General features: G+C 71.5%; 44 protein-coding genes and 1 riboswitch. Of the genes, 19 read left to right on the top strand and 25 right to left on the bottom strand.

What is annotated here, in order from left to right; genetic code table 11:
* Window positions 1–123 precede the first annotated feature (123 nt).
* Both ACIRPU_RS23170 and ACIRPU_RS23165 read right to left on the bottom strand, forming a co-directional pair.
* On the bottom strand, window positions 124–507 hold the full coding sequence (locus ACIRPU_RS23170; protein ID WP_403870243.1) for a hypothetical protein: 384 nt from the start codon (window positions 505–507) through the stop codon (window positions 124–126).
* Between the two features lie 229 nt (window positions 508–736).
* Window positions 737–1,630 carry a thioesterase family protein gene (locus tag ACIRPU_RS23165; RefSeq protein WP_403870240.1) on the bottom strand — a complete coding sequence of 298 codons (894 nt, stop codon included), beginning with the start codon at window positions 1,628–1,630 and terminating at the stop codon, window positions 737–739.
* A 232-nt stretch (window positions 1,631–1,862) separates the two neighbouring features.
* Here ACIRPU_RS23165 and ACIRPU_RS23160 point away from each other — a divergent pair, with 232 nt between their 5' ends.
* Window positions 1,863–3,113, top strand: coding sequence for an alpha/beta hydrolase (locus ACIRPU_RS23160; RefSeq protein WP_403870237.1), 1,251 nt, complete (start codon window positions 1,863–1,865; stop codon window positions 3,111–3,113).
* Here the strand turns inward: ACIRPU_RS23160 and ACIRPU_RS23155 are convergent.
* The 9 genes from ACIRPU_RS23155 to ACIRPU_RS23115 all read right to left on the bottom strand — a co-directional run bounded on the left by ACIRPU_RS23155 (window position 3,022) and on the right by ACIRPU_RS23115 (window position 13,126).
* Window positions 3,022–3,678, bottom strand: coding sequence for a trimeric intracellular cation channel family protein (locus ACIRPU_RS23155; RefSeq protein WP_355708800.1), 657 nt, complete (start codon window positions 3,676–3,678; stop codon window positions 3,022–3,024). The two genes, ACIRPU_RS23160 and ACIRPU_RS23155, sit on opposite strands and share 92 nt — an antisense overlap.
* Before the next feature lie 63 nt (window positions 3,679–3,741).
* Window positions 3,742–5,121: an ABC transporter ATP-binding protein gene (locus tag ACIRPU_RS23150; protein ID WP_403870690.1), complete on the bottom strand. Its 1,380-nt coding sequence runs from the start codon at window positions 5,119–5,121 to the stop codon at window positions 3,742–3,744.
* Window positions 5,122–5,138: 17 nt separating this feature from the next.
* Window positions 5,139–6,236 (bottom strand): ABC transporter ATP-binding protein, encoded by a 1,098-nt coding sequence (locus ACIRPU_RS23145; protein WP_307165519.1) that lies wholly within the window; start codon window positions 6,234–6,236, stop codon window positions 5,139–5,141.
* Window positions 6,233–7,231, bottom strand: coding sequence for an ABC transporter permease (locus tag ACIRPU_RS23140; protein WP_351763692.1), 999 nt, complete (start codon window positions 7,229–7,231; stop codon window positions 6,233–6,235). The genes ACIRPU_RS23145 and ACIRPU_RS23140 overlap by 4 nt, the downstream gene beginning before the upstream one ends.
* A gap of 110 nt (window positions 7,232–7,341) precedes the next feature.
* The gene (locus tag ACIRPU_RS23135) at window positions 7,342–9,141 is read right to left on the bottom strand and encodes an ABC transporter substrate-binding protein (RefSeq protein WP_403870232.1); all 1,800 of its coding nucleotides are present in this window, start codon (window positions 9,139–9,141) and stop codon (window positions 7,342–7,344) included.
* Between the two features lie 118 nt (window positions 9,142–9,259).
* Entirely contained in the window at window positions 9,260–10,267 is a 1,008-nt protein-coding gene (locus ACIRPU_RS23130; protein ID WP_355708809.1) for an ABC transporter permease, read from the bottom strand.
* A gap of 313 nt (window positions 10,268–10,580) precedes the next feature.
* Window positions 10,581–11,336, bottom strand: coding sequence for an enhanced serine sensitivity protein SseB C-terminal domain-containing protein (locus ACIRPU_RS23125; RefSeq protein ID WP_355708866.1), 756 nt, complete (start codon window positions 11,334–11,336; stop codon window positions 10,581–10,583).
* Window positions 11,337–11,551: 215 nt separating this feature from the next.
* Window positions 11,552–12,358, bottom strand: coding sequence for an enhanced serine sensitivity protein SseB (locus tag ACIRPU_RS23120; RefSeq protein WP_384123517.1), 807 nt, complete (start codon window positions 12,356–12,358; stop codon window positions 11,552–11,554).
* A 78-nt stretch (window positions 12,359–12,436) separates the two neighbouring features.
* Complete coding sequence (locus ACIRPU_RS23115) at window positions 12,437–13,126, bottom strand: AAA family ATPase (protein ID WP_403870686.1); 690 nt, start codon at window positions 13,124–13,126, stop codon at window positions 12,437–12,439.
* A gap of 173 nt (window positions 13,127–13,299) precedes the next feature.
* A riboswitch (glycine riboswitch) is annotated at window positions 13,300–13,399 on the top strand.
* A gap of 151 nt (window positions 13,400–13,550) precedes the next feature.
* On the opposite strand from ACIRPU_RS23115, the gene gcvT reads away from it, so the two are divergent.
* The 5 genes from gcvT to ACIRPU_RS23090 all read left to right on the top strand — a co-directional run bounded on the left by gcvT (window position 13,551) and on the right by ACIRPU_RS23090 (window position 18,487).
* Window positions 13,551–14,678 carry a glycine cleavage system aminomethyltransferase GcvT gene (gcvT, locus tag ACIRPU_RS23110; protein ID WP_403870227.1) on the top strand — a complete coding sequence of 376 codons (1,128 nt, stop codon included), beginning with the start codon at window positions 13,551–13,553 and terminating at the stop codon, window positions 14,676–14,678.
* Between the two features lie 118 nt (window positions 14,679–14,796).
* The gene (gcvH, locus tag ACIRPU_RS23105) at window positions 14,797–15,174 is read left to right on the top strand and encodes a glycine cleavage system protein GcvH (RefSeq protein ID WP_403870224.1); all 378 of its coding nucleotides are present in this window, start codon (window positions 14,797–14,799) and stop codon (window positions 15,172–15,174) included.
* A 14-nt stretch (window positions 15,175–15,188) separates the two neighbouring features.
* Complete coding sequence (glyA, locus tag ACIRPU_RS23100) at window positions 15,189–16,466, top strand: serine hydroxymethyltransferase (RefSeq protein WP_403870221.1); 1,278 nt, start codon at window positions 15,189–15,191, stop codon at window positions 16,464–16,466.
* 72 nt (window positions 16,467–16,538) lie between these two features.
* Entirely contained in the window at window positions 16,539–17,906 is a 1,368-nt protein-coding gene (locus ACIRPU_RS23095) for an L-serine ammonia-lyase (RefSeq protein ID WP_403870218.1), read from the top strand.
* Between the two features lie 38 nt (window positions 17,907–17,944).
* Window positions 17,945–18,487: an MOSC domain-containing protein gene (locus tag ACIRPU_RS23090; RefSeq protein WP_403870215.1), complete on the top strand. Its 543-nt coding sequence runs from the start codon at window positions 17,945–17,947 to the stop codon at window positions 18,485–18,487.
* A gap of 8 nt (window positions 18,488–18,495) precedes the next feature.
* On the opposite strand, the gene ACIRPU_RS23085 is transcribed toward ACIRPU_RS23090, so the two are convergent.
* Both ACIRPU_RS23085 and ACIRPU_RS23080 read right to left on the bottom strand, forming a co-directional pair.
* Window positions 18,496–19,206 (bottom strand): NADPH-dependent F420 reductase, encoded by a 711-nt coding sequence (locus ACIRPU_RS23085; RefSeq protein ID WP_403870212.1) that lies wholly within the window; start codon window positions 19,204–19,206, stop codon window positions 18,496–18,498.
* 89 nt (window positions 19,207–19,295) lie between these two features.
* Complete coding sequence (locus tag ACIRPU_RS23080) at window positions 19,296–19,994, bottom strand: FadR/GntR family transcriptional regulator (RefSeq protein ID WP_403870209.1); 699 nt, start codon at window positions 19,992–19,994, stop codon at window positions 19,296–19,298.
* 243 nt (window positions 19,995–20,237) lie between these two features.
* On the opposite strand from ACIRPU_RS23080, the gene ACIRPU_RS23075 reads away from it, so the two are divergent.
* Window positions 20,238–21,821, top strand: a complete 1,584-nt coding sequence (locus tag ACIRPU_RS23075) for a 2-isopropylmalate synthase (protein WP_403870683.1) — start codon at window positions 20,238–20,240, stop codon at window positions 21,819–21,821.
* A complete protein-coding gene (locus ACIRPU_RS23070; RefSeq protein WP_403870206.1) occupies window positions 21,818–22,615 on the top strand; it encodes an ABC transporter ATP-binding protein in 798 nt (265 codons plus the stop codon). Before ACIRPU_RS23075 ends, ACIRPU_RS23070 begins: the two co-directional genes overlap by 4 nt.
* Window positions 22,616–22,659: 44 nt before the next feature.
* On the opposite strand, the gene ACIRPU_RS23065 is transcribed toward ACIRPU_RS23070, so the two are convergent.
* Entirely contained in the window at window positions 22,660–22,872 is a 213-nt protein-coding gene (locus tag ACIRPU_RS23065) for an EF-hand domain-containing protein (protein ID WP_403870680.1), read from the bottom strand.
* A gap of 62 nt (window positions 22,873–22,934) precedes the next feature.
* The gene (locus ACIRPU_RS23060; RefSeq protein ID WP_403870706.1) at window positions 22,935–23,132 is read right to left on the bottom strand and encodes a hypothetical protein; all 198 of its coding nucleotides are present in this window, start codon (window positions 23,130–23,132) and stop codon (window positions 22,935–22,937) included.
* Between the two features lie 61 nt (window positions 23,133–23,193).
* Between ACIRPU_RS23060 and ACIRPU_RS23055 the strand changes: the two genes are divergently transcribed.
* On the top strand, window positions 23,194–23,892 hold the full coding sequence (locus ACIRPU_RS23055; RefSeq protein WP_403870203.1) for a GNAT family N-acetyltransferase: 699 nt from the start codon (window positions 23,194–23,196) through the stop codon (window positions 23,890–23,892).
* 94 nt (window positions 23,893–23,986) lie between these two features.
* Here ACIRPU_RS23055 and ACIRPU_RS23050 read toward each other — a convergent pair whose 3' ends face one another.
* From ACIRPU_RS23050 to ACIRPU_RS23025, 6 genes are all read right to left on the bottom strand, one after another.
* A complete protein-coding gene (locus tag ACIRPU_RS23050) occupies window positions 23,987–25,183 on the bottom strand; it encodes a YncE family protein (protein ID WP_403870200.1) in 1,197 nt (398 codons plus the stop codon).
* Window positions 25,183–26,028, bottom strand: a complete 846-nt coding sequence (locus ACIRPU_RS23045) for a polysaccharide deacetylase family protein (protein WP_403870196.1) — start codon at window positions 26,026–26,028, stop codon at window positions 25,183–25,185. Before ACIRPU_RS23045 ends, ACIRPU_RS23050 begins: the two co-directional genes overlap by 1 nt.
* A gap of 214 nt (window positions 26,029–26,242) precedes the next feature.
* Window positions 26,243–26,746: an ATP-binding protein gene (locus ACIRPU_RS23040; protein ID WP_355708831.1), complete on the bottom strand. Its 504-nt coding sequence runs from the start codon at window positions 26,744–26,746 to the stop codon at window positions 26,243–26,245.
* 288 nt (window positions 26,747–27,034) lie between these two features.
* Window positions 27,035–27,802, bottom strand: a complete 768-nt coding sequence (locus ACIRPU_RS23035) for an enoyl-CoA hydratase/isomerase family protein (protein WP_384120535.1) — start codon at window positions 27,800–27,802, stop codon at window positions 27,035–27,037.
* Between the two features lie 89 nt (window positions 27,803–27,891).
* On the bottom strand, window positions 27,892–29,145 hold the full coding sequence (locus tag ACIRPU_RS23030) for an Ig-like domain-containing protein (protein ID WP_385567626.1): 1,254 nt from the start codon (window positions 29,143–29,145) through the stop codon (window positions 27,892–27,894).
* 169 nt (window positions 29,146–29,314) lie between these two features.
* The gene (locus ACIRPU_RS23025) at window positions 29,315–30,559 is read right to left on the bottom strand and encodes an Ig-like domain-containing protein (RefSeq protein ID WP_403870192.1); all 1,245 of its coding nucleotides are present in this window, start codon (window positions 30,557–30,559) and stop codon (window positions 29,315–29,317) included.
* Window positions 30,560–30,712: 153 nt separating this feature from the next.
* On the opposite strand from ACIRPU_RS23025, the gene glgX reads away from it, so the two are divergent.
* The 8 genes from glgX to ACIRPU_RS22985 all read left to right on the top strand — a co-directional run bounded on the left by glgX (window position 30,713) and on the right by ACIRPU_RS22985 (window position 45,511).
* Entirely contained in the window at window positions 30,713–32,944 is a 2,232-nt protein-coding gene (glgX, locus tag ACIRPU_RS23020; RefSeq protein ID WP_403870189.1) for a glycogen debranching protein GlgX, read from the top strand.
* A gap of 202 nt (window positions 32,945–33,146) precedes the next feature.
* Window positions 33,147–34,952: an ABC transporter ATP-binding protein gene (locus ACIRPU_RS23015; protein ID WP_403870186.1), complete on the top strand. Its 1,806-nt coding sequence runs from the start codon at window positions 33,147–33,149 to the stop codon at window positions 34,950–34,952.
* Window positions 34,949–36,808 carry an ABC transporter ATP-binding protein gene (locus tag ACIRPU_RS23010; protein ID WP_403870183.1) on the top strand — a complete coding sequence of 620 codons (1,860 nt, stop codon included), beginning with the start codon at window positions 34,949–34,951 and terminating at the stop codon, window positions 36,806–36,808. The genes ACIRPU_RS23015 and ACIRPU_RS23010 overlap by 4 nt, the downstream gene beginning before the upstream one ends.
* Before the next feature lie 38 nt (window positions 36,809–36,846).
* The gene (locus ACIRPU_RS23005; RefSeq protein WP_403870180.1) at window positions 36,847–38,676 is read left to right on the top strand and encodes an ABC transporter transmembrane domain-containing protein; all 1,830 of its coding nucleotides are present in this window, start codon (window positions 36,847–36,849) and stop codon (window positions 38,674–38,676) included.
* Entirely contained in the window at window positions 38,673–40,439 is a 1,767-nt protein-coding gene (locus tag ACIRPU_RS23000) for an ABC transporter ATP-binding protein (protein ID WP_403870177.1), read from the top strand. Before ACIRPU_RS23005 ends, ACIRPU_RS23000 begins: the two co-directional genes overlap by 4 nt.
* A gap of 442 nt (window positions 40,440–40,881) precedes the next feature.
* Window positions 40,882–42,936, top strand: coding sequence for a M4 family metallopeptidase (locus ACIRPU_RS22995; protein WP_403870174.1), 2,055 nt, complete (start codon window positions 40,882–40,884; stop codon window positions 42,934–42,936).
* 319 nt (window positions 42,937–43,255) lie between these two features.
* Complete coding sequence (locus tag ACIRPU_RS22990; RefSeq protein ID WP_403870171.1) at window positions 43,256–44,920, top strand: M4 family metallopeptidase; 1,665 nt, start codon at window positions 43,256–43,258, stop codon at window positions 44,918–44,920.
* A 72-nt stretch (window positions 44,921–44,992) separates the two neighbouring features.
* Window positions 44,993–45,511, top strand: coding sequence for a DUF1990 domain-containing protein (locus ACIRPU_RS22985; protein ID WP_384120554.1), 519 nt, complete (start codon window positions 44,993–44,995; stop codon window positions 45,509–45,511).
* A 283-nt stretch (window positions 45,512–45,794) separates the two neighbouring features.
* On the opposite strand, the gene ACIRPU_RS22980 is transcribed toward ACIRPU_RS22985, so the two are convergent.
* From ACIRPU_RS22980 to ACIRPU_RS22965, 4 genes are all read right to left on the bottom strand, one after another.
* A complete protein-coding gene (locus ACIRPU_RS22980; protein WP_403870168.1) occupies window positions 45,795–47,141 on the bottom strand; it encodes a VWA-like domain-containing protein in 1,347 nt (448 codons plus the stop codon).
* The gene (locus ACIRPU_RS22975; RefSeq protein ID WP_403870165.1) at window positions 47,138–48,439 is read right to left on the bottom strand and encodes an AAA family ATPase; all 1,302 of its coding nucleotides are present in this window, start codon (window positions 48,437–48,439) and stop codon (window positions 47,138–47,140) included. The genes ACIRPU_RS22980 and ACIRPU_RS22975 overlap by 4 nt, the downstream gene beginning before the upstream one ends.
* 117 nt (window positions 48,440–48,556) lie before the next feature.
* Window positions 48,557–50,008, bottom strand: coding sequence for a hypothetical protein (locus ACIRPU_RS22970; RefSeq protein WP_403870163.1), 1,452 nt, complete (start codon window positions 50,006–50,008; stop codon window positions 48,557–48,559).
* A 332-nt stretch (window positions 50,009–50,340) separates the two neighbouring features.
* The gene (locus ACIRPU_RS22965; RefSeq protein ID WP_403870160.1) at window positions 50,341–52,965 is read right to left on the bottom strand and encodes a glycosyltransferase family 1 protein; all 2,625 of its coding nucleotides are present in this window, start codon (window positions 52,963–52,965) and stop codon (window positions 50,341–50,343) included.
* Between the two features lie 279 nt (window positions 52,966–53,244).
* On the opposite strand from ACIRPU_RS22965, the gene ACIRPU_RS22960 reads away from it, so the two are divergent.
* On the top strand, window positions 53,245–54,456 hold the full coding sequence (locus ACIRPU_RS22960; RefSeq protein WP_403870157.1) for a S8 family peptidase: 1,212 nt from the start codon (window positions 53,245–53,247) through the stop codon (window positions 54,454–54,456).
* Between the two features lie 191 nt (window positions 54,457–54,647).
* Complete coding sequence (locus ACIRPU_RS22955) at window positions 54,648–56,813, top strand: alpha-1,4-glucan--maltose-1-phosphate maltosyltransferase (RefSeq protein ID WP_403870154.1); 2,166 nt, start codon at window positions 54,648–54,650, stop codon at window positions 56,811–56,813.
* Window positions 56,814–56,925: the final 112 nt, after the last annotated feature.

Here is a 56,925-nt window from a genome sequence, read left to right as displayed (position 1 = left end):
CTTGGGGTGCAACACCGCGGCGCCCGGGGGGGGGGGGCCCCGCGCCGGCCCGCCCCCCCCCCCCCCCCCCGGGGGGGGGCCCCCCGGGGCCGGGGGGCCCCCGCCCCTGTGGCTGAACCGTCGTCAGCCCTGCTGCTGGGCCTGCTGCCCTTGCCCTCCGCCCGGACCGCCGCAGCCGCCGCCCTGGCCGCCGCCGGGGCCACCCTGACCGCCGCCGCCGGGACCGCCGCTGGGCATGCCCGACGGGACACCGGTCGGCGTGCCGGTCGGTGCGCCCGTCGGCTGCCCCGAGGCGGCTCCGGTCGGCGCGCCGGACGGGGCCCCCGAGGGGGCGCCGCTCGGCATGCCCGAGGCGTTGCCGGTCGGCGGCGAACAGGACCGTCCGCCGGACGTACCGCTGTTCGAGGAGGAGGAGTCGCCGGAACCGCAGGCCACCAGGGCGAGGGGCGAGAGCGCCAGCAACGCCACCGCGGGAACGAGACGGACGGGCATCAGCGCACGCTTCATGAGAAACAGCTCCAGGGAAGATGAGGAGGACCTGAGACCGGAACTCAACCAACAGCGCTTAGGCCTTCCTTGGGGCCCCTCTGTCCCCTGCCTGTCAATCAGGTAAAGCGCGCCTCAAGAAACCCTGCTGACCTGGCAGTTCACCTCGATCGCCCGGTGGGTGCGCTGGTACAGCTCCGTGACAGAAGGCGCGCTTCCCCGGCTCGGCCGAGCAGCTCGGCCAAGCAGCTCAGCCGAGCCTGACCCGCGCCAACTGCCGTGACTGCGCGACCAGTCGGTCCGCGCTGTCCCAGACCTCGGCGTCCTCCTCCAGGAAGCCGCCCGCGAGGTTGCGGGTGGTGATGGAGACGCGCAGCGGGCCCGGAGCCGGACGGCAGCGGACGTGGACCGTCAGCTCGACCGTGGGGACCCAGCCGCGCAGGCCGATCTCGAAGGCGGTGGGCGGCAGGGCGTCCACCGCGAGGAGGAGGGAGAGCGGGTCGGGGTCACGGCCGTCCTTCAGGCCGAACCAGGCCCGCATCTCGCCCTTGCCGGAGGGCTGTCCGAGCGCCCAGCCGAGGGTCGACGGGTCGAGCTTGAGCATCAGACGGTCGGCGATCGCGGAGCTGCCGTCGACGGGAGCCGGTCCGTCCTCGGGGCCGAAGCACTGGTCCATCGGCGGGATCGCGGGCGGCTTCGCCGTCGTGCGGACGTCGTCCGGCAGCGCGTCCAGATCGCCGTAGGAGGCGAGGACGCGGATCCGCTCGACCTCGGCGCCGTTCTCGTCGTACTGGAAGAGCGAGGCCTGGCCGGTGGACAGGGTGCGGCCGGTGCGGACGATGTCCGTGCGGACGACCGCGGGGCCGGGCTGGGACGCCGTGAGGTAGTGCGCCGAGACCGTGAACGGGTCGCGGTGCGGCAGGGCGTCCGCGAGCGCGCGGCCGAGGACGGCGAGAAGGTAGCCGCCGTTGACGGCGCTGATGATCGTCCAGCCGGCCGAGAGGTCGATGTCGTAGACGCCGGGCGCGCGTCGCGTGAGCGCGGTGTCACGGTCGAACTCGAACTCCTGCGCACTGTCATCGGTCGGGGCCGTGACGAAGGCGGTGGAGGTGCGCTCGGCCGCCGCGGTAGCTGCTTCTGGCATGCCTGAACCGTACAACAGCTCATTACTAAGCGGTAGCTTTGGATGCTGCGGCAGCACTACGGCCAGACTGCGGCAGCACTACGGCCGCGCTACGGCCGGATGAACACACTGAGCCCGCTCATGAACGGTTCGCGGCTCAGCGGTAACCGGTTCGGGTGAGCGATCGGCAATTTCTTGGTAAGTGTCCGAACTCGTCCGTAACCTCGACGTCCGGTTTCCCCTCTGCAAGGACATGAGCCTCACCGGGACTCCGTTCCTCTACACCCTGATCGCGCTGTCCGTGCTCGCCATCGCGCTGCCGCTGCTGACGTGGTCGCGACTGCGCGGACCGCGGGTCCTGCGCGCCGCGGCCCGGATGGTGATGCTGCTGTTCGCCCAGGGCACGGCCGTGGCCCTGGTCTTCGTCCTGGTCAACAACGCCAACGGCCTGTACGACACCTGGGACGACCTGCTGGGCACCGGTACCCATGTGCAGCAGGCCGCCGACCTGGGCGCCGACGGCACCGGCGGTATCGCGCTGGACCGGCTGCCCAGGGTCCGGCAGACGTTCACGCAGGCCGAGGGGCCGGGCATGCACGCGGCGGGCGGGGTACGCGTCACCCAGCTCAAGGGCCAGGTCTCCGGCGTCAACGCCGAGGTCTACGTCTGGCTGCCCCCGCAGTACGACGAGCCCGCCTACGCGCACCGCGCCTTCCCCGTGGTGGAGCTGCTGCCGGGCTACCCGGGCTCCGCGAAGTCCTGGTACGGGACGCTGCACGTGCACGAGCAACTGGCGCCGCTGATGCGCGCGGGCAAGGTCGCCCCGTTCATCCTGGTCGCGCCGCGCACCACCCTGCTGCCGGGCGTGGACACGGGCTGCGCCAACGTGCCGGGCACCGTCAACGCCGACAGCTGGCTCAGCATCGACGTACCGAAGATGGTCAGGGACAACTTCCGGGCCCAGCCCGCGCCCAAGGGCTGGGCGGTCGCCGGGTACTCCGCCGGGGGCCACTGCGCGGCCAAGCTCGCCGTCGCCCACCCGGACCGCTACCGGGCGGCGGTAAGCCTGTCCGGGTACAGCGACCCGATCGTCGAGCCCAACTCCCTCGCCGCGCAGAGCCCCTCCCTGCGCCGGGCCAACAACCCCTACCTGCTGCTGCGCAAGGCCGCCGTGCCGCCCCCCGTGGCCCTCTACCTCTCCGGCCAGCCGAAGGACGGCTACGAGGCGGCCCTGGCCCTGCGCCAGGAGGCGAAGGCGCCGACGGCCGTGCACGTCGTCTACATCCCGACCGGGGCGGGCGGCCACACCATGGCGCTGTGGCGGCCGCAGGTCGTGCCGGCGTTCCGCTGGCTGACCACCCAGCTGGACCAGCACCCGGTCTCCCACGACGGGAAGGGCAAGGTGAAGGGGACTACTCCTCGCGCACCGTCGAACGTCGATTCCAAGCACGCGGCGCTCGCCAGTGGAACCGCATCGCGAGCAGCCGCAGCACGAAGGCGGTGACCGCGGCCACCCCGCTGGCCAGCGGGGTGAGCTCGTCGTAGCGGATGCAGAGCGCCACCACGGTGGCGCCGACGATCGCCGGGACCGCGTAGAGGTCGCGGTCCCAGCGCAGCAACGAGGGGACCTCGTTGGCCAGCACGTCGCGCAGCACGCCGCCGCCGACGGCGGTGGCGACGCCCAGCGCGGCCGACGCGGTGAGGCCGAGGCCGTAGTCGTAGGCCTTCGTCGTCCCGGTGACGCAGAACAGGCCGAGGCCGGCCGCGTCGAAGGCGTTGACGCCCGCCTGGATGCGCTCCACCTGCGGGTGCAGGAAGACCACCAGGAGGGCGGCCAGCAGCGGGGTGAGGAAGTACCCCAGGTCCGTGAAGGCGGCCGGGGGCACGGCCCCGATGACCAGGTCCCGGAAGACTCCGCCGCCCAGCGCGGTGACCTCGGCGAGCATGGCGATGCCGAACACGTCGAAGTTCTTGCGGACGGCCAGCAGCGCGCCCGAGATGGCGAAGACGAAGATGCCGATCAGGTCGAGCGTGTGCTGGACGGAGGGGCTGAAGATTTGCTGGAGCACCCCTATATTCTCACCCAGCACGAAGCCCCCGCCTTACATTGCAAGGCGGGGGCTCGGTGTTACTTACTTCTCTTTGGCCGGAGCGTCGTCACCGGAAGCCTCCGACGCGGCCTCGTCGGCCTCGTCGGCTTCGGCGGCTCCGTCGGCTCCGTCGGCTCCGTCGGCTCCGTCGGTCGCCTCGGCGTCTCCGCCGGCCTCGGTCGCCTCGGCGTCTCCGCCGGCCTCGCTCGGCTCGGTCGGCTCGGCGGTCTCGGCAGCCGCTTCGGCCGCCGCTTCCGCCACTTCCGCCGCCACCGCGGCCGACGTCTCCGCCGACTCCGCGAGCACCTCGTCCGCCACCAGCTCCGCCGCCTCCTTGGCGACGGTCAGCAGGACGGTGTCCTGCGGGGCCTGGTCCTCGAAGTTCTCCGGGTGGTGGCAGGCGACCTGCTGGCCGGTCCGCAGCTCGACGAGGACCGGCTCGGTGGTCTTGCAGACCTCGGTCGCCTTCCAACACCGGGTGTGGAAGCGGCAGCCGCTCGGCGGCGAGATCGGCGAGGGCACGTCGCCCTTGAGCAGGATCCGCTCGCTCTTGGCGTTCTTGCGCCGCGGGTCCGGGATCGGCACCGCCGACATCAGCGCCTTGGTGTACGGGTGCATCGGCGACCTGTAGAGCAGGTCCCGGTCGGCCAGCTCCACGATCTTGCCCAGGTACATCACCGCGATGCGGTCCGACACGTGCCGGACGACCGAGAGGTCGTGCGCGATGATCACGTAGGTGAGGCCGAGCTCCTGCTGGAGGTCGTCGAGCAGGTTGACGACCTGGGCCTGGATCGACACGTCGAGCGCCGAGACCGGCTCGTCCGCCACGACCAGCTTCGGGTTCAGCGCGAGCGCGCGGGCGATGCCGATGCGCTGACGCTGACCGCCGGAGAACTCGTGCGGGTAGCGGTTGTAGTGCTCGGGGTTGAGACCCACGACCGACAGCAGCCGCTGCACTTCCTTCTTGATGCCGCCCTCGGGCTCGACGCCCTGGAGCTTGAAGGGAGCGCCGACGATCGTGCCGATGGTGTGGCGCGGGTTCAGCGACGAGTACGGGTCCTGGAAGATCATCTGCACATCGCGGCGCAGCGGACGCATGCCGCTCACCCCGAGGTGCGTGATGTCCTTGCCCTGGAACTCGACCTTGCCCGCGGTCGGCTCGAGCAGCCGGGTGATCAGCCGGCCCATCGTGGACTTGCCGCAGCCGGACTCGCCCACGACGCCGAGCGTCTCGCCGGAGCGGACCTCGAAGTCGATGCCGTCGACCGCGTGCACCGCCCCGACCTGCCGCTGGAGCAGGCCCTTCTTGATCGGGAAGTGCTTCTGGAGGCCGGTCACCTTCAGCAGGACCTCGCCGGGGGCGGGGTCCTTGGTGAGGGTCGCGCCCTGCGTCGGGCCCTCGGCCTGCGCGGGGATCTTCACCGCTTTCTCGTCGTCACTCACAGCTTCGGCGCAATCTCTTCGGTCCAGATACGCTCCCGCTGCTCCGTGCCCAGGTGGCAGGCGGCCCAGTGTCGGCTGCCCACCTCGGCCAGCTCGGGCCGGACGGTGCGGGTCACGTTGTCCTTCGGGAGGTCCGCGTACGGGCAGCGCGGGTTGAAGGCGCAGCCGGACGGGATGTTGATCAGCGAGGGCGGGGAGCCCTTGACCGGGATCAGGCGCTCCTGCTGCTCGCGGTCCAGCCGCGGCATCGAGCCGAGCAGACCCCAGGTGTAGGGGTGCCGGGGCTCGTAGAACACCTTGTCGGCCGGGCCCCGCTCGACGCAGCGGCCGCCGTACATCACCAGGATGTCGTCGGCGAGTTCGGCGACGACGCCCAGGTCGTGGGTGATGACGACGACCGCGGAGCCGAACTCCTTCTGGAGGTCACGGATGAGGTCGAGGATCTGCGCCTGGACGGTCACGTCCAGGGCGGTCGTCGGCTCGTCCGCGATCAGCAGTTCGGGGTTGTTGACCAGCGACATCGCGATCATCGCGCGCTGACGCATACCGCCGGAGAACTCGTGCGGGTAGCTGTCGACCCGCTTGTCCGGCTGCGGGATGCCCACCCGGTCGAGCATCTCGACCGCGCGGCGCTTGGCGGCCTTCTTGGTGACGTCGTGGTGGATCCGGTACGCCTCCACGATCTGCTGACCGATCGTGTAGTACGGATGCAGCGCCGACAGCGGATCCTGGAAGATCATCGCCATCTCGCGGCCGCGCAGCTTACGCACGTGGTCCGGGTCGGCGGACAGCAACTCGGTGCCGTCCAGCCAGATCTCGCCGGAGATCTGCGCCTTGCGCTTGCCGTACTGGCCGGCCGTGTGCAGACCCATGATGCCGAGCGAGGTCACCGACTTGCCGGAGCCGGACTCGCCCACGATGCCGAGGGTCTTGCCCTTCTCCAGCTGGAAGCTGAGCCCGTCGACGGACTTGACCAGGCCGTCGTCCGTCGGGAAGTGCACCTTGAGGTCGCGCACTTCGAGGAACGCGGTCGGCGCGGGCGAGGCGGGGGTGGGCTCGCCCACGGCCGCTCCGCTCTTGCTGAGTTCGGTCATGAGAGCCTCACTCGGGGGTCGATCACGGCGTACAGGATGTCCACCACGAGGTTGGCGACGAGCACCGCCAGAGAAGTGATCAGGGTGACGCCCAGGATGATGGGCAGGTCCTGGTTCTTGATGGCGTTGAGCACCGCCTGGCCGAGGCCGGGCAGGTTGAACGCCGTCTCGGTCAGGATCGCACCGCCGATGAGGGCGCCGAGGTCCATGCCGAGCATGGTCAGCAGCGGGGTCATCGTGGAGCGCATCGCGTGCTTGCCGATGACGGTGTGCTCCTTGAGGCCCTTGGCGCGGGCGGTGCGGATGTAGTCCTCGCCCAGGATCTCCAGCATGGTGGCCCGGGTGATGCGGGCGTACATGGCCGCGTACAGGAACGCGAGGGTGACCCACGGCAGGATCATCCCGCCGAACCAGCCGCTGAGACTGTCCTCCAAGGGCACGAACTGCCCGTCGAACAGGTCCAGTCCGTAGACGAAGATCGACAGGGCGACCATGCCGGTGAAGTAGATCGGGAGGGAGACGCCCGAGAGCGCGATCACCATCGCTCCGCGGTCCCACAGGCTGCCCCGCTTGAGCGCGGAGAGCACGCCCGCCGAGACACCGAAGATCAGCCACAGCACGGCGGCACCGAGCGCGAGCGCCAGGGTCACCGGGAAGCGGTCGGTCAGCACCGGCCAGACGGCCTGCTCACTGCGGAAGGAGTAGCCGAAGCACGGGGCGGCGCAGTGGATGGAATCGCCACCGCCCGTGTAGGTCCGGCCGGCGAAGATGCCCTTGAAGAATTCCCAGACCTGGGCGTAGATCGGGTCGCCCAGGCCCAGCTTCTCGCGCACACCCTCGACGGCGGCAGGGTCGGCCTGCTTGCCCACGAAGCTCAAGGCGATGTCTACGCCAGCCCACTTGGGGATGAGGAAGAAGATGCCGAAGACCACCATGACGATGACCACGAGCATCACTGCGGCGGCGAACAACCGCCTGATGAGATAAGCGAGCACAGCTCTCGGCCCGCCGCGGACCGCGGGCCACCGGATTGTGTCCAGTGACCCGCGGATCCGCCGCGCCGGCCTTCACCTGCCTTTCGTGCCGTTCGGCGGGTGTGCCGGGACTACTTCTTCGGGTTCTTCAGACCGAGGTTGACGAAGTCGTACTGACCGCTGTAACCGTCGGTGGTGTAGACGTTCGCCAGGTTGTCCGAGCGCCAGTTGAGGAACCGCTCGAAGACGAAGGGCAGGTAGTACGCGCCCTCCATCACCTTGTGGTTGATCTCCGTGGCGATCTTGGTCTTGCCGGCGTCGTCCAGCGTGGTGACGTACGACGAGAACAGACCGTCGATCGCCTTGTCGTTGATGAGGGCGTAGTTGTTGTTACCGCTCTCGGAGATGTACTTGCTGCTCCACAGCGGCAGACCGAAGCCCTGGACGGACGGGAAGTCCGGACCCCAGCCCATGATGATGATGCCGTAGCCCTTCTTCTTCACGTTCGAGGGGCTACCGATGATGCCGGCGGTCTGCGAGCCGTCGTACTGGTCGATCTCGGCGGTGATGCCGATCTTCTTCAGCGACGCCTGGAGGGACTGGGCGGTGGCCACCTCGACCGGCTTGTTGTTACGCACCGCGATGGTGGTCTTGAAGCCGTTCGGCTGACCGCAGGCCTTCAGGGCCTCCTTGGCCTTGGCCTCGTTGCCGCTCTTGTTGGCGCCGGAGATCTCGTACGGGTCGTACTTCTGGCCCTCGGCACCCGGGACGGACGGCGGCAGCATGTTGGTGCCGATGTCACCACCGGCGACCGGACCGCCGCGTGCGGTCTGGAGCGACACGTGGTCGGCGCCGAGGATGACGGCCTTGCGGCACTCGATGTTGTTGAACGGCGCGACGCTCTGCGGGAAGACCGCGTAGCGGACGTAACCGGTGACCGGGTTGTCCAGGTTGGCCTTGTGCTGCTTCAGGGCGGTGGTGCGGCCCTGCGGCGACATGCCGGTCTGGTTCAGGTCGAGGTCCAGGTCACCGCTCAGCAGACGCTGGTCGAGCTGGTTGGCGTCCGAGAAGAACTTGATGGTGATCTGGTCCGGGTAGGCCTTGCGGATCGGGTCCGAGGCCTGCTTCCAGGAGGTGTTGCGGACCAGCTTGAGGTCCTTGCCCGGGCTGTAGGACGCGAACTTGTACGGGCCCGAGGAGAACGGCTTCAGGCCGTACTTGGCCTTCGTGTCCATGTCCTGGCGGACCGGCGAGGCCGAGACCAGGGCCAGCATCTCCTCGAAGTCCGAGTTGGCCTGCGGGAGGTGGAAGACGATGGTCTTGTCGTCGGGCGTGTCGATCGCCTTCAGACCGAGCTTGTCCGCGGACGTGTCCTTGTAGGGGCCCTTGTACTCGCCCTTGGGGTCCAGCACGTCCTTCAGGTACGTCGGACCGCCGGACAGCACGTCCTGCGCCCACACGCGCTCTATGCCGTACTTCACGTCCTTGGACGTGATCGCCTTGCCGTCCTCCCACGTGATGCCGTCACGCAGGGTGTACGTGTAGGTCTTGCCGTCGTCCGTGACCTTCGCGGTCTCGGTGGCGAGGTCCGGAGTGACCTCGGCGCCCGCCGCGCCCGGCTCGGCCTTGTTCGTGACGAGCTGACGGCTGTAGTAGCGCGCGAAGTTCCACATCATGCCGTAGTAGCCACGCGTGGTGTCCCACGAGTCGGCATCCTGTGCGGCACCGAACTTCAGCGTGCCGCCCTTCTTGGCGGCGGATGCCTGGGCGACCTTGTTGTTCGCGGCGTCGAAGCCGGCGGCACCGGAGCTCGAGCCCTTGTCGCCGTCATCTCCACCGCCGCCGCACGCCGCCGTGGTCAGCAGCGCGGCGACCGCGGCAGTAGCGGCAAGCGCCTGCTTCCGCCGCCCTGAGGTGCGTTGGGTAGTCACGATCTCGGATCCTCCGGATAGATGAGAGATACCCCGTGTGGAGACCACGGGACGGTTGAGGCGCCGTGTTTCGGCGGTTCTGCGGCTCGCTGTTTTCGCGGATCCCCGACGGGGCGGATCAGCGGGAGGCCTTCGGGTCCAGCGCGTCCCGGATGCCGTCACCGAAGAGGTTGAAGGCGAGCACGGTGATGAAGATCGCCACACCCGGGACCACCATGTACATCGGGTCCGACTCGTAGTAGTCGATCGCGCTCGAGAGCATCTGCCCCCACGAGGCGGTGGGCGGCTTGACCCCGACACCCAGGAAGCTGAGCGCCGCCTCGGTGAGGATGTTGGTCGGGATCATCATCGTCGTGTACACGACGATCGGGGCGACAAGGTTGGGCAGCAGTTCCTTGAACAGGATGTACAGCCGCCCCGCGCCCAGAGATCGGGCGGCCTCGACGTACTCGCGTTCCCGCAGCGAGAGCGTCTGGCCGCGCACCACGCGTCCGATGTAAGGCCAGCCGAAGAAGCCGATGACCAGGATCATCACGAAGACACGCACGCTCGAACCGGAGAGTCCCAGCATGTCGCTCGGCATGACGGAGACCAGCGCGATGATGAACAGCAGCTGCGGGAAGGCGAGCAGACCGTCCATCACCCGGCTGATCAGGGAGTCGACCCAGCCGCCGAAGAAGCCGGCGAGGATGCCCAGCACCGTTCCGAGGATCACGGCGACCACGGCCGACAGGAAGCCGACCAGCAGGGAGATCCGGGCACCGTAGAGGATGCGGGCGAAGATGTCACGGCCGTTGACCGGCTCGACACCGAACAGGTGATCCCCGCTGACGCCGCCCAGGGAGCCGGTGGGCGTGCCGAAGAGCGGGTCGATGAGGTTCTCGTGGTACTCGTTCGGGTCCTGCCCGAGCAGCCCGGTGATGACCGGCGCGAGGAGCGCGACCACGACCAGGACGAGCACGACGACGCCGCCCGTGAGGGCGAGCTTGTCCCGCTTGAGGCGCTCCCAGGCGATCCGGCCCAGGGAACGGCCCTGAACGGCCTTGGCGCCGCTGGTGGCGACCGACGCTTCCTCGGCCGCGCTCGGGGCCGCTTCCGCGGTCGGCTCGTGCAATGGTGCCGTCATCTGGCAGGGACCCCTCTCAACCGGCGGTAGCCGGCCCGCACTTGCCGCTGTAGCGGCGTGATCAGTCCGTAATACGCAGGGGATAAGTCCCCTGACGCCGGAGTCTTCAACGGTTTGGCGATCTGTAGCCAGACTTGGCAGTGAATGGATGCGTAAACGTGATCCGGGTAGAGGGGTTCCGTTATCCGGACGGCGGGTAACGGCCCCCGGACACTGACTTATTGGGTCAGATCGGACAAAACCGGTATTTATCGTCGCCATCTACGCGCGAAGACATCCCGCCCCCACCCCACGGCAGGACCGGCTTCGGACGTCAGTAACGTCCGGTGGGCGGATAGCCGTACCCGCCGGCGGGAGCCTGGGCCGGAGCGGGAGCGTGGGCCTCGCGGTCGTAGAAGGGCCGGGCGGTGGCGCGCATCCACATCACGACGGGGTCGTACTCGTCGGTCATGGCGACCGTCGACACCGGCAGCCCGTCCGGCACGGCCCCGATGGACTGCTGCATCATCGCCCGTACGGCGTCCACGGCCGACGGGGAGGAGTCGTACACGTCGAGCCCGATGGCCAGGTAGGGCGCGCCCAGCGCCGGCTGCACCCAGGCGCGGCGCAGCGCGCGGACCGCCGGGGTACGGTGGGCGTTCTGCGCGAGCAGGGCGTAGAACTGCGGGATCTCGATGCCCGGTTCGGACAGCCGCAACGGCCCGGCCGGCTGGCGCTCCAGGCCGGTGGCGATACGCCGCAGATCCAGCCACGGAATGCCGACGCCGCCGCCGGGGGCGTGCGGGTTCAGCCAGAGGCCGTAGTGGTCGGGGTAGAGGGTGCGGGCCACGTCCAGCCCCTCGACCACCTCGTACGACCTGTTCCAGCCACTCGCGCTGAGCTCCTGCGCGGAGGTGACGCACGGCGCGTAGCCGTGCCCGTCGACCTCCATGTTTCCGTACTGGGCGTCAGGGGAGCCGGCCTGGCCGTGCCACAGCAGCATCCAGAGCCGGCCGGAGGAGGGGGTCGCGAGCGCGCGCAGGAGCGCCTCGTAGGCGTCGTAGCGCCCGGGCGTGACCTGGCGCAGCATGTGCTCGACCGAGCCGGTCGCGGCAGTGCCAGCGCTCACTTTTTATCGCCCCTTCGAGAAGTTGCCCCGCGTCGGAGTCCAGCTTAGGCGCTCCGCTCGTCCGGCCGTTGAGAGCTCGAGGCTTGCCCTGATCTTCGGGCCGCGGATCGTGTGCGGCCGGGCCCACCCCGCGGCGCGGCCGCGCGTCGGCACCGCCCCGCGGCCCTCGGGTGGGTTCACCGGTCCCTCGTGTAGAAGGGGCGGACCCGCTCCTTCAGCCAGTCGCCCACCGGGTCCTGGGCCACGTCCAGCAGCACCAGGTTGACCGGCCAGGGACTCGACGTCCGGCCCAGGGCCCTGCCCAGGGCCTCCAGGGGAAGGGCCCGCAGGTCGCCCTCCCACTGGGAGAGTTCCACGCCCACGAACATCACCGGGTCCGCCGTCTCGATGGCGGCCAGGCAGCGGCGGGCCGTGCGGACCACGCCCGTGGCCTCGAACTCCGCCGAGGCCGCGGCCAGGAAGTCCATCGGATCGTCCTGCCAGTCGGGCTCGTAGAGGCGGACCCGGCCGCCGGCCGCGGTGCCGTCCAGCGGGGTGCGGCCCGCCCGGCAGAGCTCGGCCACGGCGGGCGGCGGCAGCGGGACGCCGACCACGCCGTCCGGGTTGACCAGGATGCCCACCTGCGGGGGCAGCCCGCGGGCGAACTCCACCGCCGGCGCGATCGTGAACGACATGTGCGAGCCGACGACCTGCCGGAACTGCTCCTCGGAGCTGAAGACCGGCACGTACACCTGGCCCTCGAGCTCCATCGTGGGCAGGTCGAGGGGACCGCTGCGCGGGCCGCCGCCGCCGGGCAGCGGCACCCAGACGAAGCTGCGTCCGAGCACCTCGACGATGCGGCCGCCGGCTCCCGGCACGCCGAGGGAGACGGAGAGCACCTCCTCCAGCTCGTTGCCGGGCCATCCGCCGTGCGGATGGGGGTGTGCCTGCGCCGGAAAGTCCGCGGAGAAGTCCGTCGGAAAGTTCGCCGGGGGGAAATCCATCTGCCTACCGCCTGCTGAGAACCGCTCACTTCGCTGTGGCTGAAAGGCTAGCGGGTACCGGGGGTCGCCCCCGAGCCCTCAGCCCGTGAAACCGATCCGGCGCAGCGCGTCGGCCGCCGCGCGGTCGAGCAGCACCGCCGAGCCGCAGCCCTCGGGCAGCCGGCCCTTCTCCACCGAGCGCACCAGACGGGCGGCGGCATGACGGTGGCGCAGGAAGGCGTACCGGGAGACACCCCGGCCGCGCTCGCGCTGCCCCTCCAGTGCCGTGTCCGCGCCGACGTCCAGCAGCAGCAGGTGGAGGGTGCCGCCGCGGCGGCGGGCCTCGCGGGCCAGCCAGTCGCGGACCCAGGCCTGCGTACCGCAGTCGTGCACGACGACGCCCGCACCGTCGCGCAGCGCGCGGCGCAGTCCGGCGTAGTGGGCGAGCCGGACGAGGGGGCGGTAGAGGCCGTACGGCAGGAAGCGGGGGGCGCCGGCGTCCCACCGGTCCCGGGTGTCCTGGGAGTCGACGCGGATGCCCTGCACGGTCCGCCGCATCAGCGTGGACTTGCCGCTGCCGGGCAGTCCGGTGACCACGACCAGGTCACGGGGGCCGAAGAGCAGGCCGTGCGGGCTGCGGCCGGCCCGCTCGCGCAGGTCGCGGACGACGGGCGCCGGCTGCGGACCGCACCCCTCCCGGGCCGGGGCGACGGGCTGCGCGGGCAGCGCGATCGCCGAGCCGGTCGCGAATGCCGTGGACCTCGCCGTGGTCGTCCTGTTCACCGTGATCGTCCTCCCCTGGGGTCAGATGGTGTCCTCATCCCCACCGAGCGTAAAGAGAAGGTAATGCGCCGTGCCTGGCGTTTTCGTGCGCGTACCGACACAAGCCGGTTACAGATCCGGCCTGCCGGGATCGGGGCGAGCCGTGCAATGATGGCCGCGCCAACTGCATACCGGCCGTTTGAATCCGCGCGGGAGAGTCCTCAGCAGCAGCTTCGCTGGGGCGCCGAAGGAGCAAGTCCCTCCCTTGAATCTCTCAGGCCCCGTTACCGCGCGGGCGAGGCACATCTGAAAAGCGGGCCGCTGTCTCCAGTGGCTCCACCCAAGGTGCAAGTCATGACCACCGTTCGCGGGGTCACGACGAACCTCTCAGGTTCCGATGACAGATGGGGAGGAACGACCTCGCCGTCATGCCTTGGGAGACGAACGTCCGATGAGCAGTACCGCCCCCACCGAGCAACGCCACACCGCGCTCGACGCCCTGCACCGTTCGCTCGGCGCGACGATGACCGACTTCGCCGGCTGGGACATGCCCCTGCGCTACGGCTCCGAGCGCGACGAGCACCAGGCCGTCCGCACCCGGGCCGGGCTCTTCGACCTCTCCCACATGGGCGAGATCACCGTCACCGGCCCGCAGGCCGCCGCCCTTCTCGACTTCGCCCTGGTGGGCAACATCGGCGCGGTCAAGGCCGGCCGCGCCCGCTACACGATGATCTGCCGTGCGGACGGCGGCATCCTGGACGACCTGATCGTCTACCGGCTCGCCGAGACCGAGTTCATGGTGGTGGCCAACGCCTCCAACGCGCAGGTCGTGCTGGACGCGCTGACCGAGCGCGCCGAGGGCTTCGACGCGGAGGTCCGCGACGACCGCGACGCCTACGCGCTGATCGCCGTGCAGGGCCCCGAGTCCCCCGGCATCCTCGCGGCCGTCACGGACGCCGACCTGGACGGCCTGAAGTACTACGCCGGCCTGCCCGGCACCGTCGTCGGCATCCCCGCGCTGATCGCGCGCACCGGCTACACCGGCGAGGACGGCTTCGAACTGTTCGTACGGCCGGAGCACGCCGTCGAGCTGTGGCAGGCGCTGACCAAGGCGGGCGAGGGCGTCGGGCTGGTGCCCTGCGGTCTGTCCTGCCGGGACACGCTCCGCCTGGAGGCGGGCATGCCGCTGTACGGGCACGAGCTGAGCACCTCCCTCACCCCGTTCGACGCGGGACTCGGCCGGGTGGTGAAGTTCGACAAGGACGGCGACTTCGTCGGGCGCACGGCGCTGGAGGCGGCCGCCGGGCGCGCCGCCTCGCAGCCCCCGCGCGTCCTCGTGGGCCTGGTCGCCGAGGGCCGCCGGGTCCCGCGCGCCGGGTTCGCCGTGGTCGCCGGCGGCGAGGCGATCGGCGAGGTCACCTCGGGCGCCCCCTCCCCCACCCTCGGCAAGCCGATCGCGATGGCGTACGTCGACGCCGCCCACGCGGCGCCCGGGACCACGGGCGTCGGCGTGGACATCCGAGGCAGCCACGAGCCGTACGAGGTCGTGGCGCTGCCGTTCTACAAGCGCCAGAAGTAGACACTGGGCGCGTCGACGCCCGCCCGCGCGTGACCCTGCGCACATTTCCGCTGCTCACGTGCCTTTCCAGCAGTCCCCCATTCACCAGCACCCTCCCGCGTACAGGAGAATTCAAGCCATGAGCAACCCCCAGCAGCTGCGCTACAGCAAGGAGCACGAGTGGCTGTCGGTCGCCGAGGACGGCGTCTCGACGGTCGGCATCACGGAGCACGCGGCCAACGCGCTCGGCGACGTGGTCTTCGTCCAGCTCCCCGAGGTCGGTGTCACGGTGACCGCGGGCGAGACCTGTGGCGAGCTGGAGTCGACCAAGTCGGTCAGCGAGCTGTACGCGCCGGTCTCCGGCGAGATCGTCGAGGTCAACCAGGACGTCGTCGACGACCCGGCGCTGGTGAACTCCGCCCCGTTCGAGGGCGGATGGCTGTTCAAGGTACGCACGGCGGGTGAGCAGGACGACCTGCTCACCGCCAACGAGTACACCGCCTACACCGCCGGCTGAGGAGTCGTAGTCGCATGTCCGTCCTGAACACGCCCCTGCACGAGCTCGACCCGGAGATCGCCGCCGCGGTCGACGCCGAGCTGAACCGCCAGCAGTCCACGCTCGAGATGATCGCCTCGGAGAACTTCGCTCCGCTCGCGGTGATGGAGGCACAGGGCTCGGTCCTGACCAACAAGTACGCCGAGGGCTACCCGGGCCGCCGCTACTACGGCGGCTGCGAACACGTCGACGTGGCCGAGCAGATCGCGATCGACCGGGTCAAGGAGCTGTTCGGCGCCGAGTACGCCAACGTCCAGCCCCACTCGGGCGCCTCCGCCAACCAGGCGGCCCTGTTCGCGCTGGCCCAGCCCGGCGACAAGATCCTCGGCCTGGACCTGGCGCACGGCGGTCACCTGACCCACGGCATGCGACTGAACTTCTCCGGCAAGCAGTTCGACGTGGTCGCCTACCACGTGGACGACGCCGGTCTGGTCGACATGGCCGAGGTCGAGCGACTCGCCAAGGAGCACCGCCCGAAGGTGATCATCGCGGGCTGGTCGGCGTACCCGCGGCAGCTGGACTTCGCGGAGTTCCGTCGGATCGCGGACGAGGTCGAGGCCTTCCTGTGGGTCGACATGGCGCACTTCGCGGGTCTGGTGGCGGCCGGTCTCCACCCGAACCCGGTGGAGTACGCCGACGTCGTGACGTCCACCACCCACAAGACGCTGGGCGGCCCCCGCGGCGGCATCATCCTCGCCAAGAAGGAGTTCGCGAAGAAGCTGAACTCGTCCGTCTTCCCGGGCTTCCAGGGCGGTCCCCTGGAGCACGTGATCGCGGCCAAGGCGGTCTCCTTCAAGGTCGCCGCGAGCGAGGACTTCAAGGAGCGTCAGGCCCGCACGGTCGAGGGCGCGCGGATCCTCGCCGAGCGCCTGACCGCGCCGGACGCCCGCGCGGCCGGCGTGAACGTCCTGTCCGGCGGCACCGACGTGCACCTGATCCTGGTCGACCTGCGCGAGTCCGAGCTGGACGGTCAGCAGGCCGAGGACCGGCTCCACGAGGTCGGCATCACGGTCAACCGCAACGCGGTCCCGAACGACCCGCGGCCCCCGATGGTCACCTCCGGACTGCGGATCGGCACGCCCGCCCTCGCGACCCGCGGCTTCACCGCCGAGGACTTCGCCGAGGTCGCGGACGTGATCGCCGAGACGCTGAAGGCGCCGTCCCCGTTCGCGGAGGCCGACGCGGCGGCGCTGAAGGCCCGGGTCACGGCCCTGGCGGACAAGCACCCGCTGTACCCCGGTCTGAGCGAGTAGTTCCCTTTCCCGGGTGCCGCGCACACTGTGAGGTGTGGGCGGCACCCCGCACCACCGTATGGAGGAGTTCCCGTGGCCATCTCGGTCTTCGACCTGTTCTCGATCGGTATCGGCCCGTCCAGCTCCCACACGGTCGGCCCGATGCGCGCGGCCCGCATGTTCGCACGGCGGCTGCGGAGCGAGGGCCTGCTGGACTCCACCGCGTCGGTGCGCTGCGAGCTGTACGGCTCGCTCGGCGCGACCGGCCACGGCCACGGCACGCCGAAGGCGGTCCTGCTCGGCCTGGAGGGCTCCTCGCCGCGCACGGTGGACGTGGAGGGCGCGGACGACCGGGTGGAGCAGATCAAGGACTCCGGCCGGCTGCGGCTGCTGGACTCGCACGAGATCCCGTTCTCCTTCGACGACGACCTGGTCCTGCACCGCCGCAAGACCCTCCCGTACCACGCCAACGGCATGACGATATGGGCCCACGACGCTGCGGGCGCCGAGCTGCTGTCGAAGACGTACTACTCGGTCGGCGGCGGTTTCGTCGTGGACGAGGACGCGGTCGGCGCGGACCGCATCAAGCTCGACGACACGGTCCTGAAGTACCCCTTCCGCACCGGCGACGAGCTGCTGCGCCTGGCGAAGGAGACCGGCCTGTCGATCTCCTCGCTGATGCTGGAGAACGAGCGCGCCTGGCGCTCCGAGGACGAGATCCGGGACGGGCTGCTGGAGATCTGGCGGGCGATGCAGGCCTGCGTCTCCCGGGGCATGTCCCGCGAGGGCATCCTGCCGGGTGGCCTGCGGGTCCGCCGCCGGGCGGCCATGACCGCACGTCAACTCCGGGCGGAGGGCGACCCGTTGGCGCTCTCGATGGAGTGGATCACGCTGTACGCGATGGCGGTGAACGAGGAGAACGCGGCCGGCGGCAGGGTGGTGACGGCCCCCACGAACGGCGCGGCCGGCATCATCCCGGCGGTACTGCACTACTACATGAACTTCGTGCCCGGCGCCGATGAGGACGGGGTGGTCCGCTTCCTGCTCGCGGCCGGCGCGATCGGCATGCTCTTCAAGGAGAACGCCTCCATCTCCGGCGCCGAGGTCGGCTGCCAGGGCGAGGTCGGCTCGGCCTGTTCGATGGCGGCGGGCGCGCTCGCCGAGGTCCTCGGCGGCTCCCCCGAGCAGGTCGAGAACGCGGCCGAGATCGGCATGGAGCACAACCTCGGCCTGACCTGCGACCCCGTGGGCGGCCTGGTCCAGATCCCGTGCATCGAGCGCAACGGCATGGCCTCGGTGAAGGCGGTCACCGCGGCCAAGATGGCGATGCGCGGCGACGGTTCGCACAAGGTGTCCCTGGACAAGGTCATCAAGACGATGAAGGAAACGGGCGCGGACATGTCCGTCAAGTACAAGGAGACGGCCCGGGGCGGGCTGGCGGTCAACATCATCGAGTGCTGACCCGGCAGCGGGTCGCGGGGACAGGGGAGCTTCGCCGTATGAGTGGGTCGGTCAGCGCTGTCAGCAGCAGCGGTACGTACTCCTTCACCAAACCCAACCGGGAGAGCGTCACGCTGGTCGCCGGGCTCGGGGTGGCGGGGGACGTGCATGCCGGAACCACGGTGAAGCACCGGTTCCGGATGGAGAAGGATCCCTCGCAGCCGAATCTGCGGCAGGTGCACCTCATACACGAGGAGCTCTTCGAGGAGGTGCGTACGGCCGGGTTCGAGGTGGCCCCCGGGCAGCTCGGGGAGAACGTGACCACGCGCGGGATCGACCTGCTCGGACTGCCCACCGGGACGCGGCTGCGGCTCGGCGGACAGGCCGTGGTCGAGGTGACCGGCCTGCGCAATCCCTGCAAGCAGATCGACGACTTCCAGCACGGGCTCATGAAGCAGGTCGTCGGACGGGGTCCGGACGGCCGGCCGTCCTTCCGGTCCGGGATCATGAGCGTGGTGCTGAGCGGGGGCGTGGTGCGGCCCGGGGACCCGGTCGTCATCGAGTTGCCGGACGGACCGCACCGCCCCCTGCGGATCGTCTAGGACCTGTCCTAGCCGCGGAAGGTCGCCGGGCGTTCCGGGCTCGCCTCGGCCAGGGCCTTGGTGACCGCCTCGGTGCCGGCCCGCAGTCCGTAGACGGGGGTGTCGGGCTGCTGGCGCCAGGAGTCGTCGATGCCGCCCGTGTCGACGGTGTCGAAGCCGAGCTCGTCGATGAGGGCGCGTACCTTCGCCTTCGCCGCCTCGTCGTCGCCGGCCACCGGGAGCGCGATGCGGTCGGGGTCGCCCGCGGCGCGCGGGCGGTCCAGGATGTCCTGGGCGTAGGTGCCGTTGAAGGCCTTGATCACGGGGTGGCCGATGCGGCGTTCCGTCCAGCGGCTCTCGGTGAGGCCCTCGTCCTCGATCTCCGCGATCCGGCCGTCGCGCTGCTGCGGGTAGTAGTTGTTGGTGTCGATGACGGCCACGCCGTCGGCCGCGCCGTCCAGGATTCCGGAGGGCAGGCTCGGGACCGCCTTGACCGGAATCGTGATCACCACGACCTCGGCACCGCGCGCCGCCTCCTCGACGGTGACGGGGGTCGCTCCCGTCTCCTCGGCGAGTTCCTTGAGCGTCTGCGGGCCGCGGGAGTTCGCGACGGAGACGTCGTGGCCGAGCGCGCTGAGGCGCCGGGTGAGGTTGCCGCCGATGTTGCCCGCGCCGATGATGCCGATCTTCATGAGAGGCCTTGCCTTCCGGGACCGATTCGATTCAGATTCGATGCACATGCATGCACCTGAGAGGGCCAACCCCGCTCGACGGCGGGCTATTCCGGCTCTGCGCCCCTCCGTACGAAATTCTCCGCGGGCCCCATGCCCTAACACCGGCCGCCGAAGGGATCCTCCAGTTCCGCCGTGAGGACGGCCGCCGCGGTCTCCGGGTCCCCGTCCGCGACGGCCCGGGCCAGCGCCTCATGGGCCTCGTCGCCGGTGTCGGGCTCCCGGACGCGCAGTCCGGTCAGCGCCAGGAGGTCGACCAGGCCCTTGCGCAGGACCGGGACGAACTCCGCGAAGAGGTCGGTGAGCACGGGGTTGTGCGCGGCGGCGACCACCGCCGCGTGAAAGGCGATGTCGGCGTCGACGAAGGCCTCGTCGTCCCCCGTCGACGCGGCCCTGCGCCCCCGCAGCGCCAGCTGTATCGCGGTGACGTCCTCGGGCGTGCGGCGGCGCGCGGCGAGCCGGACCGCGTGGACCTCGACCGCCGCCCGGACCTCGTACACGTCCGCCACCGCGGCCCGGCGCAGCCGGGTGGGCCAGTCCTCGGTCGGCTCGGTCGCGACGACGAAGACGCCGGCGCCCTGCCGGGACCGGACGAGGCCCGCGCCGGCCAGCGCGCGCAGCGCCTCGCGGACGGTGGAGCGGCCGACGCCGAGTTCCTTCGCGAGCGTGGTCTCGCCGGGGAGCTTGGCGCCGATGGGCCAGTGCCCCTCGGCGATCCGCGCACGCAGGGCCTCGGCGGCCTGTTCGACCAGCGGACTGGGGCGGACGGCGACGAGGGGCGACGACGGAGGAGACATGGACACCAGCGAGACCAACTTGTCTGAGGAGTGAGCGGATTCCACTTGTCTGAGGACCTGAGGAGTGGATAGCGTACGCGGTATGACGCTCAGCGGTCTCCTTCTTCTCGGCTGCCGCGGCGGGGCCTGACGCGACCGGCACCCCGCCGCGGGTCGCCGTGCTGCCGGTCACCGCCCGACCGAGCCGAAGGCAGTCGCTCCTTGACCACCAGGTCCCGCTGGAACCCGCAGCGTCCCAGCCCCATGCCGTACCACCGCTACCGACCCTTCCACGAGCGGGTGGACGTGCCCGTCACCGATCGGCGCTGGCCCTCCGCCCGCCTCGAACACGCCCCGCTCTGGGTCCCCGTCGACCTGCGCGACGGCAACCAGGCGCTCGCCGAACCGATGGACACCCCCCGCAAGCGCCGCTTCTTCGACCTGCTGGTGGCCACCGGCTTCAAGGAGATCGAGGTCGGCTACCCGTCCGCCAGCCGCACCGACTTCGACTTCGTACGCCACCTGGTGACCTCCGGAGCCGTCCCGGACGATGTCACGCCGGTCGTGTTCACCCCGGCCCGCCCGGAGCTGATCGACCGGACCTTCGAGGCGATCGAGGGGCTGCCGAAGGCCGTCGTCCACCTGTACATCGCGACCTCCCCGGTGTGGCGGGAGGTGGTGCTGCGCCGGGACCGCGGCGAGGTGTGGCGGACGGTACGGGAGGCGGCCGAGCGCATGGCACGGCGGGCGGGCGACGCCCACGGCGTCCGCTTCCAGTTCTCCCCGGAGACCTTCAACCTCACCGAACCCGACTTCGTCCTCGAACTCTGCGACGGGCTGACGCGGTTGTGGGACGCGAGCCCCGACCGCCCGGTCACCCACAACCTCCCCGCGACCGTCGAGATCGCCACGCCCAACGTCTACGCCGACCAGATCGAGTACCTGCACCGCCACCTCGCCCGCCGGGACGGCGTGATCCTCTCCGTCCATCCGCACAACGACCGCGGCACCGGCGTCGCCTGCGCCGAACTCGCCGTGCTGGCCGGCGCCCAGCGCGTGGAGGGCTGTCTGTTCGGCAACGGGGAGCGCACCGGCAACGTCGACCTGATCACCCTCGCCCTGAATCTGTACGCACAGGGCGTCGACCCCATGGTCGACCTCCGCGACCTCGACGCCGTGCGGGACACCGTCGAGGAGTGCAACCGCCTGCCGGTCCACCCCCGCCACCCCTACGCCGGTGAGCTCGTGCACACGGCGTTCTCCGGCACCCACCAGGACGCCATCGGCAAGGGACTCGCCCATCACGCCCGGCGGGCCGCCGAGTCGGGGGTGCCGGCGGCCGAGGCGCCCTGGGCGGTGCCGTATCTGCCGATCGACCCGGCGGACGTGGGCCGGTCCTACGAGGCGGTGATCCGGGTCAACTCACAGTCGGGCAAGGGCGGAGTGGCGTACCTGCTGCGCACCCACCAGGGAGTCGACCTGCCCGCGCGGATGCGGCCGGACTTCTCCCGGGTCGTCCAGGAGGCGACGGACGACAGCGGACGCGAGCTGCCGGCGAAGGAGCTCCACGACCTGTTCATCGAGACGTACGTCGTCGAAGAACCCTTCGGTGTCGCGGAGTTCGAGGAGGTCGCCCCCGTGACCGGCCCCACCGTGACCGGCCTCCTCGAGGCCCTCGCCGCACGCGGCGTCCAGGTCGAGGTCCTGGACCTCGACCCCGGTGAGGACGGTACGACCGCCTTCGCCGAATGCCGGGTGGACGGGGCCGTCGCCTGGGGCGCCGGCCAGGGGACCGCCGCTCCCGTGCGCGCGGTGCTGTCCGCGGTCAACAGGGCGAGCGTGCGGTGAGGGGGGCGAGGGAGGTACTGCGCGTCGAGGACGTCCACGTCGTGCGCGACGGCCGGCCCCTCCTCCAGGACGTCTCCCTGACCGTACGGGCCGGTGAGCACTGGGCGCTCCTCGGCGCCAACGGGGCCGGGAAGTCCACCCTGCTCAGGCTGCTCGGCGCCCTGGTCCACCCGACCCGGGGCACGGTGGAGGTACTGGGCCGGCGGCTCGGCCGGGTCGACGTACGGGAGCTGCGGGCGCACGTCGGGCACGTCGATCCCCGACATCCGCTGTCCGCACCGCTGACGGTCCGCGACGTCGTCCTCACCGGCCTCACCAACTCCGTCGCCGCCGTGCCTCGTCGGCGTCCCACCGCGGCGCAGGAGGCGCGCGCCGACCGCCTCGTCGACATGCTCGGCCTGGCCGGGCACCGCTCGGCGCGCTGGCCCACGCTCTCGCAGGGGCAGCGCGGCCGTGCCCTGATCGCCCGTGCCCTCATGCCGGAACCCAGGCTGCTGCTCCTCGACGAACCGGCGACCGGCCTGGATCTGCCGGGCCGCGAGCAGCTGATCGACGCGCTGGACTCCCTGCGCCGGGCGCATCCGCACCTGGCGACCGTCCTGGTCACCCACCACCTGGAGGAACTCCCCGCGGGCACCACCCACGCCCTGCTCCTGCGCGACGGCCGCGCCCTCGTCCAGGGCCCCGCCGCGTACGTCCTCACCGGTGACCGGGTCGGCACGTGCTTCGGCGTGCCGCTGGCACTGGAACGGCACGGCGGCCGGTGGACCGTGCGCATCGAGCGGCGGTCATGAGGAGGGGGCGCCCCGCATCGCGAGGCGCCCCCTTTCCGCTCGTCTCACTTGTTCAGGTGCGCCCAGAACTCGTCGAACGAGAGGAGCTTGTCACCGTCGAGGTCGCGGCTCTTGATGATGACCTCGGCCACCGGCTCGGTGACGTTCCAGTCACCCCCCTGGGCCAGGGCGGTCTTGAACTCGGCCGCGGTGATGAAGCCGTCCCCGTCCGTGTCGATCCGCTGGAACTGCTTGCGCGCTTCTTCGATGTCGGCCACCGATCCGCCCCTCTTCGTCATGCCTTGCGGTCATACTCGCTGTTCTACTGACGCAGGTCAGATTAACGGCCCTGGTGAGCGCGGAGCGCGGCGACCACCCAGGAGACCTCCTCGCCGTACGAGGGCCGGCTCCCGAGGCCGTTCGGGGGTCGCCGACAACCGGCGGTGACGGGCGACCCGTAGCGGAGGGTGCGCACGGTCAGGCCGGTGGAGCGGGCCGGTTCCCCGATGGTGAAAAGTCCGCCGCCGTCGTCGATCATGTGTGCGAGTGTGGGCCTTCCAGCGGGTGGAGACTCATGGAGCGCGAAGGGGACCGGTGCGGTGGGGGACTTGCGGGACATTCTCGACGCGGCCGCGCACGGCGTCTTCCCTCCCCCCGACGGCCGCACCACCGTCCTGCCCCAGCCCTCCCCGCGCGACGCGGGCGTCCTCTCCTTCACCGCGCACTCGGTGGTCTTCACGGACGAGGACCCGCGGTGGGTGCACGAGACGCTCGGCGCGGCCGACTGCGACGCTCTCGCCGCGTCGATGAGCCCCCGGTTCCTGACGGCGCTGCTGGACCGTACGGGCCGGGTCGCGGAGACGATCGACGCGCTGGTGGTCGGCTCCCCGCTGCCGGGCCCGCCGTCCCTCGCGCTCACCGAGATCGACGACCCGGACCATCCCCGGGTGGTCAGCTCGCGCAGGCGACGCGACGAGGTGAGGGTGTGGGCCGCGGAGGGGGGCGTGATCGTCCTGGGCCGCGGGGTCGCGGGCCGGCTGGAGGTCGCCGTGGAGGTCGAGGAGGGCGTACGGCACCGGGGGCTGGGCCGGGCCCTGGTGGGCGCGGCACGGCACCTGGGCGGGGACGAGCCGGTGTGGGCGCAGATCTCGCCGGGGAACGCCCGCAGCACACGGGCGTTCCAGGCGGCGGGCTATCTGCCGGTCGGGGCGGAGGCGCTGCTCACCGTGCGCCCGGGGACGGACTCCACGGCGGTCGGTGCCTCGGTGCGTGGTTCAGGTTGCGCACCCAGCCGCTGAGCACCTCGGTCCTCGTCGCCTCGCCGACGGGACGTGTGATCACGCGCGGCACGAATGCCGGTTCCCCGCCGACGCGTCCCCGGCCGGTGTCGTCCTAGCGGAAGATGCCGGTGTGGCCGAGCGAGTAGCGGCCCGGCTGCGGGTAGACGGCCAGGCCGTGCGGGCCCCTGCCGACCTTGATCCGGGCGAGCTGTTCCCCGGTGCCGGTGTCGATGGCGTACACCTCGGAGTTGTACCGCCCGGACAGCCACAGCACCTTGCCGTCCGCCGAGACGCCGCCCATGTCGGGGCTGCCGCCGTTCGGGAGGCGCCACTTCTTGGTGAGCGCGTTCTCGTGGAAGTCGAAGACGGAGACCGTGCCCTCGCCACGGTTGGAGACGTACATCTCGCGGGAGTCGCGGCCGACGTACAGCCCGTGGCAGCCCTTGCCGGTGTGCAGGAACTCCGGCTCGCCGAAGCTGTCGCCGTCGACGATCCACATCCCGTCGGCCATCATGTCCGCGATGTAGAACCGCTTCCCGTCGGGCGAGACCTTCACGTCCTGCGGCATGGCGCCCCTGAAGGGCAGCTTCTGCTGTCCGACGACCTTCATCTTCTCGGTGTCGACCTTCAGCAGTTCACCGCTGAACTCGCAGGACACGATGAAGTACCTCCCGTCGAGGGAGAAGTCGGCGTGGTTGACGCCGTAGCAGGTGACCGGTTCCGTCTTGATCCGCTTCATGGTGTGCGGGTCGCGGAAGACGAGTTCGCGGTCCATGGAGGCCATGACGACGGCGTACTTGCCGTTGGGCGTGAAGTAGAGGTTGTACGGGTCGTGCACCTCGACCGACTTGCCCGCCTTGCCGGTCTTCGGATCGATGGGGGTGAGGGTGTGCCCCCGGTTGTTGTTGACCCAGAGCGTCTTCATGTCCCAGGAGGGGACGACGTGCTGCGGCTGCCGCCCCACCCGGAGGGTCTCGATCACCTCGTACGTCTTCGGGTCGATGACGGAGACGGTGTCGGACTCGGTGTTGGGGACGTAGACCCGGGACGGGAAGTCCTTGACCACCGGGGAGAGTCTGCCTGGGCGGTCGGCGGCGTAGACGTCCTTCGGGTCGAGCACCGGCGGCATGCCGGGCAGCCCGTCGACGACGGGCTTCCGGGCCTTCTTCGCCGGTGCGGGGGTGGCCGCCTCGGTGGCGCCGCCCGGCCCCTCCTTGCCTGCCTCGCCCCCGGCGCCGGTACCGCAGGCGGCGAGGACGGTGAGCGCGGCGCCCGCGAGCAGGGCGCTTTTCACGAGGTTGCGGTGCATCAGCCGATCAGCTCCGTGGTGGTGACCGCGCGCAGTCCGCGGCGGTCGAGTTCGTCGAGTACGGCGGGGAGGGCGGCGACCGTGTCCGCGTACCCGAAGTGCAGGCTCACGACGGACCCGTCCCGGATCTCGCCGAGGATGTTGCGGGCGACGGCGGCGGCACCGGGCGAGGTGAAGTCGAGGGAGTCGACGTCGTACGAGAGGACGTGCGGGTAACCGGCGCGGCGGGCCAGCGTCTCCACGAGCGGGGAGGCACGGGTGGCGCGGGAGGGCCGGAACCAGGTGCCGATGGACCCGGTGAGCCTGCGCAGCCGCTCGGCGCACCCGGTGATCTCGGCCGCCGCCTCGGCCTCCGGCATGGCGTTGATGTCCAGGTGGCGCTGGGTGTGGTTGCCGAGGTCGTGGCCGCCGTCGAGGACCCGGCGGGCGAGGTCGGGGTGTTCGTCGAGCCAGGATCCGACGGCCAGCACGGTGACCCGCGCACCGTGCCGCTCGGCCTCACCGAGCAGGGCCCGGGCGATCGAGGGCTCCCCCTGGCCGTGGAACGTGAGCGCGACCCGGGACCGACCGAGCGGACCGTGACTGATCTGAGCGGGCTGCCGGGGAAAGGCACGGGGCGCGGGCGCGACGAGGGGACGGGCGGGGGCCTTGGGGGCGCGGGTGGGGGAGGCGGGAGCCGCGGAGTCGGGGCCCGGCGAGGCCGTGGCCGGGGAGGCGGGGGCACGCCGGGCGGCGCCCGAAGTGGACGTGGAGGGCGAGCACGCGGCCGCGAACGCACCCCCGGCGACGAGCCCGGCGCCCGCTCGCAGCACGAAACGACGGTCGGATGTGGTCACCCGCACCATTTAAGGCCGGATATGCGTCATTTCCGGCCATTGACGCAACCCGGCTCGCCGACCAGGACCGACACACTCGGCCCACCTGCCACTCGGCCCGCCCAGCCCGTCCGGCGTTTGAGGACGAGGCCCGTTCTGGGCCGAAGCGGGCGCCCGGGGGCGGCAGCCCCCGAAGGACGGCCACAAAGACACCCCGCACCTACCTGGCCAACCGCCGGAGGCACTAGCGGTCCGCGACCCGCATCTCGAACCACGTCGTCTTGCCGCGGGGCAGCAGATCCACGCCCCACCGGTCGGAGAGCTTGTCGACGAGGAACAGCCCCCGTCCGCTGACGTCCAGTTCCTGGACCGGCATCAGACAGGGCAGCCCCCGGGAGGGATCGCGCACCTCGACGCGGATCCAGCCGCGCCGGCGCCGCATCCGCAGGCCGAAGACCCGGGCGCCGGTGTGCCGTACGGCGTTGCCGACGAGCTCGGAGACGAGGAGGACCGCGTCCTCGGTCATCTTGGGGGTCAGTCCCCACTGGCGCAGGACGACGACCTGGGCCAGCCGGCGGGCGGTGGCGGCGGACTCGGGACGGGACGGCAGCGGAACCTCGCCGTCCGTCGGGTTGCCGAACAACTCCAGCGCTTTCAACGCCCGTTCGTCCTCGACCGCGGGCGACCAGCGCACCGTGGTCGCACGGCCCGGTCCCCGCGGCTGTTCGATGCCCTCCAGCCCCGCCATGCCCCCATCATGGCCGCCCGGAGCCGCCTCCGGGGCCGTTCCGACGGAATACGCACCCCGGAACCTATCGTTCCGGATGGATCGATCGGCATATGCCAGGGACAGTTCAAAGCCCGACAAAACAGGACTGACCTGCGGCGACCGCGCGCCACGAGGTGCTCGCCGGAGCCACTCGACAAGGCAGGCTTAAGGTCGCCTTAAGGTTCCCATAAACCGCCCCATCGAGGGACCCGGATGAGACACCCCGTCAATTGCAAGTGATTCCAGGGAGTTTGAAGGAGACCTCTCTCACAGGAACTTGGCCTTGCCCGGGCCCTCCTCGACGAAGCTGCGCATCCCGATCTCACGGTCGGCGGTGGCGAACAGACCGGCGAACCAGTTCCGTTCGACCGCCAGACCCGTCTCGATGTCGGTCTCGAGACCGGTGTCGATCGACTCCTTCGCGGCGCGCAGCGCGAGCGCCGGACCCTGCGCCAGCTTCGCGGCCCAGCGGTGCGCCTCCGGGTACACGTCGGCGGCCGGGACGACCCGGTCCACCAGGCCCAGGGTCAGCGCCTCGTCGGCCTTCACCATCCGGCCCGTGAAGATCAGGTCCTTGGCCTTGGAGGGGCCGACCAGCCGGGAGAGGCGCTGGGTGCCGCCCGCGCCGGGGATCAGCCCGAGCAGGATCTCCGGCTGGCCCAGCTTGGCGTTGTCCCCGGCGATCCTGAAGTCCGCGCACAGCGCGAGCTCGCAGCCGCCGCCCAGCGCGTAGCCGGTCACCGCCGCGACGACCGGTTTGGGGATGCGGGCGACCGCCGTGAAGGCGTCCTGGAGGGCACGGGCGCGCAGGACCATCGCGGTGTGGTCCATCTCCTGCATCTCCTTGATGTCCGCGCCCGCCGCGAACACCTTCTCACCGCCGTACACGACGACCGCGCGTACGTCGTCACGACGGGTCGCCTCCTCGGCGAGCTCCTTGAGCCGGTCCTGGGTGGCCACGTCCAGCGCGTTCATGGGCGGGCGGTCGAGACGCAGCGTGCCGACGCCGTCGGCGACTTCGAGATTCACGGTCATGGCAGCAGGTTAACCACCACTAACCGCAACGGACCCGGTGCCGTTTGTCACAGCACCGGGTCCGTCCGCCCGAAGTCACCCGGGGACCGCTACTTGCTCCACTCCGCCCACGGGATGTTCCAGCCGTTGAGGCCGTTGGCCGGGTTGACCGTCGGGTCGGTGGAGTTCTTCACGACCACCACGTCGCCGACCATCGAGTGGTTGAAGAACCACGCGGCCGGCACGCCGCTGTCGTAGCCGCCGCGCACGTCCCGCAGGCCGATGCAGCCGTGGCTGGCGTTGTAGTTGCCGAAGGCGTCGCCGCCCCAGTAGTTGCCGTGCACGAAGGTGCCGGAGTCGGTCAGGCGGATGGCGTGCGGCACGTCCTTGATGTCGTACTCGCCGTCGTAGCCGACCGTGTCGCCGTTCATCCGGGTCACGGTGAACTTCTCGCTCATGACCATCTGGCCGTTCCAGGTGGCGTAGCCGGGCTTGCCGGTGGTGACCGGGATGGTCTTGACGACCTTGCCCTCCTGCGTCACCTTCATCGTGTGCTTCTTGGCGTCCACGACGGTCACCTGGTCGCGGCCGATGGTGAAGGAGACGGTCTTGGCCTGCTTGCCGTAGACGCCCTTGCGGCCCTCGACGCCGTCGAGGTTCAGCTTCACGGTGACCTTGGTGCCGGCCTTCCAGTACTTCTCGGGACGGAAGTCGAGACGGTCGTTGCCGAACCAGTGGCCCTGCACGTCGACGGCCGGCACGGTCGTGATGGAGATGGCCTTCTCCACGTCGTCCGGGTGCGTGATGCCCCGGGTGAAGCGCACCGAGAACGGCATGCCGACGCCGACCGTGGAACCGTCCTCGGGCGTGAAGTTGCCGGTGAAGGTGTTCTGCGGGCTCAGCGTGGTGAAGGACGAGTCCTCGGCGGCCGTGCGGCCCTCGGAGTCCTTCGCGACGGCGTGCACCTGGTACTTGGTGGACCCGGCGAGGTGCGTGGCCGGCGTCCAGCCGGCGCCGTCCGCGGAGATCGCGCCGGCGACCGCCGTGCCCTTGTCGTCCTTGACGACGACCTCGGACAGTTTGCCCTTGGCCGCCGTCACCTTCAGGGCGCCGCTGGTGTCGACATCCTTGGCGCCGGTCTTCGGGGCGATGGTCACCACCGCCTCGGACTGCTTGCTCTCGGCGGTGGCCGAAGCGCCCTTGCCCTCGGAGCCCGCGTCCTTCGCGGACCCGGAGTCCGAGTCCCCGCCTCCGCCGCAGGCCGTGACGGCCAGCAGCAGCCCTCCGACGATCAGCGCCAGCCGCTTGTCGCGGCCGCGCGAGCGTCCCCCAACCGACGCCCCCGATATCGGTCGCACGTTCAAAGTCGTTCTCCCCACTCCCCCGGGCCCTCCCCGGGCCCGCACCGCGACGCGTCCCCCGCGTTCGCCGCATATTAACCACAAGGTCAACGGCCTGGACGGGCCAAGATTGTCACCGTTCAGTCCCAACTAGGACCGTGGGAACGCGGGGAAGGTTGCACCGCGGGGCGAGTCATTTCAAGGCGCCGCCGGCGATCCACTCCTTCCAGCTCAGGTTCCAGCCGCCGAGCCCGTTGTCCGGGGCGACCTGCTTGTCCTTGCTGTGCACGACCTCGACGACGTCGCCGACGAGCGAACGGTCGAAGAACCAGCCCGCGGGCGTGTCCGAGGCGCCGCCCTTGACGTCCCGCAGGCCCACGCAGCCGTGGCTGACGTTGACCCGGCCGAAGACGTCGTCCGCCCAGTAGTTGCCGTGCAGGAAGGTGCCGGAGTTCGTCAGCCGCATGGCGTGCGGAACGTCCGGGATGTCGTACTCGCCCTTGCCGTCGGCCTTCTTGAAGCCGACCGTGGCGCCGTTCATCCGGGTCAGCTCCAGCATCTCGGTCACCACCATCTTCCCGTTGTAGGTGGTGTTCTTCGGCGCCCCGGCCGTGATCGGCACGGTGGCCAGCAGTTCGTCGTCACGGCGCACCTGCATGGTGTGTTTCGCCGCGTCCACCAGGGAGACCTGGCTGCGTCCGACGGTGAAGGAGAACGACTTGTCCTGGAGCCCGTAGACCCCGGGCGCCCCCTCGACGTCCCTCAGTCCGAGCGTGACGGTGACCCGGGTGCCGGGCGCCCAGTACTCCTCGGGACGGAAGTCGAGCCGGGTGTCGCCGAACCAGTGCGGCCTGATGTCCACCGCGGGCTCGGCCGTGACCCGGACGGCCCGTTGGACCGCGGCGCGGTCGTCGATCTCCCGGTTGAACTCCAGCGAGACGATCATCCCGGTGCCGACGGTGGCCCGGTTCTCGGGGGTGACGTAGCCGATGAAGCGTTCTTCGGGGACGTAGGTGGTGAACGTGGTGTGCCGGGCCGAGCGGTTCCCGTCGCCGTCCAGGGCGACGGCGTCGACGGTGTAGCGGGCGGCCAGCCCCAGCCGGTCGTCGTCGGGCCGCCAGCTCAGGCCGTCCGCGGCGATCCTGCCCGGGACCGGGGTCTCCTGGGCGTCCTGCGACCTGACGACCTTCACGGACTCCAGCCGCCCGCCCGGCACCCGCACCAACAGCTTCTCCTCGGGCCGTACCTCCTTCGTGCCGTCGTCCGGGGTGACGCGGATGACGTTCTCGGGGGCCGGGGGTTTGCCGAGCACCCGGTCGAGTCCGCTCCGGCTGTCGCCGCCGGTGCAACCGGCGGCCCCGGCAAGTAGTCCTGCCCATGTCAGTACGGCGGCCAGTGCGACCCCCGCGCGCCGTGCGCGCCCATGTACGTGCCTCACAAGGTGCCCAACGATCGGGCACGCTCCGGGGAAACGTGAGTGCGAGGGCCGCTCTGGGCAGAAATGGGGGGAGGACGACGCGACGGGGAGCCGCGGCCGGGACACCGCGCGCTCTTTTCCCACGTCGTTCCACGAGCCGCGGGAGGCTGAACGGTGTCCAGCGCAGCCGAGCAGGAGGCGGTGGCGGAACGCGCCACGCCGGACACCGTCATGAACGGTGCGTCGCGCAAGGTGCCCGGTCCACCCGTGTGGCCGGGCGCGTCCACACCACTGGGCGCCCGGTTCCGGGTCGGCCCGGACGGGGTCGCGGGCACCAACTTCGCGCTGTGGGCGGGTGGGGCGGAGTCCGTCGAACTGTGTCTGTTCGACGAGACCGGCCGGGAGACCCGCGCCCGGCTCACCGAGCTCACGCACGAGATCTGGCACGGCTTCGTGCCGGGGATCATGCCGGGCCAGCGCTACGGCTACCGGGTGCACGGCCGCTGGGACCCGTGGACCGGCGGCCGCTGGAACCCGGCGAAGCTGCTCCTGGACCCGTACGCCCGGGCGGTGGACGGCGAGTTCAGCCTGCCCCCCGAGGTCTACGGGCACGTCCGCGACTGGCCCCAGCAGCAGGTCGCCGACACCGTGCGCGACGAACGGGACTCGGCGCCGCACGTCCCCAAGGGCGTCGTCGTGCACGATGACGACGACTGGGCCGACGACCGCCGGCCGAAGACGCCCTGGGCGGACTCGGTGATCTACGAGCTGCATGTGCGCGGCTTCACCCGGCTGCACCCGGGGATCCCGGAGGAGCTGCGCGGCACGTACGCCGGTCTGGCGCACCCGGCGGCCGTGGAGCACCTGGTGAAGCTGGGCGTCACGGCGGTGGAGCTGCTGCCGGTCCACCAGTTCGCGCACGAGGACCATCTGCTGCGCAGGGGGCTGAAGAACTACTGGGGCTACAACTCCATCGGCTACTTCGCCCCGCACGCCGCGTACGCCTCCGCCGGGACGACGGGCGGACAGGTCGGCGAGTTCAAGCGGATGGTGCGGGCCCTGCACGCGGCGGGCATCGAGGTGATCCTCGACGTCGTCTACAACCACACGGCGGAGGCCGGCGAGCTGGGGCCGACGCTGTCCCTGAAGGGCATCGACAACCGGGGCTACTACCGGGTGCAGTCGGACGCGCGCAGGTACGCCGACTACACGGGCTGCGGGAACACCCTGCACGTGGTCCAGCCGCATGTGCTGAGGCTGATCACCGACTCGCTGCGCTACTGGGTGACGGAGATGGGCGTCGACGGCTTCCGCTTCGACCTGGCGGCGGCGCTGGCCCGCTCCATGCACGACGTCGACATGCTGTCCCCGTTCCTGGCGGTGATCGCGCAGGACCCGGTGCTGCGACGGGTGAAGCTCATCGCCGAGCCGTGGGACGTCGGATCGGGCGGCTACCAGGTGGGGGCCTTCCCACCCCTGTGGACGGAGTGGAACGACCGCTACCGCGACGCCGTACGGGACTTCTGGCGGCACGCGCTGCCGGACGTGCGGGAGATGGGCTACCGGCTGTCGGGGTCGAGCGACCTGTACGCGTGGGGCGGACGCCGGCCCTACGCGTCGGTCAACTTCGTGACCGCGCACGACGGGTTCACCCTGCGCGACCTGGTGTCGTACGACCGCAAGCACAACGAGGCCAACGGCGAGGGCAACCGGGACGGCACGAACGACAACCGTTCCTGGAACGGCGGGGCGGAGGGCGAGTCGGCCGACGAGCGGATACTGGCGCTGCGGCGGCGCCAGCTGCGGAACCTGCTCACGACGCTGCTGCTGTCGACGGGCGTGCCGATGCTGGTCGCGGGCGACGAACTGGGGCGCACCCAGCGGGGCAACAACAACGCCTACTGCCAGGACAACGAGATCAGCTGGCTGGACTGGGGGCTGCTCGAGGAGCCGGGGTGGCGGGCCCTGTTCGACCTCACCGCCCGGCTGATCGCGCTGCGCCACCGGCACCCGGTGCTCCGTCGCCGCGCCTTCTTCTCCGGGCGTGCGCACTCGGCGGACGGGCTGCGGGACCTCGCCTGGTTCACCGAGCGGGGCACCGAGATGACCGAGGGCGACTGGTACGCGCCCGCGGCGACCCTCGGGATGTATCTGTCCGGGCGGGACATTCCCGGCCGGGACGAGCGGGGCGTCCCGATCACCGACGACAGCTTCCTCGCCGTCCTGCACGCCGGGGACCGGCCGGTGAGCTTCGTCCTGCCGGGGGCGCCGTGGGCCGAGCGGTACGAGGTGGTCGTCGACACGTCGAAGGAGGAACAGGGGGAGGCGCCGGGGACGACGCACCCGGCGGGGACGCCGGTGACGGTGCCGGGACGGACGGTGCTGCTGCTGCGCGTGGTGGGGTGAGGCGGGGCGAGGTGAGCTGCTGCGCGGCGAACGGCTTCCGGAGCGTGACCTGTTCCGGCGGGTCCGGGCCAATCGGGCGCTGCGCCGCGGGGACTGGAAGTACTACCAGGACCCGAACACGCAGGTCGTAGGACCAGCGGCCGAGCCCGGTCGGGCCAAAACTCGGTGGGCGTTGTCAGCGCCTGTCCGTAGGCTCGCGGTGATGCCCAGGACACCTGCAACCGCTTCCCCCGACCGTTCCGCCGTACGTTCCCTGCTGCGCCTGTGGCCGTACGTCCGTCCCGTACGGATACGGCTGTTCGTGGCCGCCTTCGTCGCCGTGCTCGCCTCCTGTACGGGGCTGGTCATTCCGCTCGTCCTGAAGTGGATGGTGGACGGCCCCGTGGCCGACCGGAACACGGCCGGGGTCTGGCTGGGCGCGCTCTTCCTGCTGCTGCTCGGGTCCGCGGAGGCGCTGCTGTTCGGGTTGCGGCGCTGGCTGGTGGCGCGTCCGCTGGCGCATGTCGAGGCGGAGATGCGGGCGGATCTCTACGGGCTGCTCCAGCGGCTGCCGGTGGCCTTCCACGACCGGTGGCCCTCGGGGCAGTTGCTGTCCCGGGCGACGTCCGATCTGGGGCTGCTGCGCATGTTCCTCGCCTTCCCGCTGACGTTCCTGCTGGTCAACTCGGTGACGATCCTCCTCGGGGTGGTCATCATGCTGCTCCAGGACTGGACGCTCGGGCTGGTCATCCTCGGGCCGGCCCTCCCCGTCGTCGTGATGTGCGTGTACTTCGAGAACCGGTACGCGGTCGTGGCGCGGCGCGCCCAGGACCAGGCCGGGGACCTGACGACGGTGGTCGAGGAGAGCGTCCTCGGGATCAGGATCATCAAGGGCTTCGGGCGGCACCGCAGCCAGGCGCTGGCCTTCCGGGAGCTGTCGTCGACGCTGCGCGGCACGGAGTTGCGCAAGGCGCGGCTGCTGGCCACCATCTGGGCCGTCATCGTGGCGCTCCCCGAGGTGGCGATCGGGGCGGCGCTGGTGCTCGGCGCGGTGCGGGTGGCGGACGGCGAGCTGTCCGCGGGCACCCTGGTCGCCTTCCTGTCCACCGCGCTCGCGCTGCGCTGGCCGGTGGACTCGATCGGGTTCCTGCTGGCGATGAGCCAGGAGGCGGCGACGGCGACGGAGCGCTACTTCGAGGTGATGGACGAGCCGCCCGAGGACGCCGACGGCCACGGTGAGCGGGCCGCAGCGTCCGACGACGGTCTGCGGTTCGCCGGCGTCACCTTCCGCTACCCCGACGCCTCCCCCGACTCCCCGCCCACCCTCGACGGCGTCGACCTGCACATCCGGCCCGGCGAGTCGATGGCGCTGGTCGGGGCGACCGGCAGCGGGAAGACCACGCTCACGGCTCTCGTCCCCCGGCTGCACGAGGTGACCGCCGGCCGCATCACGCTCGACGGCGAGGACATCACCGCGATGTCCCGGGAAGAGCTGCGCTCGCGGGTCGCCGTCGCCTTCGAGGAACCGACCCTGTTCTCCGCGAGCGTCGGGGAGAACGTCCTCATGGGGGCGGCGCAGGGTGCGGGCGCCGCCGAGCTGGAGCGGGCGCTGGGCGTGGCGCAGGCCGACTTCGCGCACGCGCTGCCGCAGGGCGTCGAGACGCAGGTCGGCGAGCAGGGGCTCAGTCTCTCCGGCGGGCAGCGCCAGCGCCTCGCGCTGGCCAGAGCCGTCGTCGGACAGCCCCGGTTCCTCGTCCTGGACGACCCGCTGTCCGCGCTGGACGTGCACACCGAGGCCGCCGTGGAGGCCGCGCTGCGGCAGGTCCTCGCCGACACCACCGCGCTGATCGTGGCGCACCGCCCCTCCACCGTGCTCCTCGCCGACCGCGTCGCCCTGCTGTCCGACGGGCGGGTCGCCGCGGTGGGCACCCATCACGAACTGCTGCGCAGCAACGCCGAGTACGCCCACCTCATGTCCGGAGAGCCGTCCGGAACCCCCTTCGGTGAACAGGAGGCCGACCGCCGATGACCGCCCCCACCACCGCTTCCCCGGTCACCGACGACGACCCCGACGCCCCGCCGCGGACCGCCGTGGACGACCCCTTCGACAAGGACGTCCTGCCCACCCCGCCCGGCGCCACCGGCGCACTGCTGCGTTCCCTGCTCGAGCCCATGAGGGCGCGGGTCGCCTGCACCGCGATCCTGCTGCTGCTCCAGCAGGCGGCCGTGCAGGCCGGCCCGTTGCTGGTGGCGTACGCCATCGACCGCGCCGTACCGGCGTTCCGGGCCGACGACCACGGGCCGCTGGTCGCGGTCGGTGTCGGCTATCTGCTGTGCGCGCTGGTCTCCGGCGGACTCCAGTACGCGTTCCTGATCGCCTCCGCCCGCGTCAGCCAGGACGCGCTGCTCGACCTGCGCGGCCGGATCTTCCGGCACGCGCAGGCGCTGAGCCTCGACTTCCACGAGCGTTACACCTCGGGCCGGCTGATCTCCCGGTCCACCACGGACGTGGAGTCGCTGCGCGAGCTGCTCAGCGAGGGTCTCCAGGAACTCGTGACGGTGATCCTGTCCTTCCTCTACATCTCGGCGATGCTGCTCTGGCTGGACCTGGGCCTCGGGGCCGTCGCGGTGGCCTCCTTCGTGCCGCTGTACCTCCTCGTCAGGATCTACCAGCGGCGCGCCGAGCAGGTGTTCCGGGCCCGCTCCACCGCGATCGCGGCCGTGATCGTGAAGTTCGTCGAGACGATGAACGGCATCCGGCCGGTGCGCGCGTTCCGCCGCGAGCCCGTCAACGACACCGACTTCCGCGTCCTGAACCGGCGGCACGAACAGATCAACGGCAACGCGCTCCTGGAGATGGCCCGGTACGTCGTCGGATCGCGGCTGGTCGCCAACACGGCGGTCGCGGTGATCGTGCTGTGGGGCGCCACCCGGGTGGCCGACGGCTCGCTGGAGCTGGGGGTGCTGGCGGCGGCCGTGCTGTATCTGCGGCGGCTGTACGACCCGATAGACCGGCTCGCCATGTTCCTCAACTCCTATCAGTCGGCGGCCGCCTCGCTGGAGAAGATCGCTGGGCTGCTGGCGCAGGCGCCGTCCGTGCCCGAGCCGTCGGCTCCGCGGGAGCTCCCGGCGCTCGAGGGTGAACTGCCCGGCCGGGAGGTCGTCTTCGACGGGGTCTCCTTCGGCTACCGCACGGGCGGCGAGATCCTTCCCCGCTTCGACCTCACCCTTCCCGCCGGGCAGACCGTCGCCGTGGTCGGCTCGACCGGCGCGGGCAAGTCCACGCTGGCCAAGCTGCTCGCCCGCTTCTACGACCCGTCCGAGGGGCGGGTGCTGCTGGACGGGGCCGACCTGCGCGAGCTGGCCGTGCCCGAACTGCGGCGCGGGGTGGTCATGGTGACGCAGGAGGCGTTCCTGTTCTCCGGCACGGTCGCCGAGAACATTGCCATCGGGCGGCCGGACGCGAGCCGGGAGGAGATCGAGCGGGCGGCGAAGGCGATCGGCGCCCACGAGTTCATCAGCGCCCTGCCCGACGGCTACGACACCGACGTACGCAAGCGCGGTGGCCGTATCTCCGCCGGGCAGCGGCAACTCGTCGCGTTCGCACGGGCGTTGCTCGCCGACCCGGCGGTGCTGATCCTCGACGAGGCGACCAGCTCGCTCGACATCCCGGGCGAGCGGTCCGTGCAGGCGGCGATGGCGACGGTGCTGAACGGCCGTACGGCGGTGGTGATCGCGCACCGGCTGTCGACCGTGGAGATCGCCGACCGGGTCCTGGTCATGGAGCACGGGCGGATCGTCGAGGACGGCAGTCCGGCCGGACTGATCGCGGGCACCGGCCGGTTCGCGGACCTGCACCGGGCCTGGCGAGACAGTCTGGCGTGAGTGTCCAGGGGGATCTCGGGGGCCGGAAGGACGAGTGGATGATCGACGCGTACGAGGATCCCGGCACGCCCGACCGCCGCGGCGGCTGGGCGTATCTGGCGTGGCTGGTGCGCTGTCAGCCGTGGCGGGCGCTGGCCGGGGCGGTGCTGGCCAGCGTCTGGATGGTGCTGATGGCGGTGGCGCCGTATCTGCTGTCGAAGGCGGTGGACGACGGTCTCGAGCCCGGTGACACGGCCGCGCTGGCCGGCTGGACGGCGGCCCTGTTCGCCGTGGGCGCGTTCAACGCCTGGGTGAGCATCATGCGGCACCGCACGATGACCCGGGTGCGCATGGACGCCTACCTGCGCACCACCAAGGTCGTCGTCGGGCACACGGTGCGGCTCGGCGCCGCGCTGCCGCGCCAGGTGGGGGCCGCGGAGGTCGTCACCATCGGGGTGAGCGACGTGCACACGATCGCGGGCGCGCTGACGGTGGTCGGGCCGGGCGTCGGCTCGGTCGTCGTCTACGTCTTCGTCGCCGGGCTGTTGCTGTCGGTGTCACCGCTGCTGGCGGCGGTCGTGCTGCTGGGGATGCCGTTGGTCGCGGTGCTGGTGGGGCCGTTGATGTCGCGGTTGCAGGGCACGGAGACCGAGTACCGGGAGCGGCAGGGAGTGCTCACCGCGCGGATCGGCGACCTCGCGGGCGGTCTGCGGGTGCTCAACGGGCTCGGTGGCAAGGAGCTGTTCGCGGCCTCCTTCGACCGCGACTCGCAGCGGCTGCGGGCGCAGGGCTACCGGGTCGGCGCGGTCACCAGCTGGATGCAGGCGCTGGGGGTGGGCCTGCCGACGCTGTTCCTCGCCGTGGTGACCTGGCTGGCGGCCCGGCTCGCCGCCCAGGGGGACATGACCGTCGGCGAGTTGGTGTCGGTGTACGGCTATGTCGCGGTCCTGATCGGGCCGGTGGCGTTCCTCGTCGACATGGGCTACCAGCTCAGCCGGGGCGTGGTGGCCGCCCGGCGCGTCGTACGGCTGCTGCGACTGGAGCCCGACACCGACCTCGGTGCCGGCACCGGGACCGAGGTCGCCGACGCGCCCGTCGAGCCGTCGGTGCTGCACGATCCCGCCTCGGGTGTGCGGGTGGCGCCGGGTCGGCTGACCGCGCTGGTCGGCGCGCGGCACGCGGAGGTGACCGCCGTCGTGGACCGGCTCGGCCGGTACGGGCCCACGGACGCCACCTGGGGCGGGACACGGCTGGACGCCGTCCCGCTGGGCCAGGTCAGGGATCAGATCCTGGTCGCCGACAACGAGGCCGACCTGTTCGCCGGGAGCCTGCGCGAGGTGGTCGGCGGACGACGAACGCCCACCGCGGAGGACGTCGGGCGGGCGGTGTGGGCGGCAGCGTCCGACGACATCGTGCAGGGCCTGCCGGAGGGGCTCGAGTCGCCTGTGACCGCGCAGGGCCGCAGCCTCTCCGGGGGCCAGCGGCAACGGGTGCGGCTGGCGCGGGCGTTGCTCGCCGACCCCGGGGTGCTGCTCGCCGTCGAGCCGACATCGGCGCTCGACGCGCACACGGAGGCGGCGGTCGCCCAGCGGCTGCGCGCGGCGCGGACCGGCCGGACCACGATGGTGACCACCACCTCCCCGCTGCTCCTCGCCCAGGCCGACACCGTCCACTACCTGGTCGACGGAAAGGTCGCGGCGACCGGCCGCCACCACGACCTGCTGGAACGCGAGCCGGGATACCGGGCCTTGGTGGCCCGGGACACCGACGACACCGACACCGACACCGACGACGCCAGCTCACGCGATCCGACCCCGGATACGGAAGAGGGCGCGGACGCAGGCACGGGCACGGGCACGGGCACGGGCGTAGAGGAGGTCGTGCGATGACGGCGGTCGAAGGGGACTCGGGACGGTTGCCGGTCGCCGCGCCCGGTGACGTGCGCCGGGCGGCGGTCCGGCTGTTGCGGGCCGACCGGCGGGCCTTCGCCGGCGCCCTCGCCCTGAACGTGCTCGCCGCCGGGGCCGGCCTGGCCGGGCCGTGGCTGCTGGGGCGGATCATCGACGAGGTGCGAGCCGGGCACGGCACGGGGCCGGTGGACCGGCTGGCGGCGGCCATCCTGGCCTGCGCGCTCGCGCAGCTGCTGCTGGCCCGCTGGGCCCGCTACGCGGGGCACCGCTTCGGCGAACGGACACTGGCGCGGGTGCGGGAGGAGTTCGTCGGGCGGGCGCTCGCGCTGCCCGCGTCGGTCGTGGAGCGGGCCGGCACCGGCGATCTGACCACGCGCGGCACCGCCGACGTGGCGGCCGTGGGCACGACCCTGCGGGACGCCGGGCCCGAACTGCTGGTCTGCACGGTCCAGGCGCTGTTCACACTCGGCGCGGTGTTCGTGATCGACCCGCTGCTCGGGGCGATCGGGATGCTGGGGCTGACCCCGATCTGGTTCGCGCTGCGCTGGTATCTGCGGCGGGCCCGCGCGGCCTACCTCGCCGAGGGCGCGGCCACCTCCGAGGTCGCCGAGATCGTCGCCGCCACCGCGTCCGGGGCGCGCACGGTCGAGGCGTTCCGGCTCCAGGAGCGACGAACGACGGCGAGCCGGGACGCGCTGGAGACCTCGCGTCGCACCCGCTTCCGGACCCTCCATCTGCGCTCGGTGTTCTTCCCGGTGATCGAGGTGTCGTACTCGCTGCCGGTGGCGGGCGTGCTGCTGCTGGGCGGCGCGCTGCACGCGCGGGGCGCGATGAGCCTGGGCGCGGTGGTGGCGGCCGCGCTGTATCTGCGGCAGTTCACCGAACCGCTCGACCAGATCCTGCTGCGCGTCGAGCAACTCCAGAGCAGTGGCGCCTCGTTCGCCCGGGTGGAGGGCCTGGCCGGGGCGCCGCGCGCCGAGCCGGACGGCGAGGCGCCCACTCCGGCGGACGACCGGATCGACGTGACGGGCGTGCGGTACGCCTACGAGCGCGGCGGCGAGGTGCTGCGCGGGGTCGATCTGACGGTGCGGCCCGGGGAGCGGCTCGCGGTCGTCGGCCCGTCGGGCGCGGGCAAGACCACGCTGAGCAGACTGCTCGCGGGGGTGGACGCGCCGAGCGCGGGCACGGTGACGGTGGGCGGGGTGCCGGTCGCGGAGCTGGCGCCCGAGACGCTGCGCCGGCAGGTCGTGCTGGTCACCCAGGAGCACCATGTCTTCCTCGGGACGGTCCGCGACAACCTGCTCATCGCCGAACCGGCCGCGAGCGACGAGCAGTTGTGGTCGGCGCTGGCCGCGGTCGGCGCCGCCGACTGGGTCCGGGAGCTGCCCGGCGGCCTCGACTCCGTGCTCGGCGGGGACGGCGCCCGTACGGACGGCTCGCAGGCCCAGCAACTCGCCCTGGCCCGGGTGGTGCTGGCCGATCCACACACGCTGATCCTGGACGAGGCGACGGCGCTGCTGGATCCGGCGACCGCCCGGCACACCGAGCGGGCCCTGGCCGCCGTGCTCCGGGGCCGGACCGTCATCGCCATCGCCCACCGCCTGCACACCGCGCACGACGCCGACCGGGTCGCGGTGATGCAGGACGGCCGCCTCACCGAACTCGGCACGCACGAGGCGCTGGTGACGGCGGGCGGGGCATACGCGGCCCTCTGGCGAACGTGGCACGGAGAGCGGACCTGACGATGAACGGGCCCTGGGCTGCGCGGAGCACCCGGGGACCCTGCCCGCGGGCCGTGCCTGCCTGAGGCTCGCCTGGCGGTGGCGGCACGGGTCGGGCACGGGCTCGTGCTCGCCCGACCGCATGCCGTGCGGGCCTCCCGTATCGGCTGAGGGCCTCCCGACATGGCGTGCGGGTCACTCGGCCTGTTCCGTCGGCCAATTGACCGCATAGCGAACATGAACTACCGGACAACGAACTGTTTCCGGCCAACTTCCTGACGCGCTCCTGACAGATAGCGCAATCCACTGCCACTCTTCCCACTGCTGGTTCACAGCAACCCCACAGCTAAGCCCGCTCCACGTACCGCCTTTGTTCTGCGTACCGCCTTTGTCGTGCCCGCACGGCTCACCCGCCGTCGGGTCTCCCCTGGCCGCGTGACCCGTGGCCGCGCAGAAGGAGTCAGTGTTGAGCAGCAGTCCCTCTCGCAGACGCACCCCCCACAGCACCTCCCGTCGCGCCGCGGCCGTCGCCCTCGTCGGCGTCTCCGCGCTCATCGCCGCCGCCGTGCAGTCCGGCGCCGCGGCCGCCGCCCCGGTGAAGGCACCGCAGGCGGCCGGCCAGGCCGCCCCGGGCGCCGAGTCCGTGCGCCTCACCCCCGCCCAGCGCGCCGCACTGATACGCGACGCGGATGCCGGAAAGGCCGCCGCCGCAAAGGAGTTGGGCCTCGGCGCCAAGGAGGCGCTCGTCGTCCGCGACGTCGTCAAGGACGCCGACGGCACCCTGCACACCCGCTACGAGCGCACCTACGGCGGTCTGCCGGTCCTCGGCGGCGACCTGGTCGTCGAGACCGCGAAGTCCGGCGCCACCGAGGGCGTCACCAAGGCCACCAAGGCCGCCATCAAGGTCGCCTCGCTCTCGCCCACCTTCAGCGCGGCCAAGGCGCAGAAGCAGGCGCTGAGCCTCGCCACGGCCGCCGGCGCCGAGCGGGCGGACACCAACCGCGCCCCGCGCAAGGTGATCTGGGCGGCGAACGGCACACCGGTCCTGGCGTACGAGACGGTCGTCGGCGGCCTCCAGGAGGACGGCACCCCGAACGAGCTGCACGTCATCACCGACGCGACCACCGGCGCGAAGCTGTACGAGTACCAGGGCATCGAGACCGGCACCGGCAACACGATGTACAGCGGCCAGGTGACCCTCGGCACCACGCAGTCGGGGTCGACGTACAACCTGACCGACGGCACGCGCGGCAGCCACAAGACGTACAACCTCAACCGGGGCACCTCCGGCACCGGCACGCTCTTCTCGGGCCCCGACGACGTCTGGGGCACCGGCGCCGCGTCCAACCTGGAGACCGCGGGCGCGGACGCCCACTACGGCGCGGCCCTGACCTGGGACTACTACAAGAACGTGCACGGCCGCAGCGGCATCAAGGGCAACGGCGTCGCCGCGTACTCCCGCGTCCACTACGGCAACGCGTACGTCAACGCGTTCTGGGACGACAGCTGCTTCTGCATGACGTACGGCGACGGCTCCGGCAACACCCACCCGCTGACGTCCATCGACGTGGCCGGGCACGAGATGACGCACGGCGTCACCTCCAACACGGCGGGCCTGAACTACTCGGGCGAGTCCGGCGGCCTCAACGAGGCCACCTCGGACATCTTCGGCACCGCCGTGGAGTTCTACGCGGCGAACGCCTCCGACGTCGGTGACTACCTCATCGGCGAGGAGATCGACATCAACGGCGACGGCTCGCCGCTGCGTTACATGGACAAGCCGAGCAAGGACGGCGCGTCGAAGGACAGCTGGTACTCGGGGATCGGTTCGGTCGACGTCCACTACTCGTCCGGCCCGGCGAACCACTTCTTCTACCTCCTGTCGGAGGGCAGCGGCACCAAGACCATCAACGGTGTCACCTACAACTCGGCCACCGCGGACGGCCTTCCGGTCACCGGCATCGGCCGGGACAAGGCGGAGAAGATCTGGTTCCGCGCGCTGACCACGAAGTTCACCACGACCACCAACTACGCGGCGGCCCGCACCGGCACGCTGGCGGCGACCGGTGAGCTGTACGGCACGACCTCCGCCGAGTACAAGGCCGTACAGGACGCGTGGGCCGGCGTCGCGGTCGGCGCCCGTTCCGACGGCGGGGGCGGCGGTGGCGGCACCTCGTTCGAGAACACGGCCGACGTATCGATTCCGGACAACGGGGCGGCGGTCACCTCCTCGGTCACTGTCTCCGGCCGGACCGGCAACGCGCCCTCGAACCTCGCGGTGGCGGTCAACATCGTCCACACCTACATCGGTGACCTCCAGGTGCAGTTGCTCGCCCCCGACGGCACGGCGTACACGCTGAAGGCGTACGGGACCGGCGGCAGCACGGACAACATCAACACCACGTACACGGTGAACGCCTCCTCCGAGGTCGCCAACGGGGTCTGGAAGCTGCGGGTCCAGGACAACGCGGCCCAGGACACCGGCTACATCAACAGCTGGAAACTGACCTTCCCGTAGGCCACAGGCCTCGCGGGGGCCGAGCACAGCCGATCGAGAGGCAGCACACAGGACGCCGTCCCGGAGTTTCGACTCCCCCGGGACGGCGTCTCCTTTTTGCCAGCGCCTTACCTATGTGCTGTTGGCCTTTTACCGAGGTCAAGTCCGTTTACATTCCGGCAATGTTCATCCGGCAGTTGATTTTCAGCCAACATCACTTCGGGGTCCTGACATGTACGCGCCTTGATGCCAGTCTTCCTGTCACCCGCCGCACAACTTCACAGCAGTCACGGGCAGCCACCCCACGCTGCCCGGGCACCCCCACACCCAAGGAGCTTGTGTGACCTCCCTCTACGCGCGTCACAAGCGCACCTCCCTGGCCATCGCCACCGCCGTCGCGGCCGGGGCCCTGGTCACCACCGGCCTCACCGCCGGTACCGCCGCCGCCCAGGCGCCGGCGGACGCCGCCGGCGCGACCCCCCTCGCCGTGCCCACCGCGCTGGCCCCGGCCGCCCGCACCGCCCTGATCCAGGACAAGCAGGCCGACGCGCCCGCGACCGCGCAGGAGATAGGCCTGGGCGTCCAGGAGAAGCTGGTCGTGCGCGACGTCGTCAAGGACGCCGACGGTACGGTCCACACGCGCTACGAGCGGACCTACGCGGGTCTGCCGGTCCTCGGCGGCGACCTGGTCGTCCACGAGTCGGCCGCCGGCGCGAACAAGGGCGTCACCAAGGCGACGAACACCACCATCAAGGTCGCCTCGCTCACCCCCGTCGTCACCGCCGCCAAGGCCGAGAAGCAGGCCCTGACCCTCGCCAAGGACGCCGGCTCCGCCAGCACCACGGCCAGCGACGCGCCCCGCAAGGTGATCTGGGCCGGCAACGGCAGCAAGCCGGTCCTCGCCTACGAGACGGTCGTCGGCGGTCTCCAGGAGGACGGCACCCCGAACGAGCTGCACGTCATCACCGACGCGGCCACCGGCAAGAAGCTGTACGAGTACCAGGGCATCGAGACCGGCACCGGCAAGAGCCTCTACTCGGGCACGGTGACCCTCGGCACGACCCTCTCGGGCTCGACGTACAGCCTGACCGACGGCACCCGCGGCGGCCACAAGACGTACAACAAGTCGCACACCACGACCACCTCCGCGGGCACCCTGTTCACCGACGCGGACGACACGTGGGGCACCGGCGCCGCCTCCAGCTCGACCACGGACCAGACGGCCGCCGTCGACGCCGCCTACGGCGCGCAGGCGACCTGGGACTTCTACAAGGCGACGTTCGGCCGCAGCGGCATCAAGAACAACGGCGTCGCCGCGTACTCCCGCGTCCACTACGGAAGCGCCTACGTCAACGCCTTCTGGGACGACAGCTGCTTCTGCATGACGTACGGCGACGGCTCGGGCAACACCCACCCGCTGACCTCGCTGGACGTGGCCGGCCACGAGATGACCCACGGCGTCACCTCGAACACGGCGGGCCTGAACTACTCGGGCGAGTCCGGCGGCCTCAACGAGGCGACCTCCGACATCTTCGGCACCGCCGTCGAGTTCTACGCGGCGAACACCTCCGACGTCGGCGACTACCTCATCGGCGAGAAGATCAACATCAACGGCGACGGCACCCCGCTGCGCTACATGGACCAGCCGAGCAAGGACGGCGGCTCGGCCAACTACTGGTCGTCCTCGCTGAAGAACCTGGACGTGCACTACTCGTCCGGCCCGGCGAACCACTTCTTCTTCCTGCTGAGCGAGGGCAGCGGCAGCCGGACCATCAACGGGGTGGCCTACAACTCCCCGACGTACAACAGCTCCACCCTCACCGGTATCGGGCGCGCCAAGGCCGTCCAGATCTGGTACAAGGCGCTGACGACCTACATGACCTCGACGACCACCTACGCGGGCGCCCGCACGGCGACCCTGAGCGCGGCGTCGGCGCTGTACGGCTCGACCAGCACCGAGTACAAGGCGGTCGCGGCGGCCTGGACCGCCGTCAACGTCGCCTGATCCACAGGCAGTCGACGTGAGGCGGTACCCGGGACGAAGGCATCCCCGGGTACCGCCTTACTCTTGGCTCCCATGTCTTCGAAGGACTTCACGTACGACGACGTCGGCGCGACCCGCGACCGCCCCGGCCACTGCCCTCCCGGCTTCCACTCCCTGCACGTCCGCACCCGTCTCGGCGAGGGCCACGAGGTCTTCCGCCGGGCCGCCGAAGCGGTCCTGACCTGGGAGATGCACCGCACCCTCGGTGTGGGTATGGACACGACCGCGGAACGGGCGGCCCCCGACGTCGAGGTCACGGTCACCCTGGCCGGCCTCATAAAAGCCCCCTGCCGAGTGGTCTGGACGGTGGACGAACACCGGCGGGCCGGCTGGGCGTACGGCACCCTCCCGGGCCACCCCGAATGCGGCGAGGAGTCCTTCGTCGTCGACCGCACGGGAGACGGCACGGTCTGGCTGACGGTCTCCGCCTTCAGCCGCGGCGCGAAGTGGTACGCGAGGGCCGCCGGCCCGGCGACCCGAGGCCTGCAACAGGCCTACGCACGCCGGTGCGGGGTGGTGCTGCGGGGGCTGAGCGGGGGCGACGAGTCGTAACCCCCTCGGACACGGGACACCACGCCCACCGACCGACGAGCCCTTCGTCGACCGCGCAGCCGAGGTCTTCGACGGTGACCGCGTGGCCGCCGCGCTCACCGAGCGGCTCGGAGCCGGGCTCGGTGACGCGGCACCGCTCGACGGACTCACCGACGCGGACACCGAGCTCGCGGACGAACGCCCTCCCCCTCCGGCTCCTCGGCGCTGGTACCCCCGGCGGCCGAACACCCCACCACGCACAGACCGGCCGGCACGACATTCACCACGGAACGCCCTCGCCCGGTCATCCGATCTCCACCACCCGGGCCCACGCGGGCGGCGAATCCGGCACGTAGTCGGGGTCTTCCTCGTCGTACGAAGCCGACCCGCGCGGGAACAGGCCCACCACCGTCCGGCACGGTGGGCGGGTGCTCGGCCAAGGGGTCTGACCGTCGGTCAGGGCGACGATGACGTCGGGGCCGGGCCGCGCGCGGAGCGCCTTGGTGAAGCCCGCGCGCAGATCCGTACCGCCCCCGCCCAGCAGGGGAATGCCCTCGCCCCGGCACAGCGGGTGCACGAGCCGGGCGTCCGCGTCGCACGGCACCACGGTGACCAGGTCGCGCCGGCCGCCCACGGCCCGGGAGATCGCGGTGACCTCCAGGATCGCGCTGCCCAGCTCGGCGTCGCTGACCGATCCGGAGGTGTCGATGACCACGCTCACCCGGGGCGGTCTGCGGCGCAGGCTCGGCAGGACCGCGCCCGGGACGCTCGCCGAGCGGCGGGACGGACGGCCGTAGGAGTAGTCCTCGCCCGCGCCCGGGGCCGAGGCCGCCGAGCGGACCGCCGCGCCCAGCAACTCCCGCCACGGCTGCGGCGGATGGAAGGCTTCCTCCGCCCACCGCTGCCACCCGGCCGGGGCGGTCCCCCGGCGGCCGGCGATGCCCTGTGCCACCCGGAAGCGGACGGCGTCCCGTTCCTGTTCGCTCAGGCCGTGCGCGCCGTCCGGGCCGAGGTCCCACTCCCGTTCCCGTCCGTCGGCGCCGCTGCCGCAGTCCAGCCAGACCAGGTTCTGGGTGTGCGGTCCGAGCCGGAACTGGCGCAGGTAGTCCTCCATCAGCTCGCCCGGCCGCAGCCCGAGGGAGCCCGGCGTGACGGCCCCCTCGGGCTGGGCCAGCCCGTCCCCGAACGCGTCGTCGTTGATCTCGCAGTCGGCGGCGATGTTCATCCGCAGCTGTTCGCCGGGGCCGGTCAGCCCCCGCTCCCGGGCGACCCGTTCACTGCGCCCATGGTGGTCGCGCAGCAGGTGCGACACCTCGTGCACCCACACCCCGGCCAGCTCCTCCACCGGCATACGGTCCACGAAGGCCGGTGAGACGTAGCACCGCCAGTGCCGGTCCACGGCCATCGTCGGCACCCACCGCGACTCCACCGGGTGCAGGGCGAACAGGGCCGTCGCCAGGTAGGGCCGGGCCCGGGCGGCTTGCAGCCGGGCGGCGAAGAGCTTGTCGAGGTCCAGCGGCCTCGGCTCCTCCGGGTGCGCAGACCTGGGCCGAGGCCTGGGCAGAGACCCTGGCAGAGACCTGGGCAGAGACCTGGACCGAGACCCTGGTAGCGGCGTGCCGGTGGCGCCGCGCGGCTCGTCGGGGCTCATCGGCCCGCCTTCGCGGCGTCAGCGGTCCGCGCCGCCGCGCGACCCGCCGCCTGGTCCGCCCGCCGGGACAGGGTCACCACTCCGGCCAGCTTCTCGATCGACGCCGGTACGTCCCAGTCCTCCTGGCGCAGCGAGGCGAGCGTCGTCGCGGGGACGACCACCAGATCCGGGGCGCCGGTCTCCAACGCCCGTACGAGGAGCGCCCATGCCGCGTCCCAGCGGGACCGGTCGGCGCGGGCGCGGACCGCCGCCACGACACCGTCCAGCACGGCCTGGCGCAGATCGCCCCGCTCGGGCAGGTCGGCGCCCGCCGGGTCGGCGAGCAGCGTCTCGGGGTCGGGGAGGTCCATCCGGTCCAGGCCGGCCAGCAGTTCCAGCCCCGGGCCGTCACCGACCGTGCCCCTGACCAGCAGGGAGAGTACGTCACGGGAGGAGCCGGCCGCGGTCGCGAAGGCGATCAGGCTCAGCGTCATGTCCCAGCTGCGCGGCGACGGCCAGGCGCCGCCCCGGCGCGCTTCGCTGCTGGGCAGCCGGTGCACGAGCGTGGGGCGGGCGGTGAGCAGTCCGCACACCGCGCGACGCGCGAAGTCCACGGCCTCCGGCAGCTTCGCCGGGTCGAGCCGGGGCAGGGTCGCCCGGGGCCAGGTCCCGCCGAGTCCGCGGACGACGACCTCGTGGTCGTGCGTCCACTGGAGGTGGACGAACCGGTTGGCCAGCGGCGGGCTCAGTTCCCAGCCGTCGGCGGCCGAGCCCCGCGGGTTGGCGGCGGCCACGATCCGCACCCCGGGCGGCAGCGTCAGCGCGCCGATCCGGCGCTCCAGGACGAGGCGGAGCAGGGCGGCCTGCACGGCCGGCGGCGCGGTGGACAGCTCGTCGAGGAACAGCAGCCCCCGGCCGGCCCGCACCAGGCGCACCGCCCAGTCCGGCGGAGCCATCGGGACGCCCTGTTCCGCCGGATCGTCCCCGACGACGGGCAGCCCGGAGAAGTCGGACGGCTCGTGCACGCTGGCGATCACCGTGGTCAGCGGCAGGTCCAGCGCCTCCGCGAGCTGGGTCAACGCGGCGGTCTTGCCGATTCCCGGCTCACCCCACAGCAGCACGGGGAGGTCGGCGGCCACGGCCAGCGTCAGGGCCTCCAGCTGGCTGTCGGGGCGCGGTTCGGTGGTGGAGTCCCGCAACAGGGCCAACAGCTCCCCGGCCACGTCGAGTTGGGAGGCGCTGACCGGGACTGACGGGGCCGGGACGAAAGAGGCCGGGACAGAAGGGGCCGAAGGGGCGAAATGGGTACGCTTGGGCATGGGTGTGGGCATGGAAGTGGGCAGGGGTGATCACCTTTGGGGTCGCAGGAAGTTCGTGGGAAATTCGGGGGAAGCTCGGGGGAAGTTCGGGGGAAGTTCGTGGGCCGAGCAGAGGGGTCAGCGACGGGCGCCGTGGCGTGGGTGCGCGCGGATATGGCCGGGACGGCGGCGATCCTGGCCGGGCCCGGGTCCGATCAGGCCGGCCCTGAACAACCCGTAGGTGATCCGCCGTTGCGCGGCCGCCTCGAGTTCGTCCCGCAGAGCGCCGTCGCGCAGGACCGCCTCGGGGCCCAGCAGCCCCTCCACGACGGCGAGCGCACCGGCGACATCACCGTGGACCAGGCGTTCGCGCACGCCGACGAGACAGTCCGGACGCCGGTGTGCCCGGTCGATCGCCTGGAGACAGGGCAGCGGAGTGCCGGTCAGCGCGGCCAGCAGCTCCTCGCGCCGGATCTCGGCCGGGTCGTGGTCCAGCGCGGCCAGCACCCCGTCGACCAGGCCGATCCGGTGCGTCGCTCCCCGGCACTCCACGAGCCGGGCCCGTCCCGCCCGGTCGGGAAGCCGACCCGGACCGGACGCCGCGTACTCCGTTCCGAGGTACTCCGGTACGACGTGCTCCGGTTCGACGTGCTCCGGTACGAGCGCCGAGGCCACCAGCGGATGCAGTCGCCCGGCCTCGATCGCTCCCGTACGGAGCAACTCCAGGTCGGGCAGCACCCAGGTCGCCGCGTCGGGCAGTACCGGCAGCGCGGAGACACAGCCTGTCGCACCGCGCAGAACGGGCCGCGCGTCCCGGCCGCCGGCCGGATCCAGGACCAGTCGCCGCCCGGACCCGAAGCGCACGAGGACGGAACCGGTGGTCCGCCCCTCCGCCCGGAGCACGATCTGCGCCTCGGCCGCCCACCGGTCCACGGCGCAGCCGGGCCCGGGCAGTTCCACGCCGGGCCCGAACGGATCCGGTGGGGGCGGGTCGTCCCCCGGCGGCGGCCGATCGGCTCCGCACCGGACCCGCAGCTCACCCGTTCTGCGCGCATCCCACAGATGGCGGTGCAGGTCGAGGCGGAACCGCCGGTCGGGACGCGGATGCGGATGGTGGCGGTCCCCCGCCACCGAGCCGGACGCGTCCCACAGCGCGAGGCTGAACCGCTGCCCGGAATCCGCCCAGGCGGGCGGAGTCCGCACCACCAGGTGCACGGGCCACCGGGTGTCGTCCCGCCCGGCGCCGCCGACGGCGACCTCACCGTCACCGTCGTACCGGGCGAGGGAGAGGGTCACCCCCGGCCGCAGCAACCCGTCGGGGGCGACCCTCGGCAGATGCCAACGCAGCAGGTCAGGAGCCAGGTGACGGAGGTCGGCCCGGAGCCGGGAAACGAATGCACGACCGTACGTCCGCGCCACGGCACGAAGGTCGAGATCGACGTCGATGCCTGCGGCGGCACAAGCCCCGGCCCAGTCCCCCGCATGGCGGCGGGCGGTCGCAGTCTCGATCATGGAGGCCGGCACGGCGAACTCGCGCACGCGCAGCCAGAAGGAAAGTCGGGAATCCTCGTTCGCGATCTGAGTGAGCATCAGCACTCACCTAGAGCGGACGGGGCCCCCGATCTGTCTACAGAAGAAGTAGTCATCGCCGGGGAGCATAACCCTCCGACACCGATCTGCCCAACGGTTATCGCGGGACGATCACGATCGTCGTCGAGGCTCTTGCTGCGGTCGTACGGGTCCGTCGTCGGCCCGGTCGGAGACGCGCCGGTGGGCTCGGCCGTCGAGAACCCGGGGTGCGGACAGCCGTCGTGGACCTCGCAGGCGGAGTTGCCGATCGGGCCCTTCTCAAAAGCGGCGCCGTTCGTGCTCGTCGGACGAGGGGCGCCGACGATTTCTTGTCGGCGCCCCCGGCGGACGCGCTACCGCAGCACGACCCCCGCCCCCTCGACCGCCTCCTCGGACGGCACCTCCACCAGGCCCAACTCCGCTCCGGAGGCGAGGAGTCGGTGGGACGGGAGGATGCGGACCGTGTAGCCGTACGGACCCGTGCGGTCCAGGGACAGGGGGCCCTCGTAGAGCCAGCGGCCCTCCAGGTCCGGACCGCCGGACGGTTTCAGCGGGACCGTCGTCGCGTCCGTGATGCGGTCCTGCTCGTCGACGCGGCCCGAGACGGCCTGCACCTCGACGTCGTCGGGGGCGAGGTCGCCGAGGCCGACGCGGACCCGCAGTGCGAGGGTCGTGCCGAGCTCGGCGCTGGTGGTGGCCACCGACGTCTCGACATGGTCCACCTGCACCGCGTGCCAGGACGAACGCACCCGCTGTTTCCAGAGGGCGAGTTCGCGCGCGGTGTCGGGGCCCATCGTCCGGTGCGCGTGGGCGGCCGGCGTGTAGAGCCGTTCGACGTACTCGCGGACCATGCGTCCCGCCAGCACCTTCGGGCCGAGCAGGGTGAGGGTCTGGCGGACCATCTCGATCCAGCGGTCGGGCAGGCCCGCCTGGCCGCGTTCGTAGAAGCGGGGGGTGATGCGCTGTTCGAGCAGGTCGTAGAGGGCCGCCGCCTCGATGTCGTCGCGGTGGTCGGGGTCGGTGCCGGCGCCGTCGGCGGTGGGGATCGCCCAGCCGAAGTCGGGCTGGAACCACTCGTCCCACCAGCCGTCCAGCACGGAGAGGTTCAGACAGCCGTTGAGCGCGGCCTTCATGCCGGACGTGCCGCAGGCCTCCAGGGGGCGGAGCGGGTTGTTCAGCCAGATGTCACAGCCGGGGTAGAGCTTCTGCGCCATCGCCATGCCGTAGTCGGGCAGGAAGACGAGACGGTGCCGCACGCGCGGGTCGTCGGCGAACCGGACCAGTTCCTGGACCAGCCGTTTCCCGCCGTCGTCCGCCGGGTGCGCCTTTCCCGCGACGACGATCTGGATCGGCCGCTCCGCGTGCAGCAGCAGGTCCATCAGACGGTCGCGGTCCCTCAGCATCAGCGTCAGGCGCTTGTACGAGGGGACCCGGCGCGCGAAGCCGATGGTGAGGACGTCCGGGTCCAGGACGCCGTCGATCCAGCCCAACTCGGCGGTACCCGCACCCCGTTGGCGCCAGGAGGCGCGCAGCCGCTGCCGCACCTCCACCACCAGTTGTTCGCGCAGCTCGCGGCGCAGCTCCCAGATGTCCTGGTCGGGGATGTCGGCGACGGCGTCCCAGCGGCCGGAGCCACCGACGCTCAGGGCGTCCTCGGCACGCCCGGAGCCGAACTGGCGGGCGCCGAGGCGCAGGACCTCCGGGGCCACCCAGGTCGGCGCGTGCACACCGTTGGTGACGGAGGTGATCGGCACCTCTTCCGGGTCGAAGCCGGGCCACAGGCCGGAGAACATCTCCCTGCTCACCTGGCCGTGCAGCAGTGACACGCCGTTCGCACGCTGTGCCAGCCGCAGGCCCATCACGGCCATGTTGAAGAGGTTGGGCTCGCCGCCCGGGTAGGTCTCCATGCCCAGCCGCAGGATGCGGTCGACGTCCATGCGCGGGAGTTCGGCCTGCGGGCCGAAGTGGCGGGCGACCAGCTCACGGTCGAAGCGGTCGATGCCCGCCGGGACGGGGGTGTGGGTGGTGAAGACCGTGCCGGCCCGGACGGCTTCCAGGGCGGAGTCGAAGTCCAGCCCCGTGTCGGCGAGTTCGGCGATCCGTTCCAGGCCGAGGAAGCCCGCGTGGCCCTCGTTGGTGTGGAAGACCTCGGGCGGGGCGTGGCCGGTCAGCCGGCAGTACGTGCGTACCGCCCGGACACCTCCTATGCCCAGCAGCATCTCCTGGAGCAGCCGGTGCTCGCTGCCACCGCCGTAGAGCCGGTCGGTCACCCCGCGTTCGCCGAGGTCGTTCTCCTCGACGTCCGAGTCGAGCATGAGGAGCGGGACCCGGCCGACCTGGGCCAGCCAGACCCGGGCGTGCAGCTGTTTGCCGGCGGGGAGGGCGAGGGAGATCTGCGCGGGGGTGCCGTCGTCCTCCTTCAGGAGGGTCACCGGCAGTTCGTTGGGGTCGAGGACCGGATAGTGCTCCTGCTGCCAGCCGTCCCGGGAGAGCGTCTGACGGAAGTAGCCGTGCCGGTAGAGCAGCCCCACGCCGATCAGCGGGACGCCCAGGTCGCTGGCCGCCTTCAGATGGTCGCCGGCCAGGATGCCGAGACCGCCGGAGTACTGGGGCAGCGCGGCCGTGACGCCGAACTCGGGTGAGAAGTAGGCGACGGCGGCGGGCAGCCCTGTGCTGGTGGGCTGCGCCTGGTACCAGCGGTCGCCGGTCACGTAGTCGTGCAGGTCGTCGGCGGCGGCACTCAGCCTGCGCAGGAAACGGCGGTCCCCGGCGAGTTCGGTCAGGCGTGCCGGGCGCACGCCGCCGAGGAGTCTCACCGGATCGCCGTCCGAGACGGCCCAGCGCTCGGGGTCGACGGACTGGAAGAGGTCGCGGGTCTCCGCGTGCCAGGACCAGCGCAGGTTGCGGGCCAGATCGCTGAGTGGCCGGAGAGGGTCGGGGAGGAGGGGTCGGACGGTGAATCGACGGATCGCCTTCACATTCCACCTCGGCGTGCGTGAGGAAGAGACGCACGGCGGTGTGCGTCCACGTCGTCTACGAAGGTACCGGCGCCGACGCGGGCCTCGCTGAGGGCTGGCCGCCCGCGGACCCTCGCTTTTCGGCCCGATTCGCGACAACGGGCCGAAACCCTGATTCGCCCCGGTAGGCCACCTTGTGGCCTTTCGCCCCGCACGAGAGGCTGCCCAGTGGCGTACCCGGCGAAGTCGGATAAGTCGGCGAAGCCGTCGTGCGCCGAGTCGAGGAGGGGAACTCGAACCATGGCACGGACGCGAACACGGCGTCTGCGCCGGGTGGGGGGCCTGACCGCGGTCGTCACGACCGTGGTCCTTTCGGCCGGCACCCTGCCCGCGCACGCCGCACCGGAGGGGAAGATAGTCGGCGCCGGTCTGCCCGGTTCCGTCGACGGAAGCTATCTGGTGACGCTGAAGGGGGACACCGACGCGTCGTCGAAGGCCGGGCGGAGTCTCGTCGGTTCGTACGGGGCGGCCATCAGCCGGACCTACGACACGGTCCTCAACGGGTTCGCCGTCGAGACCGACGAGAGACAGGCCCGGCGTCTCGCGGCCGATCCGCGGGTGGCCTCGGTGGTGCAGGACACCCGGGTGACCCTGGACGCGGCCGGGGTCGCGAAGAATCCGCCGTCCTGGGGGCTGGACCGTGTCGACCAGCCGGGCCGGACGCTGGACAACAGCTACAACTGGCCGAAGTCGGCGGGCGCCGGGGTCACGGTGTACGTGATCGACACCGGCATCCGGATCACGCACGCCGACTTCGCCGGCCGGGCGAGCTACGGCTGGGACTTCGTCGGAGGCGACCGCGTCGCCGCCGACGGCAACGGCCACGGCACGCATGTCGCCGGCACCGTGGCGGGCACGCGGCTCGGCGTCGCCAAGAAGGCGAGGGTGGTCGCGGTACGGGTGCTCGACGACGCCGGTGCGGGCACCACCGCGCAGGCCGTCGCGGGCATCGACTGGGTCACCCGGCACGCGCACAAGCCGGCGGTCGCCAATCTCAGCCTGGGCGGCGGCTACAACGCGGCGCTGGACGCGGCCGTCCGCGGCTCCATCCGGTCCGGCGTCACCTACACCGTCGCCGCGGGCAACGTGGGACAGCCGGCCGCCCTGCACTCGCCCGCCGACGTGCGGGAGGCCGTCACGGTCGGCGCCACCGACCGGGGGGACGCGAGGGCGGGCTTCAGCAACTACGGTTCGGCCCTCGACCTGTTCGCGCCGGGCGTGTCCATCACCTCCGCTTCGTACACGAGCGACACCGGCCGGGTGACGTACTCCGGTACGTCGATGGCGGCGCCGCACGTGGCGGGCGCGGCCGCGCTCCACCTCGCCGACCATCCGAAAGCCACGCCCGCCCAGGTCGCGCGGGCGCTGGTCGCGGGGGCGGTGAACGGCAAGGTCTCCGGCCGGGGGACCGGTTCGCCGAACAAACTCCTCCAGGTCCCACCGTTCACCTGACGGGGCTCCGAGGCCGGCTCCGTTCCCCGCGAACGGGGCCGGTCTTGTGCGTTGACAAAGGCACGAGTAGTTAGCAACGTGCCGGATTGCTCACCCGCATAGGGTGGAAGGCTCCTCCGGTACTCCCCCGCAGGACCCCCTCCCCACCACATCCATCCGCCTACCCCCCGTTGATGCGGACAGGAGCGGTCATGCCAGCAAGGCACCACCCGTCATCACCCCCGACGCCTCGCCCCAAGAACAACAAGAGCAGCACGAACGGCAAGAGCACCGACAGGGCCGAGAAGGACACGCCCGTCCCGGAGCTCACGCCCGCACCCGGTCCGCCGGCCCCGGAGCGATCCTCCTCGGGCGGCGACGCCACCACCGTCGGGCGCATACCCGTCCTGGACGTCCGCCCGTTCGTCCAGCGAGGTCGCCGGCCCGCCAAGGCGGTCACGGGTGAGACGTTCGAGGTCTCGGCGACCGTGTTCCGGGAAGGGCACGACGCCGTCGCCGCCAACGTCGTCCTGCGGGATCCGGACGGCAACCCGGGCCCCTGGACGCCGATGCGTGAACTCGCCCCGGGCACCGACCGCTGGGGCGCGGACGTCACGCCGGACGCGACGGGCCACTGGACGTACACCGTGGAGGCCTGGAGCGATCCGGTCACCACCTGGCGGCACCACGCCCGCATCAAGATCCCCGCGGGGATGGACACCGAGCTGGTCCTCGAAGAGGGCGCGCGGCTGTACGAGCGGGCGGCCGCCGGAGTGCCGGAGGGCCCCGACCGCACCGTGGTGCTGACGGCGGCCGAGGCGCTGCGCGACGAGAGCCGCCCGGCCGTCTCCCGGCTGGCGGCGGCACTGACCCCGCAGGTCGACGCCGTGCTCGGCCGGTATCCGCTGCGGGAGCTGGTGACCGCGTCGGAGCCGTTGCCGCTGCTGGTCGAGCGCGAACGCGCCCTGTACGGCGCCTGGTACGAGTTCTTCCCGCGTTCCGAGGGGACCGCGGAGCGCCCGCACGGCACGTTCCGCACCGCCGCGCGCAGGCTCCCCGCCATCGCCGCGATGGGCTTCGACGTCGTCTACCTCCCGCCCATCCACCCCATCGGCACCACCTTCCGCAAGGGCCGCAACAACACCCTCGACCCCGGCCCGGACGATGTCGGGGTGCCCTGGGCGATCGGTTCGCCGGAGGGCGGCCACGACGCCGTCCACCCGGATCTCGGCACCATCGAGGACTTCGCCCGGTTCGTGGAGCGGGCCGGCGAGCTCGGTCTGGAGATCGCCCTCGACTTCGCCCTCCAGTGCTCCCCCGACCACCCCTGGGTGCACAAGCACCCCGAGTGGTTCCACCACCGGCCGGACGGGACCATCGCCTACGCCGAGAACCCGCCGAAGAAGTACCAGGACATCTATCCGATCGCCTTCGACGCCGACCTGGACGGTCTCGTCGCCGAGACCGTGCGGGTCCTGCGGCACTGGATGTCGTACGGGGTGCGGATCTTCCGGGTCGACAACCCGCACACCAAGCCGGTGATGTTCTGGGAGCGGGTCATCGCGGACGTCAACCGCACCGACCCCGACGTGATCTTCCTCGCCGAGGCCTTCACCCGCCCCGCGATGATGCACACCCTCGGCCAGATCGGCTTCCAGCAGTCGTACACCTACTTCACCTGGCGCAACACCAAACAGGAACTGACGGAGTACCTCACCGAACTCTCGGGGGACGCCGCCTCCTACATGCGGCCCAACCTCTTCGCCAACACCCCCGACATCCTGCACGCCTACCTCCAGCACGGCGGCCGTCCCGCCTTCGAGATCCGCGCCGTCCTGGCCGCCACCCTCTCGCCGACCTGGGGCGTCTACAGCGGCTACGAACTCTGCGAGAACTCGGCGCTCAAGGAAGGCGGCGAGGAGTACCTCGACTCGGAGAAGTACCAGCTCAAGCCCCGTGACTGGGCGGCGGCCGAACGGGAGGGCCGCAGCATCGCCCCGCTGCTCACCCGGCTCAACGAGATCCGGCGGGCGAACCCGGCCCTGCATCAACTCCGCGATCTGCACTTCCATCCCACCGACCAGGAAGCGGTGATCGCCTACTCGAAGAGGAGCTCGAAGAAGAGCGGTTCGAACACGGTTCTGGTGGTCGTCAACCTCGACCCCCACCACACCCAGGAGGCGACGGTGTCGTTGGACATGCCGCAACTCGGCCTGGACTGGCACGAGTCGGTGTCGGTGCGCGACGAGCTCACCGGCGAGACGTACCACTGGGGCAGGGCCAACTACGTGCGCCTCGAACCGGGCACCCGGCCCGCGCACGTACTCACCGTCCTGCGACCGTCCAACCCGCAGATCGGAGGGTCACCCACACCATGATCGTCAACGAACCCGTTCCGGACACCTTCGAGGACACTCCCGCCAAGGACCGCGACCCCGAGTGGTTCAAACGCGCCGTGTTCTACGAAGTACTCGTCCGCTCCTTCCAGGA

The organism is Streptomyces sp. NPDC102259, assembly GCF_044766465.1.
In the GTDB taxonomy this organism is placed as follows: domain Bacteria; phylum Actinomycetota; class Actinomycetes; order Streptomycetales; family Streptomycetaceae; genus Streptomyces.
Note: the sequence above shows the minus strand (reverse complement) of the source record. Positions and strands in the feature narration are given on the sequence as shown.

What these genes read in the sequence shown, in the direction of transcription:
- ACIRPU_RS23160 (WP_403870237.1), top strand. Translation starts at nt 1,863, where the DNA reads ATGAGCCTCACCGGGACTCCGTTCCTCTACACCCTGATCGCGCTGTCC.
- ACIRPU_RS23130 (WP_355708809.1), bottom strand. Translation starts at nt 10,267, where the DNA reads ATGACGGCACCATTGCACGAGCCGACCGCGGAAGCGGCCCCGAGCGCG.
- ACIRPU_RS23040 (WP_355708831.1), bottom strand. Translation starts at nt 26,746, where the DNA reads ATGGCGGGGCTGGAGGGCATCGAACAGCCGCGGGGACCGGGCCGTGCG.
- ACIRPU_RS23120 (WP_384123517.1), bottom strand. Translation starts at nt 12,358, where the DNA reads ATGGATTTCCCCCCGGCGAACTTTCCGACGGACTTCTCCGCGGACTTT.
- ACIRPU_RS23035 (WP_384120535.1), bottom strand. Translation starts at nt 27,802, where the DNA reads ATGACCGTGAATCTCGAAGTCGCCGACGGCGTCGGCACGCTGCGTCTC.
- ACIRPU_RS23080 (WP_403870209.1), bottom strand. Translation starts at nt 19,994, where the DNA reads ATGTCTCCTCCGTCGTCGCCCCTCGTCGCCGTCCGCCCCAGTCCGCTG.
- ACIRPU_RS22975 (WP_403870165.1), bottom strand. Translation starts at nt 48,439, where the DNA reads ATGCCCAAGCGTACCCATTTCGCCCCTTCGGCCCCTTCTGTCCCGGCC.
- ACIRPU_RS23045 (WP_403870196.1), bottom strand. Translation starts at nt 26,028, where the DNA reads ATGGTGCGGGTGACCACATCCGACCGTCGTTTCGTGCTGCGAGCGGGC.
- ACIRPU_RS23145 (WP_307165519.1), bottom strand. Translation starts at nt 6,236, where the DNA reads ATGACCGAACTCAGCAAGAGCGGAGCGGCCGTGGGCGAGCCCACCCCC.
- ACIRPU_RS22960 (WP_403870157.1), top strand. Translation starts at nt 53,245, where the DNA reads ATGGCACGGACGCGAACACGGCGTCTGCGCCGGGTGGGGGGCCTGACC.
- ACIRPU_RS23060 (WP_403870706.1), bottom strand. Translation starts at nt 23,132, where the DNA reads ATGATCGACGACGGCGGCGGACTTTTCACCATCGGGGAACCGGCCCGC.
- ACIRPU_RS23010 (WP_403870183.1), top strand. Translation starts at nt 34,949, where the DNA reads ATGACCGCCCCCACCACCGCTTCCCCGGTCACCGACGACGACCCCGAC.
- ACIRPU_RS23170 (WP_403870243.1), bottom strand. Translation starts at nt 507, where the DNA reads ATGAAGCGTGCGCTGATGCCCGTCCGTCTCGTTCCCGCGGTGGCGTTG.
- ACIRPU_RS23050 (WP_403870200.1), bottom strand. Translation starts at nt 25,183, where the DNA reads ATGCACCGCAACCTCGTGAAAAGCGCCCTGCTCGCGGGCGCCGCGCTC.
- gcvT (WP_403870227.1), top strand. Translation starts at nt 13,551, where the DNA reads ATGAGCAGTACCGCCCCCACCGAGCAACGCCACACCGCGCTCGACGCC.
- ACIRPU_RS22955 (WP_403870154.1), top strand. Translation starts at nt 54,648, where the DNA reads ATGCCAGCAAGGCACCACCCGTCATCACCCCCGACGCCTCGCCCCAAG.
- ACIRPU_RS23165 (WP_403870240.1), bottom strand. Translation starts at nt 1,630, where the DNA reads ATGCCAGAAGCAGCTACCGCGGCGGCCGAGCGCACCTCCACCGCCTTC.
- ACIRPU_RS23090 (WP_403870215.1), top strand. Translation starts at nt 17,945, where the DNA reads ATGAGTGGGTCGGTCAGCGCTGTCAGCAGCAGCGGTACGTACTCCTTC.
- ACIRPU_RS23075 (WP_403870683.1), top strand. Translation starts at nt 20,238, where the DNA reads ATGCCGTACCACCGCTACCGACCCTTCCACGAGCGGGTGGACGTGCCC.
- gcvH (WP_403870224.1), top strand. Translation starts at nt 14,797, where the DNA reads ATGAGCAACCCCCAGCAGCTGCGCTACAGCAAGGAGCACGAGTGGCTG.
- ACIRPU_RS23000 (WP_403870177.1), top strand. Translation starts at nt 38,673, where the DNA reads ATGACGGCGGTCGAAGGGGACTCGGGACGGTTGCCGGTCGCCGCGCCC.
- ACIRPU_RS22985 (WP_384120554.1), top strand. Translation starts at nt 44,993, where the DNA reads ATGTCTTCGAAGGACTTCACGTACGACGACGTCGGCGCGACCCGCGAC.
- ACIRPU_RS22970 (WP_403870163.1), bottom strand. Translation starts at nt 50,008, where the DNA reads ATGCTCACTCAGATCGCGAACGAGGATTCCCGACTTTCCTTCTGGCTG.
- glyA (WP_403870221.1), top strand. Translation starts at nt 15,189, where the DNA reads ATGTCCGTCCTGAACACGCCCCTGCACGAGCTCGACCCGGAGATCGCC.
- ACIRPU_RS23125 (WP_355708866.1), bottom strand. Translation starts at nt 11,336, where the DNA reads ATGCTGCGCCAGGTCACGCCCGGGCGCTACGACGCCTACGAGGCGCTC.
- ACIRPU_RS23085 (WP_403870212.1), bottom strand. Translation starts at nt 19,206, where the DNA reads ATGTGCATCGAATCTGAATCGAATCGGTCCCGGAAGGCAAGGCCTCTC.
- ACIRPU_RS22980 (WP_403870168.1), bottom strand. Translation starts at nt 47,141, where the DNA reads ATGAGCCCCGACGAGCCGCGCGGCGCCACCGGCACGCCGCTACCAGGG.
- ACIRPU_RS23005 (WP_403870180.1), top strand. Translation starts at nt 36,847, where the DNA reads ATGATCGACGCGTACGAGGATCCCGGCACGCCCGACCGCCGCGGCGGC.
- ACIRPU_RS23015 (WP_403870186.1), top strand. Translation starts at nt 33,147, where the DNA reads ATGCCCAGGACACCTGCAACCGCTTCCCCCGACCGTTCCGCCGTACGT.